This is a genomic window from Chloroflexota bacterium (assembly GCA_020850535.1).
GTDB lineage: Bacteria > Chloroflexota > UBA6077 > UBA6077 > JACCZL01 > JADZEM01.
In genome coordinates, this window is the sequence record JADZEM010000186.1 from 1 (window position 1) to 57,671 (window position 57,671).

Sequence of the window (57,671 nt, forward strand, 5' to 3'; positions counted from 1 at the left end):
GCGAGGGCTTCCGCCTCCGAACCGACGGCAAGGGCCGCCTGAGCCTGGTGCTCGACACCTGGGGCGGCCAGTTCATCCAGTTCACCCGCATCGGCGAGATGCTGGCCGGGCAGCTCAAGAAGATCGGCATCGAGCTCCAGGTCAAGGAGCTGGAGCGGAGCTTCGGTCAGAAGCGCAACGCTGCCAACGAGAACCAGATCTACGCCTGGCAGAACGACGGCTCGGAGCACCTCTACACCTTCCCCGGCCACGTCTTCCCGTTCGATCAGACGGGCGGCGGCGGTGCGCTCTACGCGACGTGGTTCCAGTCCAACGGCGCGCAGGGCAAGGAGCCGCCCGGCAAGATCAAGGAAGTGATGGACAAGTGGAAGAAGGCGTTCGGCGTGCCGGAGGCCGAGCAGGTCAAGCTGGGCAAGGAGATCTGGGCCACCGTCGTGGACGAGGTCTTCATGTCGGGCGTGGTCGGGCTGGCCGCCGCCGTGTCGGGCGTCCGGCTGATCAAGAACACCATGGGCAACATCCCTGCCCGCCAGTTCAACAGCCCGGACGGCAAGACCCCGGGCACGTCCCGACCGGCCCAGTTCTACTTCAAGAGCTGAGGCCTCTCGTCGCCGATGCGGGCCGCGCGTGACTCGTCACGCGCGGCCCTTTTCGTTACACTGCCCACGCATCGGGCGGGATGCGGGGCCTGCCATGCACGTCGCCTCGACGTGAGGCGCGTCTCCACGTCCTCGCCGGCCGCGGAGGCCCATTCCCCAATGCCGCTCCAGGTCACCGGCGCGCTCATGACCGACCTCGGCCGTCAGCGGGCGGTCAACGAGGACTGGTGCGGCTCTCTCACGCCGGACGAGTTCGACGATGACCCGCGTCAGCCATCGATCTGGGTCATCGCGGACGGGCTGAGCCAGTTCGGCACCGGCCGCGACGCCGCCCGCCTCACCGTCGAGGCGACGCTCGGCGCCGGCTGGGGGCCGGAGGTCACCGATCCCGGCCAGCAGCTCCTGACCGCCGCCGAGACGGCCAACCGGATCCTGTGGGCGCGCGCGCAGGACTCGTCCGATCCGGCACGCCTGCACGCCGCGACGCTCCTCGGCCTCGTCGTCAAGGAGGACGTCGCCTGGGTGGTCTCCGCCGGCGACTGTCGCGCGTACCTGCTGCGTGACGCGGCCGTTCGTCAGATCACCCGCGATCACACCGTCGCCGCCGAACAGGTCCGCGCCGGCCGTCTGCGCCCGGAGGATGTCGCGCGGCACCCGGGCCGCAACACCCTGACCCGCTGCCTCGGCTTTCGGGCGTCCGTCCACCCGGACCTGTTCCGCGAGCCGCTGGAGGCTGGCGACCGGCTGGTGATCTGCTCGGACGGCATCACCCGCCACATCTCGGACGACGAGCTCGCGCAGATCGTCCAGGAGTCCGCGCCGCAGCAGGCCTGCACCCGCCTCGTCGAGCTGGCGAATCAACGGGGCGGTGCTGACAACATCACGATCGGTGTGCTGGAGGTGGAAGAGGTTCACCAGCCGACGCGGGTGATCCCGCCCCGCCCGTCCCTACGCGACCTGAGCACCAGCAGGCTGGCCGCGCTCCAGGAGATCGGCCAGCGGATCAACGCCAGCCTCGACGTGGCCGAGACGCTCGAATCGGTGCTGAACAGCCTGGTCGAGATGACCGGGGCCGAGCGCGCCTGCATCATGCTCAGGAACCACGACACCGGGCAGCTCGCGTTCGAGGTCGGGCGCAACCTCGATGCCCAGGGCGTCGCGGAGGACGCGACGATCTCGCGGAATATCGTCGGGTCCGTCTTCCGAGACGGCAAGCCGCTCCTGCTCGGGGACGCGGTCGCCGACCCGCGCTTCAAGGCGTTCGAGAGCGTCGTAGTACAGGCGTTGCGCTCGGTCATCTGCACGCCGCTCGTCGTGCGCGGCGAGGTGATCGGCGTGGTGTACATCGACAACAGCCTCGGGGCCGAGCTGTTCACACCGTCTGACCTGGATCTCGTCACGGCGTTCGCGAACGTCGCGGCGGCGGCCATCGAGAATGCGCGGCTGCACCAGCGGCTTGAGGCGCAGGTCCGCGAGATCACGGCGATGAAGACGACGCAGGAGCGCATCCTCCGCAGCGTGAGCAGCGGCATCATCGCCGTTGACCGCGACGGCACGCTGACCAGCGCCAACCCGGCCGCCGCCGAGCTGTTCCTGACCACGTCCGATCAGATGGTCGGCAAGCGGCTCGACGCCTTCCTGCCGCCGCACTTCCTGAACCTGCTGGGGCCGCCGTTCATTGGAGACGGCAACGAGCCGGGCGCAACGGTTCAGGGCTTCGAGATGGCCGGCGTCATCGACGGGCGCGGATACGTCCATTTCAAGCACCACCTCTCGCCCCTGCGAGATGAGGCCGGCCAGACCGTCGGCTACGTTCTGGTGCTGGAGGATCATACCGAGCGCGAGCGGCTGGAGCGAGAACGCCGCAAGGCCGCCGCCGAGCGTTCGCAGATGGAGCAGATCTTCGGGCGGTTCATGCCGCGCGGCGTCTTCCAGGAGCTGATGCGGCAGGGTCCGGACCAGCTCAGGATCGGCGGGGATCGCCGCGAGCTGACCGTGATGTTCGCCGACATTCGCGGGTTCACCGGGATGTCGGAGCGGCTGGCGCCCGAACAAGTGGTAGAAGTCCTCAACAGCTACCTGACGGCGGCCACCGACATCGTCTTTGAGCACCAGGGGACGGTTGACAAGTTCATTGGCGACGCAATCATGGCGCTGTTTGGCGCACCGATGCAGCTCGAACAGCACGCACTCTTCGCAGTTCGGGCAGCGATGGCGATGCAGCGGCGTTTTGCCGAGACAGTGTCACGGAGCGGACAGCGCGCCAGCTTCGGGATCGGTATAAACACGGGCCAGGGGGTTGTTGGCACCATCGGCGCACCCCAGCTCTTGAGCTACACCGTCATCGGCGACGTCGTCAATGTCGCGGCCCGGCTCCAGAATGAGGCGCGCGCGGGCGAAGTGCTGGTCACCGAGGAGACGTTCCGGCTGGTGGAGCAGCACGTAGAATCGGAAGAGCTTGGCTCGATCTTCGTCAAGGGACGGCTCGCCCCAGTGACCATGTATAAAGTCACCGCTTTGCGACCCTGAAAGACGCAGGACGCGCACGGCGTGCGACAGCACCGACGCGGGAGATCGTTGCGTGAGACACCAGCCACAGCCGCCCCACACACCAGGGTTCTTTTCCCACCTCGGGGAGTTTGTCGCGCGGTTCCGATGGCTGGTGCTGGCCGTCTGGATCATCTTCGTCGGCGTCTCGGTGCTGGGCGCGCGGCAGGTCAAGGGCGAGCTGGTCTCCGGCGGCATCAACGTCCCCGGCAGCGAGTCGAACCGAGGCGAGGCGGTCCTGGCTGACGAGTTCGACCGCCGCCCGACGCGCACCGCCGCCGCGATCTTCACCAGCTCGAAGTTCAAGGTCACGGACCCGCAGTACCGCGAGGGAGTAGACCAGGCCGTCAAGCGGATTCAGGACGTCGAGGGCGTCGACCGCATCGTGACGTTCTACGTCTCCGGCCTGAAGCGGCTGGTCAGCGAGGACGAGCACACCACCTACGCCGTCATCAACCTCAAGGGCGATGAGGAGGAAGCGAAGGCCCTGGTCCCGAAGATCCGCGAGGAGCTGCACCGCGACCTCTCGAATGACATCGACGAGGCCTACATTATCGGCTTCCCGGCCGTGTCCTACGACATCTCGCAGGGCAGCGCCGAGGATCTCCACCATGCCGAGCTGTCGAGCCTGCCGCTGACGCTCTTCCTGCTGCTGCTCGTCTTCGGCACCGTGGTCGCATCGGGGCTGCCGGTGATGCTTGGCGCGGCGGCAGTGGTCACGGCGCTCGGGATTCTCTACCTCGTGGCACAGCGGATGGAGACCTCCATCTTCGCGATGAACACGGCGTCGATGATCGGTCTCGGTCTCGGCATCGACTTCTCGCTGCTGATGGTCAGCCGCTACCGCGAGGAGCTGGCGAAGGGCCGCACGCCGCACATGGCGACGGTCAAGACCGTCGAGACGGCCGGGACGTCCATCGTCTTCTCGGGTCTGACGGTCATGGCCGGCCTGTCGGTCATGCTGCTCTACGACCTGGTGCTGGTGCGGTCCATCGCGCTGGGCATGCTGCTGGTGGCTGGACTCGCGGTGCTTGGCGCGGTCACGCTGCTGCCGGCCCTGATGTGCCTTTTCGGACGGCAGGTCAACGCCTTCAACCTGATCCCCGGCCGCAAGCCGGGGCAGAAGCGGTCGTCCGGCACGGGCGTCTGGCACAGCTGGAGCCTGCTGGTCATGCGGTATCCCTGGCCGTTCCTGTTCCTGTCGGTCGGGCTGCTGGCAGCGATGTCCTGGCCGGCCCGCGACATGAACGCCATCGGCGCGGGTGGGCCGCAGGGCGTCGGCGAGGAGGCCGAGTCGCGGAAGGGCTTCGAGATTCTCTCCCGGTCGTTCCCCGTGGGCGAGGTCGCCCCGATCTCGATCATCGTCAAGCTGAACAAGCAGGATGCGGCGTTTGAGACGGCCAACCGCGAAGGCGTGTTCAAGCTGACGCAGGAGCTGACCGACGACAAGACCCGCGTGGCGCGCGTCGAGTCGATCGCGAATCTGCGCCCAGGCATGTCGCTTGACGAGTTCAAGGCCGTCACGCCCGAGCAGTTGATCGGCACGGACCCGCGTCAGCGGGCGCTGATCGCGCAGTACGTCAACATCGACCGCACCCGCGACATGTATCACGTCGTCGTGATCTCGAACTTCGCGGAGGTCGCGCCGGAGACGACGGATCTCGTGAAGGACATCCGCGCCACTGTCGTGCCGGGCATCCGCGAGCTGCGCGGGGCCGAGGTGCTGGTCACCGGGCAGTCGGCGCTGACCCTCGACTACCGCGACGAGCTGTTCGGGCAGTTCCCGAAGCTCGTGGGGCTGGTGCTGCTGGTCACGTACTTCGTGCTGCTGCTCTTCTTCCACTCGCTGATCCTGCCGCTCAAGGCCATCTTGATGAACCTGATCGGCATCACGGCGAGCTACGGCTTCCTGGTGATGGTCTTCGAGTGGGGCATCCTCGACAAGATCCTCGGCTTCGATCACCTCGGCCGCCTGACGATGTTCCCGCCGGTGATCTTGTTCTCGATCCTCTTCGGCCTCTCGACGGACTATGAGGTCTTCCTGCTCAGCCGGGTGAAGGAGATCTACGAGCACCAGAAGCACAAGCTCGACGAGCAGTTCGGCCCGAACGCCGTCCACGACGCGGAGTACAACCACAAGCTGGACGAGATCAACGAGCACAGCGTGGCCGAGGGGCTGGAGCGGACGGCCGGCATCATCACCGCCGCCGGCCTGATCATGATCGTGGTGTTCGGGGCGTTCTCGCTCGGGCACGTGTTGGTGGTGAAGGAGTTGGGTATCGGCCTGTCGATGGCCGTGCTGCTAGACTCGACCATCATCCGCGTCATCATGGTGCCGGTCTCGATGAAGCTGATGGGCCACCTGAACTGGTGGATGCCGAAGGCGCTCGACTGGATCCCGACCATCTCCGAGCCGCCCAGCGACGATCTCGAAGAGGACGGCGCGCACGGCGCCCGCCCGATGCCCGGACAGGCCCGGTTCTGCGGTCGCTGCGGCGCGGTGCTGCCAGCACGGGCGCGCTTCTGCGGACGCTGCGGCCGGGTGCTGAGCGCCCCGCGTGACTATCCACAGCAGATGCCGGCCGGCGTTGGCGCGGGCATGGCCGCCTACGGCTCGGGCGAGACCGTGATGGGCGACATGCTCGGTGCACCGCGCCAGGACTGGGGCCGACAGGCCTCGGGCGGGCAGGCGATGATGCCGCAGGCCGGCATGGGTCTGTACCGTATCCCCATCGTGCTGCGGATCGGACGGACCGAGCATCGCGCCTGGCTCAACCTGCGTGACTGTCAGGTGGAGAAGGACCCGAACCTGCCGAACGTGCCGGTGATCGCCGTGGACGGGCTGGACGTGCGCCCGATGCCCGGCCAGGATCCGCCTGAGATCCAGATTCGTAACGCCCGCATCCGGTACTGAGCATCGCCCTCACCCCGCGCCACTCAACGACCAGACCGCCGAACCGATGGTTCGGCACACGCCATCGAGAAGGAGCGACTTCCGTGGAGCCACAGCAACCCCCGCGCTCCACTCCTCCGCCGCCAGCGTCGGCATCAGGCACGCCGCCCCCGCCAACCGGTGGGGCGACCCCTCCGCCGCCGCCGTCGGGTGCTGCGCCACCGCCTCCACCCCCGGCCGCGGCCGCCAGCCCCGGCGCACCGACCGTGACCGTCTGCCCGGCCTGCGGCGTGCCACGGGCCGAGGATACGCGGTACTGCGAAGAGTGCGGCCACGATTACGGCGGTCAGGTGGCCCCAGAGGCCGAGGAGAAGCCCCTGCTCCGAGGCCCAGTCCTCTGGGCGTTCATGCTGTTCTGGGTCGCGCTCGCCGTCGGCGGACTCTGGTACCTGTTCACGGTGCTCTGGGCGGCCTGAGCGCTCGCCGTGAGACTGGTTGTTCTGGAGGGTCCGACTGCCCGGCCGACCTTTGAGATCCTTCAGCGGCGGACGCTGATCGGGCGCGCGCCCGATTGTGATGTGCTGGTCTACGACGCGCAGGTCTCGCGGCACCATGCTCAGATCCTGCGGCTCGGCGACGCCTACGTCATCGAGAGCTTGCAGGCTGCCAATCCGGCCATCGTCAACGACCGTATGACGGTCGAGCGGCGCAAGCTCTCAGACGGCGACCTGATCGTGCTGGGGACAGTTGTGTTTCAGGTCGATCTGCCGCCCCAGACCGCGCATCCCGACGACTCCTGGTCGCGAGACCGTCGGATGCCGGGCGCCCCGGCCCCGGTCTCTGACGACCTGGACCCTGAGGACTACCAAGAGACGCCGGGCGTCGTCATGCCCCAGGAAATCGAGCCGTCGCGCAGAACGCACGAGAATGTGGCGCCGCCTCAGCCCCGGCCACTGGCAGCGCACGCGAACGCGAACGCGCTGCCGTCGACGGTCCAGCAGCCGAAAGACCGGCCGTCAGCAGACCAGCCGCCAACATCCCAGCAGCCACCGGCGCAGCCGTTGACCGCCCAGCAGCCGCCCACAGCGCCGCGGCCACTCGCAGCATCCGCCGAGCCGGCCCCGCAGCGCTCCCCTCGCGAGCAGTTGGTGGCGGTCGCTGTGCGCCTTGGAGCGGCCGGGCAACGCCTCCAGTCACGAGTGCTCGCGTCAGGCCTTGCGCCTGCTGGCGCATCTGTCGAGAGCGACGCGGTCACCCAGCTGGTCGCCGAGCACGAGCGGCTCGGCGGCGACACCGAGCTGGCGCGGCTGGCGGTCCTGCTCAGCGAACGGCTGGGCAACCAGACGGACATCCGCGCCCTGTACCGTCTGGGAGCCGAGGCCGCCGAGTTGGGCGCCTGGACGCGGCTCGCGAGGCAGTCTGTCGAGGAGGCGATCCGCCTTGCCGAGGCGCTGGGCGTCCACCGCGCCCTGTGACCGGCCAGGCCGCACCCGTGGTGAAACCGCCATCGTTGTGCAGCGTCGTCGGGGCCGCGGTAAAGGCCCTCATCCCCCAACAGCTCGCGTCATGACGTCATGGGACCATCGACGAACAGGCAATCGCCCTGGGGGTGCGGTCGCTGCCGGCACGATTCAGTCCACGTCGTCGATCCGCTGGTTCAGTCCGGCGGCCCGGACAGCACCAGGCAGGCGTTCTGCCCCCCGAACCCGAAGCTGTTCGAGAGCACGGTCCGCACCGGCCGCTCTCGCGCCTCGTTCGGCGTGTAGTCAAGGTCGCACTCGGCGTCGGGCGTCTCGTAGTTGATGGTCGGCGGGATCAGGCTGCGCTGGATCGTGAGCAGCGAGACGATCGCCTCCAGCGCCCCGCTCGCGGCGAACATGTGGCCCGTCATCGACTTGTTCGCCGTCACCGGCACGCGCTCGGCCCGGCAGCCCAGCACCCGGCGCAGCGCCACCGTCTCCAGTCGATCCCCGAGCGGCGTCGAGGTCGCATGCGCGTTGACGTGGTCGATCTCCTCGGCGTGGATGCCGGCGTCCTCGATGGCCAGCCGCATCGCATTCGACGAGGCCTCGCCGGTCGGGTCGGGGCCGGTCAAGTGAAAGGCGTCCGTCGTCGCGCCGTACCCCGTGACCTCGCCGTAGACGCGCGCGCCGCGCCGCCGTGCGTGCTCGTACTCCTCCAGCACCAGCACCGCGCCGCCCTCAGCCGCCACAAAGCCGTCGCGGTCCGCGTCGAACGGACGGCTGGCCCGCGTCGGCTCCTCGTTACGGGTCGAGAGCGCGCCGATCATGCTCATGCCGATCAGCGTCATCTCGCAGATCGGGGCATCGGCGCCGCCGGCCAGCATCACGTCTGCCGCCCCGCGTCGAATCACCTCCGTCGCCTCGCCAATGGCCGTCGTGCCGCCAGCGCAGGCGGTGGCCACCGTCGAGTTGTAGCCGCGCGCCCCAACAGCAATGCTCACGTTGGAGCTGACCATGTTCGGCAGCACCATCGCCATGAACAGCGGATGGGTGCGCTGCCAGCCGCGCTCGCGCAGCACGGCGTAGTTCTTCTCGCTGACGGCAATCGAGCCGGCGCTGTTCGAGAGCAGCACGCCCACACGGTCGTGGTTCTCAGGCGTGATGGCCAGCTCGGCGTCTTTGACAGCCATCTGCGCCGCCGCCACGGCGAACTGGCTGAAGCGGGCCATTCGGCGCGCCTGCTTTTGCGGCATAAACGCCGTTGGGTCGAAGCTCTTGACCGGCGCAGCAATGTGCGTCGGATACTCCGCGGTCGAGAACGGAAAGTCCGTAAAGTCCATCTCGTCCGGAAATGCCTGCGCGCCGGACACCCCGGAGACGAGATTCGACCAGGTCTCCTCCACGGATGCACCGACTGGCGACAGCATCCCCAGGCCTGTCACCACGACGCGACGTCGTCCCACCTTGTTCCCTCCGTGTATACCAGCGCCCTACGTCGGAAACACCAGGAGCAGAGCCGAGACGGTGGTCGAACCGACGAGCTGGCCTACTGTCAGCTTAGTCGTGGCCGGGGCTCCGGTCTAGCCAGGGAAGCAACTTCTGTAACGAACTGAACATTTCGCGCGCGGCAACGTAGCCGGCCTCGGCGTAGGCATCGGCGTGCTCGAAGGCCTTCCACCCGGTGATCTCGAACTTCGGCCGAATCACCACGTCCGCCAGGAGGCAATCGCGCACCGCACGATCCGCCGTCATGATATCAATGCAGCGCATCAGATTCTGGAGCAGGTTCGACTGCTTTTGAACCTCAGCCGCACCGCCCGCGTCTCGATTTGAGAGATCCACGGCGATGACGATGTCGGCCCCGAGATCGCGCACAGCCTGCGTCGGCACGGGGTTCAGCACGGCGCCGTCCACCAGCCGCATCTTGCCGATCTCCTTCGGCGGCCAGACGCCAGGGATCGAGCTGCTGGCGCGCAAGGCGTCCGCGAGCGGTCCCTGCGTGAACACGATGGGGCGGGCGGTCTCCAGGTCGGCCGCCACCACCGCGAACGGCACCGGCAGCTCCTCGAAGGTCGCGTCTCCCACCAGCTCACGGTAGGTCGATTCGACGGCCTCGGGCTTGAACAACGCCTGCATCATGCCCATGCCCCAGCGCGGCTGGAGCAGGTTCGTGAACTTCTGGTGCAGCATGCGCATCGTCTCCTGGCCCTGCACCACGTCCATGCCCAGGGCGCGCGGCGCGCCGATCACCGAGCCCATGCTGCAGCCGGCCAGGTAGTCGTTCGGGATGTCGTGCTCCTCCAGGAAGCGCAGCGCGCCGACGTGCGCGAACCCGCGAGCGCCGCCCGACCCGAGCGCCAACCCGACCTTCAGCCCGGCGATATCGCGCGCCATCCAGTGCATCGCGCGGCTGAACGAGAGATGGCGGGCGTTGATCGCCAGCGGCGGCAGTTGCCGGGCCGCCTCACGGAGGATCTGGGCTGGCCCGGGCAGGATCACCCGGGCCGGCACACCGAGCCGCTCGACGGAGCGGGCGCGCACCGCCGCGAGCGACAACCCTTCGTCCGAGAGCAGGACCGGGAACGACTGCTCGCGCACGTCACGTCGCAGCGCCGAGAACGCCGAGACCAGCTCGTCCGCATAGGTGGTGCCAAGCTGAGCCGTCGTCGCCAGCAGGTAGATGCGATCCAGCTGCGCCATGATCGACAGCACGTCGCGCCGGTCCTCGCCCACGAGGTTGAGCACCGTGTAGGCCGCGTTCTGACGGAACCAGCCCAGCGCCTCCGACAGGGCCAGTGGCTGGATCGCCCGCAACAGCCCGGCGTCTGGCGGCAGGTTCAGCGCCATGAAGCGGGCGGTCCCGAACTGGAGCGCCGGCACCCGTAGCCGTTCAGCACCATGGGTCCAGATGTCTGACAACGCGGGGCTGCGCTCGCGGCCCGGCAGCGAGCTGGCCTGCTCCGGCGGCCGGTCGATCAGCAGCACGCGCTTGCGGGTCGTGTGGGAGAGCGCGGCGGCGACGTTCGTGGCGACGAGGCTGCCGATCAGCGGCGGCATCCGCCCGATGATCGCGATGACCTGCGCGCCTGGCCGCGCGGCCCGTGAGTGGGTGGTCCGCTGAAGGCGGTCCACCAGGATGCGGCTGAGGTTGAACAGCAACAGGGGCGTGGTCGCCGCCGCCTGCAGGAACGCCTCGCGGTTCGCCAGCCGCACGACGGTCGGGGCGATGGCCCGCACGTTGGCCGAGCGCGGCTCGCCGGTCAGGACGGACATCTCGCCAAACGTCTCGCCGGCCCCCAGCCGCGCCAGCACGGTCGTCTCGCCGGTCGCGCTCTGAAGGAAGACCTCTACCAGCCCGGTCTCGATGATGAACAGCGAGTCGCCGGCCTCGCCCTCCCGCACGATGACGGTGTCCGGCCGAACGCCGTGCCGCTGAAACGGCCCGACGATCTGATCCACGGTCTCACGCGGGATGCCACGAAACAGCCGGCTGCTCCCCAGCAGGTGACCGCTCCCGTCGGCGGCGTTCGACCCAGGCGCTTCAGTTGACATCTGCAGGCTGACGCTCGCGCGACTAGCTCGTGAGCCGCGCGAGCGTCGCCTGGAGGCGCGGCGCTGCCGCCACGAGGCGACCGTGAATCCGCAACGCCCCTTCGATGGCTCCGGCCTGCTGCGAGAGCCTGAGCAGCAGCTCGATGTCACGTGGCTGGGCCGCAAGCTGTTCCAGCACTACCAGGGCGTCGGACAGCTTCGGCCCCTCGGCCGCCCGGTCGATGTCGGCCAGGATGCCCTGCAGCTCGGTGAGGACGGCGGCGTCTGGTCCCTTGATCGCGTCCGCGACGGCCGCGAGGTCAGAGGTGGCCGTGTCGAGGCCAAGCTCCAGCCGCTCGACACGATCCGCCAGCGCCGTCAGCGTGCTGGAGAAGCCGGTCAGATCCTGCCCGACCTCGGACAGCTCGCGGCGCAACGAGGCCAGCGTCGCGGCGGTCGAGCCAGATGGGGAGGACGGCTGCGGCGTCGCCTCGGGCACGACTGCCGGTGCACTCGCCACCGGGGCAACCGGCTGCGGGGCCGACGCAGGAGTCGGGGCAGGGACCGGCGCCGGCATGGGCGACGGCGCGACGTATGGGGCAGGTGAGGCGTACGGAGCGGGTGCCGAGTGCGCTGCCTCCGTCAGCAGGCTCGGCGGGGAGAGATCCTCCTCGTCGAGCACCCCCTCGGACAGCGATGTCTGATTCGCGGCGGCCAGCACGGGCGGCGGCGTGTACGTCGAGGCCGGGGCCGGTGCCGGGGCAGGCTGCGGAGGCGTCGCCGGGGCAGGCGGCGTCGATGGGGTCGACAGCGGCGACGACATCAGCGCTGGCGGGTTGAAGTCGGGCGCACCACCCAGGCTCGTCATCGGCGAGTCGAGGTCGATGGCCATCGTCGAGCCTTCGGGCGGCAGATCGGTCTGGTACCCGCCCGTGGTCGGCTGCGCCTCGAGGATGAAGACGGCGTCCCCGATGCGGATGACGTCGCCGTCCTTGAGGTCGCGCGGCTGCTCGATCCGCTCGTCGTTGACGATGGTGCCGTTGGAGCTGCCGGCGTCCTCGATGGTCAGACGCGAGCCGTCACGGCGGATCTGCGCGTGCATCCGCGAGACGTTCGTGTCGTGGATCACGATGTCGCTGCCCTGCCGCCGCCCGATGATGGTGATCGGCCGGTCGAGGCTGATGAGCGCCTCGTCCACCGAGCCCTGCTCGACGCGTAGCTGGACCGTCGCGCCCCCCGAGGAGGGGCTGCCGCCCAGCGGCGTACTGCTCGCGGGGCTGTCGAACTCCGGCACCGACATCGCCATCGTGCCGGCCTCCATCGGAAGGCCGCCGCCAATCGGCTGCATGTCGGCGCGCGTCTCGCCGCCGATGTCCACGGTCTGCCCGGACTGCGCGAGCGGGTGGCCGCACTGCAGGCAGAAAGAAAAGTCTGCGTGATTGGCTGCGCCGCACGAGGGGCACGTCATGGAACTATCGCCTCCAGCCCGACAGTCTCAAGGGGGCGCGTCGCGCCACCCACGTTGGCTGCGGCGCACGACGGTCTCATTGTAGCCGCGTCACCCTGATTCGGGGCCTTTCCTGGGAAACTCTGTTCGCAGTGGTACACTCCGTGACGCCATGGGCATGTTCCTTCAACGTGGTTCGCAACTGTTCGGGCTGGGGCGCTATTTCTGGGACGCCCTCCGCGAGATCAATCCGGCGGAGCTTCGGGCCGACTACGAGCAGCCGGTCACCATCGGGTTCTTCGGCCGCGCCGGCAGTGGGCGGCACACTCTCTCGCGAGCGCTGCTGGGCGTCGACACTGCCGAACTGACCGGGCGGGACATCTCCTTCAACGACGTCGACAGCGCCGCCGTCACGGCCTCCGGACGCTTGAGCCTGGCATTCCTGGTGGTGGACGCCACGGAGCCGGACTGGTCGCCTGAGCGCCGGATCGCGGCCCAGCTGGGCACGCGCGGCAGCCCGTTCTTCATCGTGTTGACGCACGCCGACCAGCTGCCGACGCCGTCTCAGGGCGGGCCGGCCCTCCGGAATCAGTTCCCAACCCATCCGCCTGAGCTGACGGCTGTCGTCGACGCCCGGAATGCCGAAGCCACCCGTGGCCAGCTGCTCGGGCGGATGCTCCAGACGGCGCCGCACCTGCGGCTGGCGCTGGCCCACCGCTTCCCGGCTCTGCGCCACCCGATCTCTGAAGATCTGATCCGCGAGGCCAGCAAGGTCAACGCTCAGTTTGCGCTGATGTCGAGCCTGCCGGCCCTGGTGCCGGTGCTGGGCATGTTCCTCGGCGGCATGGCTGACATCCTGGTGCTCACCAAGAACCAGGCGATGCTGGTCTTCAAGCTCGCCGCCATCCACGGACGGGACGTGGACGACCGGATCGGCGTGCTCAAGGAGATCCTGCCGGTGATCGGCAGCGCGTTCGTCTGGCGGACGGCTGCGCGCACGGCCATCGGATTCGCGCCGGCGCCCATCGCCGCCCTGCCGAAGGCGGCCGTCGCCTACCTGGGGACGTACACCGTGGGGCAGGCCGCCCGCTACTACTACGAGCGTGGCGACGCCCCGCCACCTGAGATGATCCGTCTGTTCCAGGCCGAGGCGCGCCGTCGCTACGTCTCGGTCAACGAGGCGCTGAAGCAGCGGTTTGGCGGTGGTAAGCGGGCGCTGCCGTCTGGAGAGTCATCTACCGGCGCGTCCTGACCGTACATTCAGGGCAATCAGTGAGTGCGGAACGTTTGCCGGCCTTCGAGAAGGCGTGTATAACCGACTCGCTCAGCGACGAGGGAGGAACCGTGGCGCGCACCCCAATCGAATTTACCTGTCCGAGCTGCCGCGAGAGCTTCAAGAGCGCAGAATGGGGCGCTGTGTTTCCGTGCCCGAATTGCCACGAGAAGATTGGGCGGATCCAACAGCTCGATCAGCTTCTGGATCAGTGGTTCTATCCGCGCCGGTGGCGGGCGGACCTGCACGAGCCGAACCCGTACTACCTGCTCGAAAAGCTGTGGACGGCGAACGGCCAGGGCGAGACGCTCTACAACGGCATCGCGCCGGCCCACGCGAACTACGACGTCTTCCGACATCTGGTGACGCGGCTCGTGGCGCAGGGCGTGGACGAGGGCTGGGTCGAGCTGGAGTTCCCGGATGACCCGCTGGAGGAGAACCCGGTCTACCAGCTGAAGTTCGGCGATCCGGACCGCTTCGCGAAGGGCGTCGAGCGGCTGTTCCCGGAGGTTGACTGGGACGAGCAGATCGAGGTGCCGGCCCAGGAGACTGAGGACGAAGGCACGTTCCCGGACGTCACGTCCAGCATTGCCGAGAGCGACGAGCCGACCTCGCTGGCGACCGAGCGGTCGCGCCGAGGCAAGCGCTAGCCCGGGCGAGCAAGAAGGCCCTCACCCCCACCCCCTCTCCCTGTGCGCGGGAGAGGGGAGACCAGCAACGTGACGGCTGTTCCCTCGTATTCGGGCGTACCAGACGGCGGTAGGAGCAGTTCTCTCATTCCTCCCCTCTCCCGCGCACAGGGAGAGGGGTTGGGGGTGAGGGCTGCTTCTCGCCTACGCTCTCAGCTTCGCGATGATGGCGTCCGTGACGTCCCAGGTGGTGGCCGTGCCGCCGAGATCCGGCGTGAGCACCGTGCCCTCGGCGGTCACCGCCTCGATGGCCCGCATGATCAGGCCAGCCAGCTCGCGCTCGCCCAGAGATTCGAGCATCATCGACGCCGCCCAGACCGCCGCAATCGGGTTGGCGATGCCCTTGCCGTGAATGTCCGGCGCGGAGCCGTGGACCGGCTCGAAGAACCCGGGCACCTTCTTGCTCGGGTTGACGTTCGCGCTCGGAGCCAGCCCGAGGCTCCCCTGGAGCGCCGCCGCGAGGTCCGTCAGGATGTCCCCGAACAGGTTCGAGGCAACCAGCACATCCAGTGACTCCGGATTGCGGACCATCCGCGCGGCCATCGCGTCCACGTGGCACTGCTCGTGGGCGATCTCGGGATAGTCCGCCGACACCAGGTTGAAGACCTCGTCCCAGAACACGTTGCTGTGCTGCATCGAGTTCGACTTGGTGACGCTGGTGACCTTCTTGCGGCCGGTCGCGCGGGCGTACTCGAAACCTGCCCGCATGATCCGCTCGACGGCCGCCCGCGTGAACACGATGCTCTGAATCGCGACCTCGTGGTCGGAGCCGACGTGGACCCGGCCGCCGACCCCCGCGTATGCGCCCTCGGTGTTCTCCCGGAAGCAGACGAAGTTGATGTCGTCGCTGGTCTTGCCACGCAGGATGCCCTCGGTGCCGGGCAGCAGGCGGATCGGCCGCTGGTTGACGTAGAGGTCGAACCCCTTGCGAATCGGCAGCAGCAGGCCCCACAGCGAGATGTGGTCCGGCACCAGCTTCGGGAAACCGACCGCGCCCAGGTAGATCGCGTCGAACGGCTCCAGGATCTTGATGCCGTCGTCCGGCATCATCTTCCCGTGTTCAAGGTAGTAGCCGCAGCTCCAGGGGAACGTCTCGAACTCGAACCGCACATCCCCGACGACCTGCTCGGCCGCTTCGAGAACCTTCAGCCCGCAGCCGATGACGTCCTGCCCGATCCCATCGCCGGGAATGACCGCGATGTTGTGCGTCCGCATAGGAAGCCCCCCGATCTACGTCAGAATCCGAAAGCCAGAGGAACCGCGTCAGATCGATCAGCGGACCACGCGCTCAGGCGCCCGCTCGACGCTTCCACGCCCGAGCGAGGCGCAAGTACGCACGCCAGCGGATGACCGTCTTCCAGCCAAGCACGATGGTCGCGCTCAGCAGCAGGAGGAGGATCCCCCAGTTGAACTGCGCGCCGACCGACGGATACGCCAGCTTCAGGATGAGCTGCGCCGCGACGACGTTGACGAGTACCAGGCTGCCGATGGTCATCAGCAAGAGACTGGCCGGCGGCCTCGGTTTCACCTCGTACATCCCCTGTGCGCCACGAAACGTAATCTTCTGGCAGGTTCCGGGGCGGATGATACAATAGCGCCGCCGTAGGTGGACCCTGGCCCGTCCGAGCGCGCAAACGCGCGACGCCGGGCAGGCGAGAGGATGGGAGCGACATGGGTGGGCTCTGGGTCTCGTTATTGATCGTCTTTATGGCCAGCTGCTGCACCATGGTGCTGGAGCTGGTCGCTGGGCGCATCCTCGCTCCCTTTATCGGTGTCTCGTTGTACACCTGGACGAGCATCATCGGGGTGTGTCTGGCTGGCATCTCGGCAGGCAACTTCCTGGGCGGCGTTCTGGCAGACAAAGCCGGCTCGCGCAGGACGCTCGGCCTGATCCTGCTGGGCGGCGGGCTGTTCAGCCTGCTGATCCTGCCGCTGGCCGCCTACGACCTGACCAACATCATCCCGAAGCCGACCACCGGGCAGGCATCTGACGTCTGGCTCATCACCCGAATCGTGGTGATCACGTCGGTGCTCTTCCTGCCGCCGACGCTGATTCTGGGCATGGTCTCGCCGATCGTCATCAAGCTGGCGCTGACGGACCTGCGCCAGACCGGCTCCATCGCCGGCAAGATCTACGCCTTCTCGACGGTCGGCAGCATCGTCGGCACCTTCCTGACGGGCTTCTACCTGGTGTCGGCGTTTGGGACGCGGTCGGTCGTGCTCGGCGTGGCCGTCATCCTGATCGGCATGGCGTTCGTCTTCGGCAACCTGCTCCCCTTCGGCAAGGACAAGAAGGGGAACGCCGAGGTGACCGTCGCCACCGCCTTGATCGTCATCGGGCTGGTCTACTGGATCAATCCGCGCGGCGTGATCACCTACGAGCGGCCGGACGCGCTGAACGGCGGCTGCTACATGGAGACCAACTACTTCTGCATCAAGGTGACCGGGCCAGACTTGAACGACGAGCATCAGACGGTGTCACTGGTGCTCGATCACCTGATCCACAGCTACAACTCGCTGAACGATCCGACCTACCTCAAGTACGGCTACATCAAGGTGTACGCCGACATGATCGAGTACGTCGCGCAGAAGTACCCGAAGTACAGCGCCTTCTTCATCGGCGGCGGCGGCTACACCCTGCCTCGGCAGATGGAGACGCTCCGCCCCGACGCCAAGATCGTCGTGTCGGAGATCGACCCCGGCGTGACGGAGACGAACTTCGCGCGGCTGGGCGTGCGCCGCGACACGAACATCATCACCTACAACGCCGACGCCCGACAGATCGTCGATCTGTACCAGGGCGGCGAGAAGTTCGATCTCGTGTTCGGCGACGCGTTCAACGACCTGCAGATCCCGTACCACCTGACGACGAAGGAGTTCGCGCAGAAGGTGCGGAGCATGATGAAGGACGACGGGCTGTACCTCGCGCTGGTCATCGACAAGCTGCGGGGCGGCCTGTTCATCCCGGCCTACACCAAGACGGTCAAGGAAGTCTTCCCCTACGTCTATATCCTGAACGACGCGCCGAACTGGAACAGTTCCGCGCCGAACACCTACCTCGTGGCGGCCAGCGCGACGCCGATCGACATGGACCGCATCCGCGCTATCAAGCCCGGCCAGGGTTTCAACGGCCAGCCGCTGGTGCAGATCATGCCGCAGGACGTGATGGACACGTGGCTCGCCGAGACGCCGACCATCATCCTGACCGACGACTACGCTCCGGCCGACAACCTGGTGGCCCCGCTGTTCGTGGAGCGCAGCTTCTAGGCCCGGCCGCGCGCGGCACCTGGGCGGGACGCCCGCACGTCGATTCTGACGTGCGGGCGCTCTTGCTTCCTGGTACACGTCTGGCAGTCATCCGTTCGGATGTTCCCGACGTACCATGTGGAGAGACGCCGCGTTTCAGGGAAGACTGTCACACGACAGGAACACCGGCCGGTTCTAAGGACGGAAAGACGCCTGATATACTGGCCGCAGCGCCCACCAGAGCAGAGGCGCGGCTGGTTCAGGCCCGCTGACGGGGGCGGAGGCGCCGTGGCGAAGAAGGATCGAATCGCGGCGGAGCAGGAGGCTGGTGACGACGCCGGCCTCGTCTTCGAGCGCTTTTCTCTCAACGGCTCAGCCAAGCCGGCCGGCCTCGGGGCCTCGCACCCAGACTATGGCGTCTGGCTGGTGGCCCTCGGCATGGCCGCTGCCGCCGTCCTGGTGCTGGTCCTGGTGGCGATGCCCTCCAGCCGCACCACCAGCGCGCAGGCCACCCCCCTGCCCGACAACGAGTTCACCAACATCATCAGCAGCGTGCAGACGCTGCTGACGCCGAGCGACCACTCCCTGCCCGTCGTGCTGGCGAAGCTGGTGCTGGCCGCGCTGCTCGGCGCGATCGTCGGCTACCGGCAGCGCATCCACGTTGACGAGTACATCGTCCAGGCGCACGTCATCATCGCGTTCACCGGCGCGCTGATGATGATCATCATCGGCAATGAGATCGTGCGCGCCTTCGGGCTGCTGGGCGCGGGCAGCATCATTCGGTACCGGACGCCCGTCCGCGACCCGCGCGCGCTGGCCTCGCTGTTCGTCACGATGGGTATCGGCATCGCCGTCGGCGTGGGCCTGTTCGAGCTGGCGTTTATCGGTGCGGTGTTGATCGTGCTGATACAAGGGGTCTTCGGACGGATCGCCAGCAGTCTTCCGTCAACGCTCTACAACCCGCAGCGCGGTTACACGTTGTCCCTCACGACGGAGGATGGCAGCGGCTCGCTGGAACGGATCCGTCAGACATTCTATGAGCGAGATATTCGGTACCGGCTGCTCGAATTCGATGCGCGGGCGAAGAAGGATGGCCTGGTCAAGATGACAATGGTTGTCGAGGCAAACGCCAACCTCTCGACCGAAGAGCTGACGCTGCTGGTCTTCCGGGACGGCGTCCAGTCTGTCAGCTGGGAGGAGGAGTGATATGGCGTCCAATGGCCAGGTGAACGGTGTCGCGACGCTGACGGCGCCGATCCCCCTGCAACGGTTCGACTATCCGGGCAGCCTGATCGTCGTCGAGGGCGTGGACGGCTCGGGCAAGAGCACGCAGCTCCAGTTGCTCAAGGATTGGCTCATCGAGCAGGGAGCGGATGTCCTCTTCACAGAGTGGAACAGCTCCAGCCTGACGGCCAAAGCCGTGCGGCGCGGCAAGCGACGGCTCTGGCTTGGCCACCTGAGCTTTGTGCTGCTGCACGTGACGGACTTCACGCACCGGTACGAAAACATCATCCTGCCGGCCCTCCGCGAGGGCAAGCTGGTGCTGGCCGACCGCTACGTCTTCACGGCGTTCGCCCGAGACGTGGCGCGCAACGCCGACCGCGCCTCGATTCGCCGGCTCTACAGCTTCGCCCTGCAGCCTGACCTGGCGCTCTACTTCCACGTGCCGCTCGACGTGGCCATGAACCGCGTCCTGACCGGTCCAGGCCGCGAAGGTCTGAAGTACTACGAGGCGGGCCTCGATCTCGGGCTGAGCCTGGAGCCGCAGGAGAGCTATCGGCTCTTCCAGAGCCGGGTGGTCAACGAGTACCAGCACATGGTGGACGAGTACCAGCTTACGGTGATCGACGCGAACCGGACCATCGAGCCGCAGCGCGAGGAAGTGCGCGAGCTGGCCCGTCCGATCCTGGAGCGTCACCTCGCGATGCTCGGCGAGCGTGAGGACACCCGCCGTGAGCGCCGACGCCGGCGGGAGGTTATCGGTGGCTGACCAGCGTCCCTACCCCGGCTACCTGATCGCTTTCGAGGGTCCGGAGGGTGCGGGCCGCCGCGAGGCGCTCGCTCACGCGCGCGGCGCGCTCCAGGCACGCGGGCAGGATATCGTGGTCAGCCGCCCGATGGGCGCGACGCTGGCCGGCGGCATCTACCGCAGCGCCGCCCCCCTCAACGAGCTGTCGCCCCGCACCCTGGTGCTGGTCGCGGCCAGCGACATGGCCGAGCGGCTCGAATGGGAGATCCTGCCGGCCCTGCAGGCCGGCAAGGTCGTCCTGGCCGACCGCTACGTCTACCGAACGGTGCAGGGCATGGCTCGCGATCTCGACCCTGACTGGCTGGAAGTGCTGTGCGCGGTAGCTCCGCGCCCGGACCTGGTCTTCCTCTACCACGACGAGGAGACGGTGCAGCGCTCGCGCATCGATCTGTCCACCATCGACCTGTACGAGGCGGGGATGGATCTCGGGCTGACTCGCGACGTGCCGTTCAGCTATCAGCTCTACCAGCAGCGGGTGCTGGAGGGGTACGAGGACTGGGCCGAGGCGCATCAGCTTGAGTTGGTCCAGCCGAAGTCGATGGCCGAGATGGTCCAGCGCATCGAAGAGCTGATCGGCATCACCGTTGGCGACCTGAACGTGCGTCATCAGGCGGTCCTCTCGATGCTGATGCAGAACTACCACGATCCGCCGCACGCCATGCAGACGGCGACGCTGGCCCTGCAACTGTTCGACCAGTTGAAGCCGTTGCACAAGCTTGGCGCACAAGAAGCCGAGCTGTTCGAGTTCGGCGTCCTGCTGCACAACGTCGGCGAACAGGGCGAGGAGCGCGACCGCCGCATGCGGACGGCGGCACTGATCCGCGAGAGCAGCCTGCCAGGCTTCACGCGCGACGAATTGAACGTCATCAGCGTGATCGCCGCCGCCCACACGATCCATCACGTCAGCGAGCTTGAGGCGTGGTTGACCACCATCCCCTCGACGCTCCGGCCGATGGTCGAGAAGCTGGCGCCGCTGGCGCGGCTGGTGGACGGGATGGACGCCTCGCACGAGCAGACGGTCCGGTGGGTCGAGGCGATCCTTGCCGAGCACGGTAAGCTGCTGATCCGCATGCAGAGCCGCACCAAGGCCAAGGCCGAGGTGCATGCCACGCGAGACCGCGCGCACTTGATCGAGAAGGTGTATGGGCTGGAAGTGGAGGTCATCGCGGAGCGGCAGGGGCCGCCGCCGGCCACAGCCAACCTTGTGCCGCTCAGCGTCGGCTGAGCGGCCAGTCACGAGAGTTCCAGGCGGCCAACGTCGGGGGAGCGGATGCCGAGCCGAGACCAGGACTACAGCTTGATCGCAGTCCTACACGACCAGCTCGAAGATATCGAGAGCTACGAGCGCTACCTGAAGGCGGCCACTGATTGCGACGCATGTGAAGCCATCTGGCGGCAGCTCAAGGAGCAGGCCGAGGCTGCCGTGACGTCGATCCGGGCGGAGATCCAGCGCCACGCCGTCGATTGATGTCTGCTGCCGGCTCTGATGCCCCCGGCCTGAACGATGCAGCGACGTCCTCTCCGGACGCCGTGCCGGCCTGCCATCGGCAAGATTGGTGACCCATGCGACTGCAGGACAACCTCGAAGTCGAGCTGAAGCTGACGGTGACCGGCAACGATCCTGACAAGCTGCTCGACGAGATCGCAACCATCGTCTCGCTCGGAGGCGTGCGGCTGGCCGACGCCCGGGAGCACCAGTTGCGCGATATCTACTGGGACACCGCCGACTACGGTCTGCGCGCCCGCAAGCTCAGCCTGCGCCTCCGCGAGATCGACGGACGGCAGGTCTTCACGGTCAAGGGCGGCACCAGCTCCAGCGAGGGCCTGTTCCGTCGGTACGAGCTGGAGACGCCGGCCAGCGCGCAGAACTGGCAGGATGTCTGTGCCGTCTTCCACGACGAGGGCGTGGACCTGGCGCGGGTCAACGGGCTGGCCGGGGCCGGCACGTCGCCGGACGACTGGCTCCGCGCGGCTGGCCTCCATCCGACGCAGGACCGTTCGACTCGCCGCACGGCCATCCACGCCTACGACGACGCCCACGGCGACCAGCCCCTCGCCGAGCTGGCCCTGGACCGCACCCGCTTCGACTTCGGACGGGTCCTGGTCGACTACTGGGAGATCGAGATCGAGGAGCTGGGCAACCACGGCGACGAGGTTCCTCGGCTCCTGGGGCAGGCGCTGCGGGAGCGCTACCCGGATCGCCTGGAGCCGTCCACGATGGGCAAGTACAGCCGTGGACTGGCTATCGAGCGGGAGCTGCGGACCACGGGCCAGCTCTAGCCGCTGGCTACCCGCGCGGCCACCCGGCCAGCGGATAGCGGATGCGCGCCCCGGCCACGTCGGGCGGGTAGACGGCCACCAGCTCATTGCCCTGCTGCTGCAACACCGGCGGCACCGACGCCCGGTTGCGCCCCGCCGTGTCCCAGCCCAGGCGGCCCCAGAACGTCAGCACCTCCAGGCCCGAAAGCGCCTCGCGGACGGCGGCGGGGTCAGCCCCGCCCACCCGCTCGACCGCCAGCTGCAGCGCGAGGCCAGCCGCTGTCGCCGCCGCGCCGCGGGGGTCTGCCGCGTAGCCGTGCAGGCGCTTGAAGCGCTCGGCGTACTCGGCGGCTGACCCGAACACGGGCCCGTTGGCGGAGACCGTCGGCCACCAGTTCTCGACCGTCAGGATGCCGTCGAAGAGGACGGCGCGCCGGCCCGTCGGATCGACTGGCTCGGGCATCGGGACCAGCGCGCGCATCGAGGTGTACGGCAGGTAGGCCCGCAACGATGGCGCGAAGCGTGTCGTCTGGCCGTACTCCGTCGCCAGGATGATGAAGCGCGGCGTGGACTCGGCAGTCCGCAGGAGCGGCGGCATGATGTCCCGCGAGCCGAGCGCCGTCAGCTCCAGCCGGACCGGCCCGAGATCGAGGGCGTTCGCCCGCTCGCGGAAGCCGGCCGCCGCGGCGGCGTTCGACGGCTCGTCGGCGATGATGATGCCGACCGGCGTGGCGCGCGGCTGAACCGATGCGGCAATATCCGCCAGTCCGTGAAACAGACGGTCTTCCGTCGGCAGGATCGAGAACAAGCCCTTCAGGCCCCGCCGATACAGTCCGGCAGCCGGCGCGTCAGGAGCGACCAGCACTGCACCGGCGCGGTCGGTCACGGTGGCAACCGAGGTCGTGATGGCCGACGAGAACGGCCCCAGAAAGAGGCGCACGCCCTGGCCTTGCACCAGCCGCTCGGTCTGGCGACCGGCCGTCAGCGGCTCGCTCTCGTCGTCCAGCAGGTGCAGGCGCAGCGCCCGCCGGCCATCGCTGACCTTCAGGCCGCCGGCCTGCTCGACGGCGTCCTGCCAGACCTCGTAGCCGGCCCGCATCAGCGCGCCCTCGCGGGAGAACCGTCCGCTCAGACTCAGGATCACGCCGACCTGCAATTCGCCAGTCGCCACGGCCGGCGCGGCCGGCGCGACAGACGGCGTCGGCGTCTCCGGCATCGAGAGCGTGCAGCCAGCCAGCCCGAGACTGGCCGACGCCAGCAGCAGCCCGGACAGGACGCGGCGGCGGCTCAGGCGGTTCATTCGGGGGGTCGCAGACATGGCGAGCGGATGCTACCACGGCGTTCGCGACGACGGTCAGGCCGCCTGAGCTGCCGCCCGGTGCCTGCCCCCGTCCGCGGTTGTCGTAACCCTGACGCTGTGAGCCGGTCGTGACCGCGCGCCGCTTGCGACGCTCCGACCGATGCCGTAGTCTGGCCTTCGTGCCGCGAGGTCGCCCAGGCGACCACCGGCCGCCGCGCAGTGGACAGATTCGCTGCTGACACCCCGCCAAGGACCGCGCCACGCCATGAGTATCGCGTTTTCACGAGTTACGTCGAGCTTCCGACCGGTTGATGCGACGCCATTGCCGCCGGTCCACTGGCCTTCGGCCTTCGTCGGGCTGTTCCTGGCCGTGCTCGTCGTCGTCTCGATCGCCTGGCTGGCCGCTCCCAGGCGCGTCGATCGGCCGTTGCCGGCCGCCGTCGCGCCGCTGCCGGTGGTGCAGGTCGCCCCGACCCCGATCCCTGCGCCGGCGGTCGCCGCCCCCGAGCCAGCACCCGTGCCGGAAAAGGTCAAGGTCGCCAACACCGGCGGCAGCAACCTGAACCTCCGGGCGAACGCCGGCGAGCGGTCCCAGCGGCTCAAGTCGGTGCCCGAAGGCTCGCTGTTGGAGATCGTGGGGGCGGACCAGACGGCAGACGGGGTCGTCTGGCGCAACGTGCGCGACGCATCAGGGGCGAGCGGCTTCGTGGCGGCGAAGTTCGTGGTCAAGACGCAGTAGCGAGACGGTCGGCGTATGAGCGGACCAATCTTTGGCCCGTTCACACAGCGCGCCGGTACACTTCAGGAAAGCGGCGCCAGATTGCGGGACGCCTGACGATTCGGGATCGAGTTCAGCCGTCAATCCGCCCCTGGGCGCGAGCCTGGAGCCACCTTGGACATTGTCTGGCACGGACACGCCTGTTTCCGCCTGCGCGGCCGCGAGGCGTCCATCGTCACCGACCCGTACGACCGCTCGACCGGCTACCCCGCGCTGAAGCTGACGGCTGACGTCCTCACCATCTCGAACCACACATCGCAGCACGCAAACACTGCCGCCGTCTCGGCAGCTGGCGACAAGCTGCGGCAGGTCGATGGCCCCGGCGAGTACGAGGTCGCCGGCTCGCTGATCGAAGGCGTGGTCACCTACCGTGACAAGCAGAAGGGCAAGGAGCGCGGCAAGAACACCGCGTACATGATCCACCTCGACGACCTGTCAGTGTGCCACCTGGGCGCGCTGGCGCACACGTTGAGCAGCAGCCAGATCGAGTCGCTCAAGGACGCCGACGTGCTCCTGGTGCCAGTCGGCGGCGGGGACGTGCTGGACGCGGCGGCCGCGGCCGAGGTCGTGAGCCAGTTGGAGCCGCGCATCGTCATCCCGATGTATTACGGTACGCCCGCCCTTCAGCTCGACGCGGTCGACCGGTTCTGCGCCGAGATGGCCGTCACCGAGATCGTGCCGCAGGCCCGCCTGGTGGTCACCAGATCCTCGTTGCCGGAAGAGACGCGGCTCATCGTGCTGGCCGCGCCGGAGCCGAAGCGGTAACGGCATGCGGGAGATCGCCGTTCGGCTGGCCTGCTTCGTGGCGAATCTGGTCATCGGCGAGCCGCGCATGGTCGTGACGGCCGCCGAAGAGAAGGCCCTGGCGCTGGCCCGCGTCGACGACCCGTACTTTCACGCTTTTCGAGATCGCTGCATGCAGTGGGTGCTCGGGAACGATCCTCGCCGCCCCCAGGACGACAGCTAGAACGGCGCCACATCCATGACTTCACGCAGACGGCTCCTGCTGACGCTTCCGTGGGTGCTGCTGGCCGGGGCCGCCTGCCGAGGGGCGGTCACGCCAACGTCGGCGGCACGCCCGCTGACCTATGTAGCCATCGGCGCATCGGACTCGGTCGGGGTGGGCGCCGGCTCGCCGGATCAGGAGAGCTGGCCGGCCGTCCTGCAGCGCAGGCTGCCGGCCGGCAGTCGGCTCGTCAACCTGGGTGTCAGCGGCTCCCTGATCCGGCAGGCCGTCGACCAGCAACTGCCGGTGGCCCTCGACAGCGATCCCGACCTCGTCACCGTCTGGCTGGCCGTCAACGACTACGGCGCACGGGTGCCGTTGCCCCGCTACGCCTCGGACCTGGATCTGCTGCTCCAGACCCTCCGATCCCAGACCCGCGCCACCATCCTGGTCGGGAACGTGCCGGACTTGAGCGTCTTGCCGGTCGCCGCGCGCTTCGACCTGAAGGATGTGGACCGCTGGAACAACGCCATCGCCGAACTGAGCCGGCGGCATGGCGCGGTCCTGGTCGATCTGCGGCAGGCGTACGCTGAGGTCGCGCAGCACCCCGAGTACATCAGCTCGGACGGCTTCCACCCGAGCACGACGGGGTACCAGCGGCTGGCCGACCTGTTCTACGCCTCGGCCGTCGAGCCGCTCGGACTGGCGACGGGCCGAGCCGGATGACCCGAACGCCGGAACCATCCTCCGTCTCGCCGATTGTCGAGGCGCGCGGGCTTCGCAAGTGGTATCGAACGGGCGCGGTCCCCGTCGAGGCGTTGCGCGGCCTTGACGTGGCCGTGGAGGCCGGCGAGATCGTCGCGATCATGGGGCCGAGCGGCTGCGGCAAGACGACCCTCCTGCAGTGCATCTCCGGCCTTGACGACTTCGACGAGGGCGAGGTCTGGATCGACGGGACGCCGCTCAAGGGGATGAAGGACGCCCAGAAGGCCGACCTTCGGGCGCGGCGGACCGGGTTCGTGTTCCAGGCGTACAACCTCCTGCCGGTCCTCGACGCCGCCGAGAACGTCGAGCTGCCGCTCTTGCTGGCCGGCCAGCGCGGCAAGGCGGCGCGCGCCCGGGCGCTGCGCGCCCTGGAGGCTGTCGGGCTGGAGCATCGCGCCCGCCACCGCCCGAATGAGCTGTCGGGCGGCCAGCAACAGCGTGTCGCCATCGCGCGGGCGCTGGTCAACGATCCGGCCGTCGTCTGGGCCGACGAGCCGACCGGCAACCTGGACTCGGAGTCGGCCACCGAGATCCTCGACCTGATCGAGCGGCTCAACCACGAGAACCACCAGACCTTCGTCCTGGTCACCCACGATCCGCGCGTGGCCGAGCGGGCGCACCGGGTGCTGCGGATGCGAGACGGACAGATCGTCGAGGAGGAGCGGCGGCGGCCAACGCGAGACCACGGCCCGAACGGCGCTGCTCCCGACGCGCCGGCCACCATCCCGACCCATCCTGCGAGCCGTCCCACGCCGTCGCTCACCTCCGAGCGCTGAGCCAGACGTGCAGTCGATCCTCGGCGTCCCGATGTCCACCATCGTCGTGGCGGTCAGCGTGCTCTTCGTGGGCGGCCTCGCGGCCCTGCTGGCCGTTGGTCTGCGCGACCGGCTCCTGCTCCGGCTCGCGCTCCGCAACGTGCCGCGACGGCGGGCGCAGTCGGCGCTGATCGCGCTGGGGCTGGCGCTCTCCACGGTCATCATCACGACCGCGCTCAACACCGGCGACACCATCAGCCACACGCTGCGCTCGCTGGTGGCAGGCACGGTGGGCCGGGCAGACGAGATCGTCGTCAGGCCACGCCGGGACGCCCGCCGCATCGGCTTTGACAACGTCCAGTCCGTCGCCAACGGCACCTTCCTGACCGGGACGCTTCAGCCGTTCGAGCAGGCCGAGGCCGACCGGCTGGCCGCGGCCCTGGCCGACGACGACCGCATCGCCGGCGTGACGGCGTCGACCGTCGAGCAGGTGCTGGCGGTGAACGGCAGCACCGGCGAGGTCCAGGCCCAGGTGCGTCTGTACGCCCTGCCGCGAAGCTACCCGCCCGTCTTCGGCACGCTGACCGACACGCGTGGCGGGCCGCTCGACTTCGCCGGCCTCGACGCCGGGGCGGTGGTGTTGAACGCCGACGCCGCCCTCGCACTGGGGGCCGAGCCGGGCCACCGACTGCAGGCGCAGCTTGGCGAGCACTCGCTGGAGTTGACCGTCGCGGCCATCGCCCGGAGCGGCGACCTGACGGGCGTCCAGGCGACCATCGTCATGCCCCTGGACGACCTCCAGCGGCTCACCGAGGCCCCGGGCCAGATCAACCAGGTGCTGATCGCGAATCGCGGCAACTCCACCACCTCGGTGCTGCTGAGCCAGGAGGTCGCGGCCAGGGTCCGCCCGCTGCTGGTCGATCCGGAGGCCGCGCGGCGCATCCACGGGCTGTTGCGCTCGGAGATCGCGCGGGCCGAGCTGACCGCCGCCCTGCCGGCCCTCGACGAGAAGACGCAGGCCCAGGTGCAGGCACTGCTGACCGAGCTTGAGGCCAGCGAGCCGTCGCCCCGCTTCGCGGCGATCATCTCCGATCCGGAGCTTGAACGGCGGCTGTTCGCGCTGAGCGGGCGGCTGGCGGCGCAGCAGGGGCGGGCTGGTACCAGCACGCTGGCGACGCTCTCGACGCTACGCGTCCTCGAAGTGAAGCGGCTCAGCCAGGAGTTGGCCGACCGCTGGGGCGCGGCGCTGACGACGGTCTTCGTGGTGCTCGGTCTGTTCTCCATCGCCACCGGCACGATGCTGGTCGTGCTGATCTTCGTGATGCTGGCCGCCGAGCGCCGCACCGAGCTTGGCGTGATGCGAGCACTGGGGGCGCGGCAGGGCCGGGTGGCCGCCACCCTCCTCTACGAGGGGCTGCTCTACGACCTGGTGGCTGCCGCCGTGGGCGTGGTGGTCGGGATCGCCGTCGCCATCGGCCTGATCTCGATGAGCGCCAGCGTCCTGGCCGGCTTCGGCATCACCCTGACCCCGCGCGTCGAGCCGGTCAGCCTCTGGCTCGCCTACTGCCTGGGCGCGGTTGTCACGATGGTCAGCGTGGCGATCAGCGCCTGGCGGGCCGGCCGTCTGAGCATCGTGTCGGCCATCCGCAACCTGCCCGAGCCGCCGCGTCCACCGAACAGCGTTCGGCCGCTGGTGGTGGGGGTCGGCATCCTGGTGCTCGGCGTCCTCCTGAGCGTCCTGAGCGCCGGCACTCGCTTCGCGCTGCCGAGCGGCGCGGGGGTGGTGCTGATCACCCTCGGCGTGGCAGCCCTGGCCCGCCCCCTCCTGTTGCGTCTCAGCCTGGAGCCGCACACCGCCGACCGGCTGCGCTACTCCGTGGCGGGCGCGTTCCTGCTGGCGTACTGGCTGCTGCCGACCGATCTGCTGGGGCTGGTGGGCAACGTCCGGCCGCTGCCGCGCTCGGTCGATCTCTTCTTCGTGGCGGGGCTGACGCTGGTGCTCGGCGCAGTGCTGATCCTGGCTCACAACCTGGAGATAGCCTCGGGGCTGGCGCGGCAGATCGGCGACGGGATGCGCGGCGGCGCACTGGTCGTACGGCTGGCCCTGGCCTTCCCGGTTCAGAACCGCTTCCGCACGGGCATGACGGTAGCGATGTTCGGGCTGGTGATCTTCAGCATGGTGGTGGCTGCCGTGCTGCTGACCGGCACCCACCGCGCCTACAGCGATCCGGAGATCATGGCCGGCGGCTACGACATCCGCGTGGACGAGACGGCCGGCGGCGCGCCAGCCCTCCAATCGCTGTTCGGGTCCACGCCGACGCTGCGCGCCGAGGACTACGCGGCGGTGGGCGTGCTGACGGGCCGGCCGGCCGAAGCGATCCAACCGGGCAGCGAGACGACGGTCTGGCGGAGCGTCGGGCTGAACGCGCTGGACGACCAGTTCACGCAGACGATCCGGGCCGGCTTCAGCGGCCGGGCGGCCGGCTACGCGTCGGACGCGGCCGTCTGGGAGGCGTTGCGGACTCAGCCGGGCACGGCCATTGTGGCGGGTGCGGCGGCCAGGTCACGCGAGGTCGAGCCGGCCCCGATCCCGACGTTCCGCCTCGCGGGCGCGTACCGCGAGGACGCCCAGTTCCCGCCGACGACGGTCTGGGTCCGCGACACGCGCGGCGGCAAGGCCATCAGGCTGACGGTCATCGGCATCCTCGATCCGCGCACGACGTTCGGCAGTGGTCTGTTCACGTCACCCGCGACGCTGGCCGCCGCCGAGCTGCCGGCCGCGAATCGGACGGCTACCTATTTGCGGACGGCCCCCGGAGCCGTGCCTGCCGAGCGCACGCTGGCGCTGAACGTGGCGCTGGCCCAGCACAACCTGCGCGCCTCGGAGATCGGCGAGGACGTGCGGCGCATCCTGGGCCTTCGCATGCTGTTGAACGACATGCTGCAGGCGTTCATCGGCGTGGGCCTGCTGGCGGGGATCGCCGGGCTGGGCGTCATCAGCATGCGGGCGGTGGTGGAGCGTCGGCGCGAGATCGGGATGCTGCGGGCGCTCGGCTTCACGGCGCGAGCCGTCCAGGCGACGTTCGTGCTGGAAGCGACGGTCGTGGCGCTGTTGGGGATCGCGGTTGGCATCGGGCTGGGGCTGGGGCTGGCCGAGCGGCTGATCGCGTTCATCGCCCGCGAGTTCCCGGAGATCGTTTTCACGGTGCCGTGGGGGCAGATCGGCGGGATCGCGCTGTTCGCGTATGTCGCGGCGCTCGCCACGACGGCGTGGCCGGCCTGGCGGGCCGGCCGCGTCCAGCCCGCCCAGGCCCTCCGCTACGACTGACCGTGTGCTAAACTCTCGCGCGTGAGTAGCACCGTCGAGACGAGCGTGCATTTCGACATGACGGACCTTCCTGGCTCGGACGGCTACTGCCCCGTGCCTCCCGATGACCGGCCGCAACGAACTGCACCGGCACTGAAGAAAGCAGAACACTACCACGGCGCTTCTCCCGGACTGGAAGCAACATCGGCAACAAGTACCTGGGGGCACACTATCGCGAGCGGTTGGTGCCCTTCCTCGAATCGCTGGTGCAGGGGCGACACGGCCACCCCGTCGAGATCGCCAAGCATTTCACGCGCGTCCTGGACACAGTTCCCTTCGGACCCTCCTTCGGACCCTGCCCGGCGCGTGGGACTTCGCCTTGCGGACGCTCTTCCAGGAGCAGCCGGAGTGGGAGCAGCGGCTCCGAGCCTGGGCTGCTGACGTGCGTGGTTCGGACGAGATCGCCGCAGAGCCAGCCTGGAAGCGCATCCGTAGCGCAAAGCGGTCCGCACGGACAGACATCGGTGATTGAGGCGAAGTAGGCCTGAGCGCCCCTCACCCCCCGGCCCCCTCTCCCTGTGCGCGGGAGAGGGGGAGACGAATTGCGAATCGGACCTGTTCTCCATTGGCCCTGCGTCGTCTCTAGACGGCTCCGACATCTGCGCGGGCTGCCCTTCTCCTCCGCACAGGGAGAGGGGGTCCGAGGGTGTGGGGATAAGGGGGCCCCATGGTAGGGTGTGGAGGGCCTCCGTCGCGGCGCACTATGCGCTAGACTCGCGTTGCCGGCGGGCGAGCCGCCACGCCGACTGTCCGAGCCAGACCAGCCCGCCGAACGCCAGCACGGCGATCAGCGGATCGACCGGGTAGCGGAAGCGGGCCTCCGGGCCGGCCAGCGCCGCGTTCGCCACCAGCATCGGCGGGATCGCCAGCGTCAGCAGCAGCCCGATTCGATAGCGCGTACTGATGACCGTCAGGACACCGCCGACCACGAACCCAATGGCGATCAGCCAGATGATCCGGCCCGGCTGGTACAGCTCGATCAGCCGCTCGGCGTTGTCGAACTCGTTCTCGACGGCCGGCGACGGCGGCTCGCCGAGATGCAGGATGCGGTCCTCGAACCACGTCCGCTGGCGCGCCTGCGGGTTGATGTACTGCGCCTCGCCCGCCCGCTTCGAGACCTCGCCCAGCCGCTGATCCTCGCCGAGGAACAGCTCGACGGAGAAGCGCAGCGTACTGGTCACGTACTTCACGGGCTGACGAAGGATCGCCTCCAGCGCGATGGCCCGCATGATCGCGTCGGCCTCGCCAGCGCTCAGGCCGAGGTCGCGGCGCAACCCGGTGAAGATCTCCTGTGGCAGTTGACGGTCTACCGCGCGCCGCAAGACGTAGCGCCGGGCGGCAGCCTGCGGCGAGTCTGGCTCGCCCCGCGGGATGTCGGCGCGGCTGATGTAGCCCGAGTCCGAGCGGATGATGCGCCAGAGCAGATGCTCCCCGAGCGCCCCCGAGCTGACGCCGCCCCGCAGCAGCAGGTCGGCCAGCATCGCCGGCCCCATCGCCAGGACGAAGCCGACCACCACCAGGGCTGACAGCGCCAGCGCCCGCCGCCACGGACGGAGCAGCGCCAGGAGGTAGAGCGGCGCGAGCGGCACGAGCACCTCGGCTATCGGGCGGAACAGGCTGGCGAGCCCGATTGCCAATCCACCGACCAGCGCCCACTGCCAGGCCCGCCGCTCAGCACGAGCGGCCAGGATGATCGCCAGGACGGCCAGCGCCGTCCACATTGCGAAGACGCTCTCGGCCAGGATGTAGTGCTCGTAGACCAGCAGTTGCCCGCCGATGGCAACGCTCAGCGCCGCCAGACTGCCCGCCAGCCGCCCGAACACCAGCCGCCCAATCCAGTAGGTCGCAGTCAGCGTCACCAGCCCGAGCATCGCCTGGACAAAGACCAGCCCACGCAAGTCCTCGCCCAGAGAGGAGATCGCCGCCGCCACCAGCAGCGGATAGCCGAGCGGTCGCTTGAGGATCGGGTCGAAGGGGAGGCCGCGCGCGAGATCATAGCCGGGCATCAGGAAGCTCTGGCTGTCGCCCGGCATGAACAGCGGCGGGATGCGATAGAGCAGGGCCAGCCGGAAGACCAGCCCGACAGCCAGGATCAGGAGCAGCGGCGCGAGATCGGGATGCGCGCGCCACCACGCCGCCAGCCGCCGGCCGGGGCCAGTCGCCCTGGCCAGCCGCGCGGCAGATGCGGGCGACGTCGGATGGTCGCGGACACGATCCACCGCTGGCCGTTCGAGTGTCTGGCTCACGGAGGAGGATTATCCAGCATCGCGGGGCGTGGCTGCCCCGCGATCGGCCCCAACCGACCAGCGCACCGATGCGACGGAGCGCCACGCATCGGCGGGCGAGAAGGCGACAAAATCTGGTAGCATGCGCCCGCGAGCCGGCCTGCGCGCGCCGCGCCAGACCACCTATTCTCGCACGAGCAGACCCTACCCGCATGGATCATGCTGGCTACCGGTAAGGCGGCAACCGCCGCGCCCGCACCCTCGACGACCGCGCACGGTCGTGCCCAGACCTGGACGCGATCCGGGCTGCTGCTCGACATGCTCGCCACGGTCGCACTGATGGTGGCCGCGTTGGCCGCGCGCCTGCCCTACTTGCAGACGGCCCCGCGCTTCCGCGACGACACCCTCAACGCCGCGTGGTCGCTGCGGATCTATCGCGGCCAACACTTCCCGTTCACGGACGTCGAAGCCTACATCGGCGCATTCTTCAACTACGCCGTCGCGGCCGGGATGTTCGTCGTCGGCCCGACAATCTACGCGGCGCGGACCATCGTCACCTACTTTGGTGTCGCGACGGTCGGCGCAACCTACTGGCTGGGGCGTGAGCTGGGCGGCCCGACAGCTGGCCCGGCCGTCGGGCTGATCGCCGCCGCCTTCATGACCACCAACGGCATCCACATCGCGCCGGTCGGGCACGTCGCCTTCTCGGGCAGCATCACGCCGCTGTTCACGACGCTGGCGTTCTGGCTGCTCCACCGCTGGAACGTCCGCCGCACCAACGGCACGCTGGTCTGGGCCGGCCTGATGCTCGGGATGAGCATGCACACCCACCCCACTATCGTGGCGTTCCTGCCCGGCGCGGCCGGCTTCATCTTCTGGCGCAACTGGAGCATGCTCCGCACCCGCTGGCCCTGGCTGGCGCTGGCCGCGTTCCTGGTCGCCTTCAGCCCGATGATCGCCTTCAACATCATCACCGGCGGCCAGTCGATCCGACACGCCATGTACACGGCCAGCGAGCGGCCGGATTATGTCGATCCGAAGAAGGCCGACCAAGCCAAGCTGACGGTCACCAACTACCTCCAGCGCGAGGAAGACTACTGGCTGCTGCTGCACGGCACGCTCGGCGGGGCTGTGGACGAGCGCGACAGCACCGTGGCCTACCTGACCGACCCGTACCTCGCGTCGATGTCGCTGCTCTCGGTGGCGGCCGTGGCCTGGGCGGCCGTGCGTCACCGTTACCGACTGCCGCTCTGGCTGGGGGCGTCGTTCGCCCTGCTGCTGCCGGTCTTCAACGTCGCCCACTACGACGTGGAGTACGACGGCCGGTACGTGTTGCCGCTGTTGCCGATGATCTACGCCGCCGTCGGGGTGCTGGTCGTCGATCTCTGGCGGATGGCTGCCGCGAAGCTGGCCGCTCCGGCCGCGCGCATGGGCGTCGCGGCCGGGCTGGGGCTGGCCGTCGTCGTGATGGCGGGCGTCCCGCTCCTGTTCCTCGCCCGCTACTACGAGCGCGCCTCCCGTTCCGAGCCGACCAATGCCAGCCTCGTCCGCGCGATGGATCAGGTCCGCTCGGTGCTGGGGGCCGGGCAGACGGTCCTGCTCGACGAGAACATGAACAACCGCCGCACCGAGCGCGCCGACCCGCTCAAGGACGAAGCGTCCACCATCCGCGTGATGAAGTACATCCTCGAATTCGAGGACGCGCCGTTCGAGACGGCCTACGTCGACGCCGGCGTGCTGGGCGAGTACCAGCGGCTGGGCCGCCCGACGGTGGTCGTGCTGGCGTCCGGTGTGGACAGCAAGGAGACGGCGAAGCTGGGCGACCTCATCGAGCAGTTCGGGATGACCGGGCTGGACGGTCGGGCAGCCCGTCCGCCCCGCCCGGCCGACCGCTACGGGCTGTACCTGCTGCCAGCCGGCCCTGCCACCACGACCGGGCGTCCCTGAGATGACCGCGCGCCCGGCGGCCACGAGCGCCGTCGTCAGCAAGTCGCCGACTGGGCTGCCGGCTGGCCGCGAGGCCGTACCCTTGCACAGTCGCCGGGCCTGGGTCGTAGACCTCGTCGTCGGGGCCACCATCCTCGCGACAGCCATCGTCGTGTTGCTGCGTGCGGTGGACACGGTCCCGTTCCACGGCGACGAGAGCGAGTGGATCAACAACGGGCGGTACTTCCGCTACGTCTTCCTGGACGCCGACCTCACCAGCAGCGTCTGGCGGCCAAGCTGGGTCAACCGCGACCAGCCGCCGTTCGGACGCTACATCATCGGCGGGATCGTCTGGGCATCGGGAACCGACCCGGCGAGGGTGAACCGCACCTACAACTGGGAGCGGGATTACGAGGCGAATCTCCGCGACGGGCGGATCCCGGGTCCGAACATCCTGCTGCCGGTCCGCCGCACGATGGCGGTCCTCGGCGCGTTGAGCATCCTGTTGCTGTTCGTGGCGGGCCGGATGGTCGGCGGGACGGTCTGCGGGGCGGTGGCGGCCCTGTTCGCCACCTTCAGCCCGCTGCTGCAGGCGTACTTCGTGCAGGCGCGGACGGAGGCGCTGCTCGCGCTGTTCTCCGTCGTCGGACTGATCGCGCTGTTGCGGTTCGCCAGCCACTACCAGCGGATGGGCACGCTCGGGCTGTCGGGCTGGTGCGTCGGTCCGATGATGGGGATAGCCCTCGCGACGAAGCTGACGGCCGCCGTCGCGATCCTCGGCGTGTGCGCCTACGGCGGCATTGCTGGCCTTGCGCGGCTGCGGGCGGACCGCGCCGAGGCGTTCAGAATGATCGGCTGGTCGCTGGCGACGGGGCTGTTGGCGACGGCGGTCTGGGTCGTCGTCAACCCGTTCCTCTGGCCCGACCCGGCCGGCCGCACCTGGTCGATGCTCGAACAGCAGCAGTCGATCATGGTCGAGCAGGGGGTGCAGTTCGGAAATCCGGTCGATCTGAGCCTGCCCGCGCGGCTGTTGCTGATGGTGCAGCGCACCTTCGTCGAAAACTCGACGCCCGCGTTCGACATGGGCCTGCCGCCGGGCAGCCCGTCCGTGTTGCGGCGGACGTTCACGGAGCTGCCAGCGCCGTTCGGCGTCAGCCTGGAGCTGATCCTCGCAGCGGCTGGGCTGGCGGCGCTGCTGGCGCGCGCTCTGAGCGTCTGGCGGGCGGGCGCGCGCCCCGGGCCGGAGACGGCGCTGCTCTGGTGGCTGGCGGCCTATCTGCTCGGCATCGGCGCGAACCTGAGCCTCGACTGGCCGCGCTACTATGTCCCGACGGCGTACTTCGGGGCGTTACTGATCGGACTGGGGACCGGGGCCATCCTGAGCGCGGCACTGCAGGCGACGGGAAGGCCGGTCCCTGAGTCGCTGCTGATCGACCCACAAGCTATCTTGCAGGGTCGCTAGCCACGTGAACAGGCGTCGCCCGGCACGCTCATGATCGATGTGTCATCTCGACCGAAGCGAGGGACGAGCGGAGCGGAGGGAACTTCCTCAGACCCGGTGTCAAGCCATTCAGGGAAGATCCCTCGACTGCGTTCGCAGGCTCACGTCGCTCGGGATGACGAGAGGCACACGCAGGCTCACGTCGCTCGGCACGACGGAGTGGCTGCCTTCAGGCAAGGCAGAGGAATCGCGGCAGATGCATGCTGAAATGAGCGCAGCTCGTCGGGTGCGTCCTGTGTTGCACGTGCTGTGCGTCGTCCTGCTGGCGGGTCTGTTCATGTGGCAGAGCTTCTACGAGCACGCTGCCGACTTCAAGTCGTTCTTCTCGGCAGGCTACGCCGTGCGGCATCCCGAGATCCCTCTCTACGACCTGATCGCCCTGGACGAGAACCCGTTCGGCGAGGTCTTCAAGCTCGCGCCGCCGGCCGCCGTCTACCTCGTGCCAGTCAGCTTCGGCACGATCCAGCAGGCGCGGCTGATGTGGCGGCTGGTACTGGTCGCTTCCATCCTGCTCGCCTACGGACTGCTGCTGCGGGCGTTCGACGTGGGCACGCTCGGCTGGTCGTGGCTGGCGGGCCTGGCGCTCTGGCTCCAGTTCGGGCCGCTCCAGATCGCCGTGGGCGAGGGGCAGTGGGATCCCGCGTTCCTGCTGGTGATTGTCCTGGCGACCATCGGGGTGATGCGGAGCCGATACCTGCTGGCTTCGGTGGCGCTGGCCCTGGCCGGCTCCATCAAGCCGTACCCGCTGCTGCTGGCCGGCTGGTTCCTCGCGCGGCGGCAGTGGACGGCGCTCGTCGTGACGGGCCTCGCGTTCGTCGGGCTGCTGGCGCTCGGCTCGGCCATCGTCGGGCTGGACGAGGTCCAGGCGTTCTTTCTGCGAGTGCTGCCCGCCAGCGGCGCGACCACCGCCTACGCCGACAACCAGTCGCTCGGCGGCGTCCTGGCACGCCTCGCGACGAGTGATCTGAAGCCTTTCCCGCTCAAGGACACCCCCGTCGTCGATCTGGCGATTCGTGGGCTGGCCGTGGTGCTCGGCGGGCTGACCGTCTGGCTGGTCGCTCGCAGTCCGGCCGAGGAGCCGCTGAGCCGCGCGCTGCAGCTTTCACTCTTCGTGCCGCTCTCGATCCTAGTCATTCCGGCGGCCTGGACCCACTATCAGGCGATCTTGCTGGTCCCGCTCACGGTGCTGGCCGTCGAGCAGGCGCGGCATCGACCCCACGACTGGCCCGGGTGGGCCGTGCTGGCGACGCTGTACGCCGTTCTGCTGCTTCCCAACCCGACGATGCTGTACGGTGCCGAGATCGACCGGAACCTCTGGCTGCGGAGCCGCGCCGACGCCGCCAACCTCGCGCTGCAGCGGCTCTACCCAACGGAGGTAAGCCGGCTGATCCTCTCCTACAAGGCGCTGGCGGTGCTCGGGCTGTTCGGGCTGCTGGCGTGGCGCGTGGCACGGCAGCCAGCGACGCTCCCCGCGGCGTCGCCCGAAGCGTCAACGACACGCCAGACGGCGCGGGCGCTGTCGTGATCGCCGACCGCGCCGAGGTTGGGGACGTCGGCTCGCCTTCCCACGTGACGCGACAGGCCGTCGTCGCCATGCTGGCCGTGCTGGCGCTCGTTGGTGTCTGGAACCTCTACACCGCCCTCAGCACCAGCCCCTGGGTCTGGCACGACTTTGCGCAGGACTACATCGCGGCCGAGGATGCCCTGGCCGGCCAGAACCCGTTCCGCCCCCAGAACGACCGCCTGGGCGAGCTGTTCGGGGTGCGTCCGCCGGACAAGGAGCCGGCCTACAGCTTCCACCCCCCGACGACCATCCCCTTCTTCCTGCCGCTGGCGCCGCTGCCCTATCCGGTGGCGTTCTGGGCCTGGGCCGCGTTCCAGCTTGTCTGCCTCTGGGGCATTGTCGAGCTGACGGCGCGGGCGCTGGGCCACAGACTCAGCCTGCCGCTGGGGATCGTGGTGACGCTGGCGCTGGTCGCGCTCTGGCCGGTCCGCGAGAGCTTTGTCGAAGGCCAACTGAACGTCCCGGTCGCGGCGGGCATCGTCGGCTGCTGGTACGCCTTGCGCGTCGGGCGGCCAGGGCTGGCCGGGGTGGCGCTGGCGCTGGCGGTGGCGCTCAAGCCGCTGGCCGGCCTCTTCGTGCTGTGGGTGCTCTGGCGGCGCGAATGGCGGCTCTTCTTCAGCGCGCTGGCGACGGGGGCGGTCTTCGCTGTCGTCGGGGCGGCACTCTCCGGTGTCCAGGGCACGCTCGACTACGTCACCACCGCCTATCCGCTCCACGCGGCCCTCTGGCCGGGCTACCAGGACAACGCCTCGCCGCAGGGTCTGTTCACCCGCCTCTTCGGCCCGAGCGACTGGCGTCCCCGTCCGCCCTACCCAATCCCCGGCCTGAGCCGCGCCCTGACCCTGGGAAGCTGGGCGGTCGCCGTCGGGCTGTTGTTCTGGCGGATCGGCTGGCGGCGGCCGGACGCCGAACGCCTGAACCGCGAGTTCGCGGCCCTCGGCGCGACCATGCTGCTGGTGACGCCGATCATCTGGCCGCACTACTACGCTGTCCTGCTCGCCCCGGTCGCCGTCTTCGTGGCCGACCTCTGGCGGCGGCGGGCCTGGGTCTGGCTCGGGCTGCTGGCGGCGGCGCTCGTGCTGCTGTGGGTACCGCGTGACCTCCACGCGTGGCTCGAACGCCTGTCGCTTGCGCCGCGCGCCTACGGTACGCTGCAACTGCCGGGGCTGCTGGTGGTCTACGCCGTCGGGCTGGCCTGCCTGTGGCGGCAACGGCCTGCCCCGGCGGAAGACGCTCGCCCAGCGACGCCGGCGCACCCATGAGCGAGCGCGCGACGGCCGCGCCGCCACCGCGCGCCCAGGCCAGCCGGAGCCGGGCGGCGTTCACCGAGGGCGGGGCCGTCCTGCTGGTGCTCGCGGGTTGCATACCGCTGCTCTGGCCGCTGGCCGCCCCGGGCATGGTGCTGACCCACGACGGCTTCCTGCACGTGCAGCGGCTGATCGCGCTGGACGCCGCCGCGCGCGAGGGCGCGCCGTTCACGCGCTGGCTCCCCGATCTCGCCTACGGCTACGGACAACCGCTCCTGCTCTACTACGCGCCGCTCAGCTACCTGCCGGCCCTGCTCTTTCGGCTGCTCGGGGCTGGCTTCGTCGCCAGCTTCGAGCTGACGAGCGGCCTGGCGCTGGTGCTGTCAGCCCTGGCCATGTACGCCCTGGCGCGGTCGCTGGCCGGCGTGGCCGCCGCTGGTACGGCGGCCCTGGTCTACGCCGCGCTGCCCTACCAGCTGGTCGATCTCTACGTGCGGGGCGTGCTGGCCGAAAGCTGGGCGTTCGTCTGGCTGCCCCTGGCAGCCCTGGGAGTGGTGCGCGCCATGCGCTCGGGCGACTGGCGCTGGACGGTCGCCGGCGCGCTCGCGCTGGCCGGGCTGGTCGTCACCCACAACGTGACGGCCCTGCTCTACCTGCCAGCCCTGGCGGCGCTGCTGGCCCTGACGCTGGTCTGGCCGGGATCAGCACGTCGTATGGCGCTCGTGCACGGAACCACGAGTCTCGGGCTGGGACTCGCGCTGGCGGCGTGGTTCTGGCTGCCGGCCCTGGCCGAGCGACAGCTTGTCCAGATCGACCAGACGCTGGAGCCGAAGCTGTTCGCCAGCTTCTTCCTGACCGGCTGGCTGCCGTTTCGCCTGGACCCGGCCTACGACTACACGCAGCCCGTGAGCATGGCGCTCGACTACCCGATCTTCTGGCCGCAGATGGGGCTGGTGCAGACGGCGATCAGCCTCGCGGGCCTGCTGGCCGTCGGCGTCGGGGCACGAACGCGCGCGTCTGCGACGATCACCACGCAGGCCGGCGTCTGGGCCGGCCTGCTGGTCGGCGGCGGCCTGCTGCTGCAAACGTCGCTCTTCTTCTGGCTCTACCAGAGCATCCCGCTGCTGAAGTTCGTGCAGTTCCCCTGGCGACTCCTGGCCGTGGTCGGGCTGGGGTCCGCGCTGCTGGCCGGCCTGCTGGTCGAGAGCCTGCGCCAGCGGCCCGTGGTGAGCACGGCGGTAGGGATCGTCGTGGTGCTGCTCTCGATCCTGACCGCCACCATCCGCCTCGATCCCGAGCGCCTGCTGGTGGACGAGCGGCATCTCACGACCGAGAGCATCGTGCGGGGCGACCTGGCCGAGTACGGCCTGGGCAGCACCCACAGCGGCGAGTACCTGCCCGTCTCCAGCGGCCAGCGGAACGCCAACCGCCTGCGGAAGACAATGCTGGAGGCTGGCGGCGGACGAACGGTCCCGGAGCCGCTCGCGCTGACCGTCGAGCGCGTCGAGTGGCGGGCCAACGGGATCGTCGCGGAGGTCACCTCCACGAGCCAGGCGACCGAACGGCTGGTCTTCAGCCAGTTCGCGTTCGACGGTTGGACCGCAGCCGTCGATGGTTCCAGCAGCCGCGCGCTGGCCGTGGGGCAGCTCGGGCTGCTGGGGGTGACCGTCACGCCGGGATCGCACCGGGTCGAGCTGACGTGGAGTGGCACGGCTACGGCCGCCCGTCAGCAGGGACTGGCGGTCAGCGCCGTGGCGGCGCTGGTGCTGCTCGGGCTGCTGGGCATGGGCCGGCGGCTGCAACGTCCCCGGCGGTGGATGAGCCGCGCGGCCATCACGACTGCAGCCCTGCTGGTGGGCGGCATGCTCGTCGCCGGCGTCGGCGGTCATAAGGTCACCCCGGCCTCTGCTGCGCCGTCAGCCTCATGGCAGATCGTGGACGACACCCTGGCGCTGGTCGAGACCCACCAGGACACCGCGCGCATGGCAAACGACGGGGTCATCCTGACGCGGCAGGTCTGGCTGGTCCGCCGGTCGCCGCCGACCGGCTACCGGGCGGTTGTCGAGATCGTCGCGGGGGACGGCACGAGCCACCTCGCCCCCTGGGTCTACGAGCCGATCAGCCGCCTCTGGGAGCGGGGACAGCTGACCAGGACGGACGTGGCCGTGCGCCTGCCAGCCAGCTTCCCGGCCGGCCGCGCCGCCGTGCGGCTCGTCTTCGAGCGGCCAGCCGGTCTCGCGCCCATCGACCTCGGGACGCTGGAGATTCCAGTGCGCCCGCTGTCGCCCGAGGCTCGATCCCCGCTCCCGACGGTCGAAGTGACGCCCGACGGCACGCTCGTCGCGGCCCCGGCCGACTGGCGCACCGTCGTGCGGACGGGCGATGTCCTGGATGTCCTGCTGCGCTGGTCCGCGACGGCCGCACCGCACACGGACCGCGAGTTCGCCGTCTCGACGCTTCTCAAGCCGGTCGAGGGCGGGCGCTTCCCACGCTCCCGCTCCGACCTGCGCCGGCCGGGCGACTGGTTCGCGCCGCTGCCCTTCTGGCAGGCTGGCGATGCGATCGAGCAGCCGCTGCGCCTGCGGGTCCATGATCTGACGCCGCCCGGCCAGTACACGCTGACGCTCGACGTTTACGGACGGGATCTGGCTCGCGGTGGGGCTTCGGAGCCGGGCGCGAGCGGCTGGTCGCCGCGCGAGCAGGAGCGCACCCACGAGTACGCGCTCGCCACGGTGACGGTTGAGCGATGAGCGCGTCGCCGCCAACCGCGAGCCAGGACGCCTCTTCGAGTCACTCTGCGCTCGAGACACCGTTCCTGGACCCAGGCGGTCGCGCGCACTGGATCATCCTGGCCGCCGTCCTGGCGCTGTCGGCGCTCTTTCGTCTCCCGTGGCTCGGCAGCGTCCCGAACGGTCTGTTCCTGGACGAGGCCTCGCGCGGGTACGACGCCTACGCCCTGCTGAGGACCGGGGCCGATCAGTATGGCGTCCGCTGGCCCCTCTTCGCCGAGGGCCTGGACGACTACACCCCGACCCTCTACACGCTGCTGGCGATCCCGAGCATCGCCGCGCTCGGCCTGACCGAGACGGCCGTTCGGCTGCCGGCCGCGCTGGTGGGCATCCTGACCGTCCTCACAGTCTGGTTGTGCGGCCGCCAGTTGCTCGGCCCGACCCCGGCGCTGGTCGGCGCGGCGCTGGTTGCCGTCTCGCCCTGGCACATCCTGCCGAGCCGGACCGGCGCGGAGTGGGCGCTGCTGCCGTGCTTCATGACAGCCGGGCTGTGGCTGCTGCTGCGCGGTCGACAGGATGGCCGTGCCCTGGCACTGGCTGGAGCGGTTTTCGGGGTCGGGCTGTACAGCTACGCCTTCGCCCGCCTGCTGGTCCCCCTGCTGGTGCTCGGGTTCGCCGTGCTCTGGTGGCGCGACCTGCGCCGCCACTGGCCGTGGGCGCTGGCCGGCGCGCTGATCCTGGCCGCCTGCGCCGTTCCACTGATCCAGTTCGGGCTGACGCCGGCCGGGCAGGCCCGCCTCCAGACGGTCGTGCCGCTCGACCGCTACCGTGGACTGGCGCTGATCCCCTATGCCCTGGGCAACTTCGCCGCGTACTTCGGGCCGGGCTTCCTGGTCTGGGGGTCCGAGCCGACCCACCATCACCGGCTGGCCGGCTTCGGCCCGGTCCTCTGGGTGATGGTCCCGCTGGCGTTGGTGGGGCTGTACCCCTGCGTGCGCCACCCGTCACGCGGCCGGCTCCTCCTGCTCTGGTGGATACTGGCCGCCCCGGCCAGCGCGGCCCTGCACCGCGAAAGCCCTTCGTCCGCGCTGATGCTCGGCGGGGTCGGCTCGTGGCAGTTGCTGGCGGGGCTGGGAGCATGGCAGCTGCTCGCCTTCACGCCAAGGGTGGCGCGCCAACGAACGGCTATCGTCGCTGCCCTGGCGCTCGGCTACGCGGTCACGGCCCTGCTGGTCGCCCGGGCGCTCTTCCTGGAGTACCCGCGCTACGCCGCCGAGGACTGGCTGGCCGGCAGTCGAGAGGTCGTGACGTTCCTGGAACGGCGAGCGCCCGGCTACGACGGTATCCTGGTCAGCGACCGGCTGCCGACACCGCATGTACTGGTGCTGTTCTTCGCCCAGGTCGATCCGTTCACCTACCAGCCGACGGCGCTCCACGTCCGGCAGCCGAACGTTCGGTCGCGGGGCGATCTCGGCGCCTATCACTTCGGGCGTACTGGAGAGCTGCTGGAGCGTCCGGGGCGGTTCCTCGTCTGGCTGCCGGCCGACGAGGCGCGCAGCCTGTTCCGCGACCGCCAGCCACTCTTCTCGTCGCCGATGCCGGACGGCCATCCGTGGCAGCAGGTGTACGAGATCGAGCGCCGTTGAGTACCATCCTGCGAACACCTTCTGACAACTGGATCTTGCCGCCGGGCGCAGCGCGACTGCGCCACACTTCCCCGTGGATCTTGGACACATGAGCGTCGCTGCCACCTCGCCCGCCGACCGCCGAACGGCCAGCCCGACATCTGGCCTGCTGCTCGCCCTGGGGCTGGTCCTCCTGTCGCTGACGGGCGTCTTCCAGCTGGTCGGGGCCTGGAACGAGGGGCTGAGCGGCGGCCGGGATTTCGTGCAGGACTACGCTGCCGTCGTCAAGATCGTGGACGGCCGTAACCCGTACGAGCCGTACAACGACGTGACGCAGGCCCTGTTCGGCGGGCCGCCACACAAGGGCGCGCTGTACAGCTTCCACGCTCCGACCTCGTTGCCGCTGCTGCTCTGGCTCGCGCCGTTCGCGAAGACGGGCGGGTACACCGGCGCATTCATGGCCTGGGGACTGTTCAGCCTGGTCTGCCTCTGGCTCGTCTGCTGGCTGACCTTGCGCGTCCTGAACGTTGCGTGGCCGCTGCTGTTCGGCCTGTTGCTGGCGTTCGCGCTGATCATCCTGCCGGCCGTCCGCGAATGCTTCGAGGAAGGCCAACTGAACGTCGCCGTGGCGGCCGGCATGGTCGGATGCTGGGCGGCGCGCCGCGAGGGCCGCTCGCGGCTGGCCGGCGTCCTGCTGGCCCTGGCATTCGCCTTGAAGCCGATACCGGGCCTCTTCTTCATCTACTACGCGTGGCGGCGGGACATGCAGCTGCTGCTGGCCGCCGCCGTGACCCTGGCAGTCCTGAGCGTCTTCGGCGTGGGGCTGGCCGGCATCACCGGCACAGTCCAGTGGGCCACAGTCAACTATCCGTCGCACGCGGACGTCTGGCCGGGCTACCCGGACAACGCCTCGGTGCGTGGCTTCTTCACCCGCGTCTTCGGGCCAAGCGAGTGGCGTCCACGCCCGCCGTTCCCGCTGCCGTACGCCGCGACGCTGCTCTGGGCCGCGGTTGGCGGCCTGCTGATGCTGGCCGCCGTGGCCGTGGCCCGGGGCGGCTTCCGCGTCCGCGAGGCGCGTCCGTGGGAAGGCGAGCGCTCGCCCGTCCGCGAGCAGTTGTCGCGGCTGGATCCGCTGCCCTTGGCCCGCGAGGACGCGCGCGGCGACCTGGAGATCGCCGCGCTGACGGTGCTGACGCTGCTGGTCACGCCGATTGTCTGGCCACACTACTACGTCGTGCTGATCATGCCGGTGGCGGTCGTGGCCGTCTACCTGGCGCGACTGGCGCTCGACGGCTCGGCCTGGACCCGCCCGGCCTGGCTGGACCTGCCGCACGCGCCCGGCGCCTCCGCGTCGCCAAACGCCCCGACGACCCCGCCCGGAGCCTACGACGCGCGCCGCCGGGTGCTCCCCACCGTCGCCATCATCGCGTTGGGGCTGGCGACGCTGCTGCTCGGCAGCGCCCAGTACGTCGAGCCGTTCCGAGGCGTCGGCGGGCAGCTGCTGACGGCGCTGCTGATCGTGTTCGGCGCGTCGCTGGTGGCGCTCGGCTGGTGCGTGCGCGATCAGGGACGGGGCGTCAAGCCGGCCGACGCGAGGTAGTCTGCAAGCTGGCTGGCTGCAAATGCGTGGCCGGCGCTCGTCCAGTGCCCGTCGGCCGGGAAGTACAACTGCGCGCCCTCCTCGTAGGCGGCGCGGGTCGCCGGCAGGATGTCGAGCAGCCGCAATCCCTGGCGCTGCGCGATCTCGGCCAGCCGGCGATTCGGCGCATCCTGGTCGTAGCGGTTGCGCTCGCGGGTATCGCCGCCCACCAGCCAGCGCCAGGCATCGCCGTCAAGCTGATAGAAGGCCGGCGCGGTCATCACCACCAGATCGGCCCCCATCCCCTGAGCTGACTGCTGCACGCGTCCCAGCAGTTGCTCGGTGACCCACCACGCCTCATCCCATTCATCTGGCGGATCGGCCAGGTAGGTCGGTCGGTTCTTGCCGATCTGGGCCTGCTCCTGGTCGTGCTTCTCCTGCCAGCGGGTCAGGTTCTCGACCATGTTGTAGGTGACCGACCGGCGCAGCAACGGGCGCACCAGTTCGAGCCGATCCGTCTCGGGTGGCTGGCCCGGCCGCAGCACGATCCCGCCCTTGCCGTCCGGCACGAAGAACGGTCGCCGCGTCGTGTCGAGCTTGCGCTCGCGGGCCACGCGGAAGCCGTTGTCGGGCAGGTCGTTGTCCACGAAGTAGACCAGCACCACCAGATCGGGCTGATACGCCTTGCCGTCGTTTTCGAGGAAGAGCAGCTCCTGGGCCGTGCCGAAGCCGGCGTTGCCGGCATTGATGACCTGGACCGGCCGGCCGTTGGCGGCACTCATCAGCAGCGTTTCCAGCTTGCGGGTAACCGTGTCCTCGACGGGCACCTGCGCCCCCTCGACGAACGAATCGCCCAGCACCAGAACCCGAAACGTTCCCGCTGGTCTGGCCGGTGCGATCTCACGTTCACGGAGGCCCCAGGCGTTGATGGCGACGTGCGAAACGAACTCGGGCGTCTCGATCCAGCCGCTCGCACCTGGACGGTGGAAGAAGCCGTAGATCGGGTGATAGGTCTGGAAGGTGGCGATACTCGTCAGGCTGTTGACGACAGGCAGGCGCGGCCCGAGCACCCGCAGGACCACCTCGACGGCCGCCAGCCCGATCAGCAGACCGAACCCCAGCAGGAGCAGCTTGCCGCGCCAACCAACGGCGGGACGGGCGCCAGTGGCGGCAGGTGAGGCGGTGGTGCGCGCGCCAGTCAGCACAGACATCGTGATCGGGGGCGTGAGGCTCGAATGGGGATCGCTCCAGCCGGACGGGGACGCCCGAGCACGCTCAGCCGGACGGATCTGACTGAGCGGTATGCTACCATGCGCGCCAGCCACCTCCGCCCGCGTTCCGCGCGGCGCTCAGCCAGGAGCCCAGAGCCGTGCCACAGAACCCCGATCCATCGTTCTGGGCGCTGCTGACCGGGCTGCCGCTGCTGGCGCTCTTCGTGCTGGCGCTCTTCGCGCGCCGGCGCATGCAGGAGAAGGCCGGGCTGGCCGGAACACCCCCACCGACCGCCCCACAGGCCGCGCCCGAGCAACCGACCCCACGTCGCCGCCCGGTCGTGACGGCGCCGCCGGCCAGCAAGCAGGAGCTGACGAGCGCCCTTCGCTCGGCCATTCTGCGGACAGCGGCCGAGCGCGCGCCGCAGGACTGGACGATCCTGGTGCTCTGTCCGCCGTCCAGCAGCCCACGGCCGGTCTGGCACGTCCATCTCGCCGCCCAGGTGGCGCTCGACGTGCCAGATGGGCGCAGCGTGCCGGTCAACCCGCCGACGCCCACGCATGCGTGGCAGTTCGCGGGGGGCCGCCGCGTCGGCGTCTCGGACGGCGATCCCGAGCCGGCCCCGTCCGGCGAGACGCAGGCCATCCGAGTAACCGGGCCGTACCTGCAGGTCGTGCTGGTCTCCGTGGCCGGGCAGCCCGCGGAATTGGTGGCGCGGGTCGAGGGCAGCCCGGACGGCTCGCCGGAGTTCCGGGCTGCCGCTGCCGACCTGCGCGCCTGCCAGGCGGCGCTGCGGGATGGCGTGGAGCTGGCCGTCGGGACGCGGCTGCACGGCTCGCCGCCGACCCTCGGCTACAGTCTGAAGGCGTGGGGCGGCCACGACCGGGTCTGGCTGACCATCGGGCAGTAGCCAGAGACCACCCGGACGTGAGCGCCGGCCACGCCTCCGCTCGCTTCGCGACGACGGGCTACTTCGGCTGAACGGTCTCCAGGCCGGCCGCCTTCCAGCCGTTGGTGCCGCCCTCAAGGATGCTCACGTTGCTGAAGCCCATGTCCTTGAGCACCTTGGCCGCCAGCGAGGCCTGCCCACCGCCGCCGCAGGTGGTGATGATCGGGCGGTCGCGGTCCTGCAGGTCAGGATTGCGGAAGCTCTCGGGCAGCTCCTGGTCGGCCCGCAGCGGCAGCGTCCCGAGCGACACGTTGACTGCGCCGGGGATGATGCCCGTCCCCGCCAGATCCTGGGCATCCCGCACATCCACCACCAGCGTGTTCGGCTCGTCCTTCATGCGCCGCTGGGTCTCCCGCGGGCTCACCATCGGCGTGCCGTCACGGCCCTCGGCCACCATGTCCTTGAAGCTCTTTGGCACAGTGTCACTCCCGGAGGGCGGTCCTCGCCCTCTCCCACGTCCGGGATGGTAGCCCATCCTCGGCGGGCGGCTCTGCAATTCGCGCGCCGGTGTGCGGTGAACGGTCGCACTCCGGGCCGGGATCGGCTACCGTTGCAGGGCAACATGGCGACAAGGGGGTCAGGCATGGAGCTGGGCGTCTTCCATGAGTTCTCGCGGCTGCCCGGCGAGAGCGAGGCCGACGTGTTCACCTCCGGCTTCGAGATCGTCGATGCCGCTGAGCGCTGGGGCCTCGACGTGATGTGGCTGGCCGAACACCACTTCGTGAGTAACTCGGTGCTGGCGTCGCCGCTGGCCATCGCGGCGGCCATCGCCGGGCGTACCGAACGCATGAAGATCGGCACGGCAGTCCAGGTGCTGCCGCTCGGCAACCCGCTGCGGCTGGCCGAGGAGTGGGCGAGCGTCGATCAGCTGAGCCGGGGCCGCCTGATCTTCGGGGTCGGGCGGAGCGGCTTCGCGCGGACCTATCACGGCTACGGCATCTCCTACGCCGAGAGCCGCGAGCGGTTCGCCGAGGCGCTGGCCGTCATCAAGCAGGCCTGGACCGAGCCGTCCCTGACCTTCCACGGCGCATACTACGACTACGACAACGTCGCCGTGATGCCGAAACCGTACCAGCAGCCCCACCCACCGATCCGCGTGGCCGCTACGACCCCTGAGACGTTTCCCGTGCTGGGGCGGCAGGGCTACCCGTGCTTCGGAGCCGTGCGGCAAGGCAACCTCACAGACCTGATCCCCGACATCCAGGCGTATCGAGCAGCGTGGCGCGAGGCCGGCCACCCTGGTGAGGGCGGCGTGTTCCTGCGTATCCCGATCTACATCGCGGAGACGGCGGCCCAGGCCCAGGACGAGCCGCACCGCAGCATCATGGACTTCTACCGCGCGATGGGCGATCAGTTGATCGAGTCGTCGCGCGAGCCGGGCGTGGGCGACGCCGAGATCCGCCGGACGCGCGGCGAAGCCCTGCTGGAGATCACCTACGAGGAGGTCCAGCGGGAGAAGGTCGTCATCGGCACGCCTGAACAGGTGGTCGCGCGGCTCGGGCAGCTGCGCGATGAGCTGGGCATCGCCGGGGTGCTGGCCGAGTTGAACTGTGGCCGGAATATCCCGCACCCGAACGTGATGCGCTCGCTGCAGCTCCTGTGTACCGAAGTGATGCCAGCCCTGAGCCGGGTGCCCGCCTGACTCAGGCTGGCACGTCTGCCCGCTACCATTCCCGCCAACCGATGCCGAGGCCGCATCCCGCCGCCGAGGCCGCATTCGGCCAGACCGGAGGGCTGTGTCTCGTGCCACGTCGTCCCATCGAGTTCGGGCTTGCCATCGACTTCGCGCGGCCGGCCGAGGCGGTCGCACAGCGTACAGCCCAGATCGACGGGCTGCTGGCGTTGGCCGAGGCGAGCGGGTTCACTTCGGTCTGGGCTGGCGAGCAGTACTCCGCCGACGCCGGCCGCATCCATCTGCCGGCGCCGTTCCTGGTGCTGGCGAGCCTGATCGGGCGGACGCGGCTGAAGCTCGGGACCGGCGTGCTGGTGATCCCGGCCTACCATCCACTGCGGCTGGCGTACGAAGCGGCGCTGCTCGACGTGCTGAGCGACGGACGGCTGATCGTCGGGGCGGGGGTGGGCAGCCCGGCCCTGGCCGAGCGGTTCGGCGTGCCGCCGGCGAGGGTTGGCGTGTTCGTGGACGACACGCTGTCGGCGCTGCGGGCGCTCTGGAGGGGCGCTGAGGGGTTCACCGGCGCGAGCTTCCGCCTGACGGGCACCGTCCAGCCGCAGCCGGTTCAACCGGGCGGGCCGCCGCTCTGGGTCGGCGGCATGATCGGCCGGTCGGCCGAGCGCGCGGCACGGCACGGCGACGCCTGGTACGGCGGGATGCACTCGTCCTACGCGCTGGTGGTGCGCCAGATCGGGCACTATCGGCGGGCGTTAGCGGCCCTTGGGACATCGCCTGATGACGGCAGGGTGGCGCTGAATCGGCTGCTGGTACTGGCCGACTCGGACGCCGATGCCGTGTCAGCCGGCGGAGCGGCCATCGATCCGCACGGTCTGGACGGGCCGGTCCCGATGCAGCTGGTCGGCTCGCCTGAGACGGTGGCAGCGGCGATCCGGGCGTACGCCGAGGCCGGTGTCACCAACATGCAGCTCCGGGTGTTCCCGGCCGGCGTGACGTTCGAACAGGCGCAACGCACGCTGACGCTGTTCCGCGACGCGGTGCTGCCAGCGCTCCGGTAGCGGCCGTCACCCTCGGACCGGTGGAGGCCCTCGCTGCCTCTCCCCGCGCGGCAGATGGGTCGATCCGAACGAAGCGCACCCATCGTGCAAAACTTGCGAGTCACTATTTCATCCTGAGCGACGCGAAGGATCTCACACCCAGGTCGGCGGTCAGCGGGTGAGGTCCTTCACTCCCTCGCAAGCTCGGTCCGTTCAGGACGACATGGCTGCTTGCACGTGGTGATCGCAACGCGGCGCCGAACTCATCGTCAGACGCATTCGTCGGCAAACAGTCCACCCAGAATCTAAGATGCCAGTGGCGCGCAGTCGAACTATGACGACTTCGCTTCCGCCGTGCGGCTGCGACGTGTCGCCATCGTCTCGCGGAGTGCCGGCAGGGCCAGCAGCACGACGGCCAGCAGATAGGCCGTGGCGGTCTGGATGAACACCGACCAGAGCCCGATCTGGCTGGCGATCACGCCCGAGATCAGCGGTGCGGTCGCCGTCCCGAGCATACCGCAGCTCGCCAGGAGCGCCATCGTGGTCGCCGAGCGGTCGGGCGGTGCGAGCCGCGCGCCCATGGTGTAGGCAAGGCTGACGGTGCCGCCGGCCAGCAGCCCGAGCACGATCCGCAAACCGAGCACCTCGGGCCACCCGCGCGCCAGCACGAACGCCGCCGCGACGACGCACGCGCCGCTCAGCACGATCAACAACAGACGCCGGGTCGTCTCAGGACGCGCCCACCGGCCGTAGAGGATCGACGAGCAGGTGGCCGCGATGGCGCCGCCGGCGACGGTCACGCCGGCGATGGTCGCGAGCTGGGCCGCCGGGGTGTCGAGCTGAATCAGATAGAGCGGAATCGTCGGCTGGACGGCGCGCTCCGAGAACCGGGTCAGGAAGAGGATCGCCACGGCCACCGGGAAGCCCGGCAGGAGCAGCAGCCGGAACAGTGAGCCGTCCTTCGGGTCGCCCTTCGACGCGGAGCGAGCCGCCGACGGCGCAGCAACGGGTTGCTCGTTGAGCGTCAGGGCGATCAGCGAGATCGGGAGCAGCAGCATGATGCCGGTCACGATGAACGCCGCGCGCAGGCCCAGCCAGTCGGAGATCGGGCCGCCGATCAGCGGGCCGATGGCGGTCGGCGCGATCTGCGCGGCCTGCACCAGCGAGATGGTCTGCGGCATCCGCTCGCGTGGGCTGATCGCGATGGCCAGCGCCATCGACATCGACGTGAAACCCGCGAACATCCCCATGACGACCCGTGCCGCCAACAGCCAGTAGACGTTCGGGACGAAGGCCGTCGCGGTCTGCATCAGCCCGATGCAGATCAGCGCGCGCAGCACCATCGACTTGCGGCCGTACTTGTCGGCCACGGACCCCCAGATCGGCCCCATCAGCGCGGCCAGCAGCGGCGTGATCCCCGAGACCATGCCGGCCCAGAAGGCCGCCTCGTTGACGTCCTCCACGCCAAGCTGGCGGATGTAGAGCGGGATGAACGGGTTGCTCAGCTCGAAGGCGCAGAACGCGACGGCGACTGCCGAGACGATTGCGAGTTGATTGCGCTGCCACGGCTCGAGTGAACCCAGGCGTGGCCGACGCGGTAACCCGACGCCCAAGGGCCAGCTCCCCGCGCTGAAGTGCAGCCGACGCGCCCGGCACGCTGCCGCCGTGGGTAGGATGGTCCGGCGACGGCGTCCGCGTCAACGTCAGGATGCACCGGCCCGGAGCGGTTTGGCCTGGCAGTTGGCGCTGGCTCACTCTGGGCTGGTTCTCGGCCATGCTGGACATGATGGGTACACAGCAACCTTGTCATCCCGACCGTGGCGAGGAACGAGCACACCCCTCCGTCATCCCGACCGCGGCGAGGAACGAGCGGGGTGGAGGGATCTTCTTCGCATAGCCACGAAGGGGAAGATCCCTCGACTTCGTTCGCAAGGCTTGCCCTGAGCTTGCCGAATGGGTCGCTTTGCTCGGGATGACGGGGGAAGCGTCGAGTGACCCGACCCGGTCGTTCACGACTGACAATCCACTAGCCCAGGAACCCAAGCCGTTCGTAGGAGCCGCCCAGGATCTGCTGGGACGGCGTCCTAAACCAGTTCTCCAGCACCGTGGCGTACACCGACCGGAAGTCGACCGTGTGGCGCAGGTCGCCGTCGTCCAGGTCGGTCAGGCTCGGGACCTCGCCGTAGAGCCCGGGCTTGACGGCGTTGCCGATGGCGAACATCGGACCGGCCGCGCCGTGATCGGTGCCACCGCTGCCGTTCTCCTTGACCCGCCGCCCGAACTCGGAGAACCCGAGGACCAGGACGTTGTCGGCCTTGCCCATCTGCTCCAGATCCTTCTGGAAGGCGGCCAGCCCGTTCGAGACCTGGGTCAGCAGGGTTGCGTGGGCCGGCTTCTGGTTGGAGTGCGTGTCGAAGCCGCCGAGCGACACGTAGAAGACGCGAGTCCCGAGATTCGCGGCGATCATCTGGGCAACGTTCTGCAACGCTTTGGCGAACGGATGCTGCGGATACGGCGTGGCCGGCTGATACTTCTCGGTGGACACCCCCAGTTGCTCGACGCCCTTGACCGTCGCGCCGTACCCCTCCGACACCAGCTCCATCGTCGGGAGCTTGCGGCCGGGCTTCGCGTACATCTGCCCGAACGTCTTCAACAGCGGATCCTTGCCCGTCGGCAGCTTGCGGTCGGCCAGGAACTGAAACGTCGTCGCGTCCTGCACGGCGGCGGCGGGTGCGTGAGGCGAGAGCATCGCCTTCGGGATGGCGTTCCCGATGTTGACACACTGGAACGGGCTGTCCCCGACCTTGTAGACCTCCGCCATGAACGCGCCGAGCCAGCCCTGGTCGGCGTTGGCATCGGTGCGGGCGGTGTGCCAGATGTCCATCGAGCGGAAGTGCGACCGCGAGGGGTTGGGGTAGCCAACCCCCTGGATCATCGCGAACTTGCCCTCGTCGTAGAGGCGCTTGAACGCCTTGACGCTGGGATGCAGTCCAAACTCGTTATTCAGCGGCAGCACGTCGCTCTGGGCGATGGCGACCTTTGGGCGCAGGTCGTAGTACAGGCCGTTGCCGTACGGCGCGAGCAGGTTGAGGCCATCGTCGCCGCCGCCAAGCTGCACCATGACCAGGACGCGGCTCTCCGGCGGCACGACCGGCCGGGCGGCCTGGGTCGGCGCCGGTGGCGGTGCGGCCTGGACCGGCGCGGTGGTCGGCTGAGCGGTCGGCCGCGGAGCCTGGGCGGCCCGTTCAGCCGGCTTCGACTTTGGCTTTGCGGCCGGCGCAGGGGCGGCCGCGGCCGTCGCGGTCGGCGGCGTCGCCGGAGCGGCGCAGCCGGCCGCGAGGCCGACGGTCAGCGCGCCTGCGCCACTCACCTTGAGGAAGTTGCGTCGAGATCGCCGCTCCATGCTGCTCGCTCCTGGGTGTGAGTCGTGGGTCGTAGGTCGTGGGCCGTAGGTCGTGGATCGTGGGCGGACGGGCGTGAATCGGCGGGTGAGGGGGGACTCACTCAGCCGATCTGGTTCTCGGTGCTCGCGACGGCGAGGTGGATCGCGCCGCGCAGCCGGGCGTCCGTCGCCATCTGTATCTGCTGCGGGTTTGGCGCGCCCGTGACGTAGGGCGGGAAGGTCAACGGCGACTGCACGTAGGCCGCCAGCGCCGCGTGCGACTCAGGTGACAGCTCGATGTCGAGCAGGCCCGCCAGCCGCTCGGCGACCTTTGCGCCGTCGTCGAGCCTGACATCGTCGCCGAGCAGCTTGACGGGATCGATCGAGCCGCCGTCGTTTGGCTCGCCGCGCGCCGTCGCCAGTCGCGCCGCGAAGTTGAAGCGCTCCAGCAGTGTTGTCGGGTTGATCCAGGCCCGCCCGCCGGCCCAGCCAGCCACGTTCGGCGGGTTGAGGATGTCCTGCCCCATCGAGCGCATCAGGGCGATCAGGCTGCGCTCGCGGGCCTGCGCCCCGAGCATCCGGACGGCCCCGACCACGTACTCGGTGGGCGACTTCACGTGCCCGTAACGCGACTCGTCGGAGTAGAAGGCGTCCGACCTGAGGATCGCGCCGACGATGGCCCGGATGTCGTATCTCGAGTCCAGGTACGCGCCGACCAGCGATCCGAGCAGCGCTGGCTCGGGGTTGGGGTAGGCGAAAAACGCGAACAGCTTGCGGCAGATCCGCTCGGCAGTTGCCTTGTGTCCGACGACCATATTCACAATGTCGCCACCGTCGAAGTCGGCCGTCTCGCCCATGAACGTCTTCGGGCCGAACTCGTGCTGGTTGCGGTTGAAGAAGAACTCGGCGCCGTTCAGGTTCCAGCCGGTGAAGGCGCGGGCGGCGGCCCGAACGTCGGCTTCGGTGTAGTTGCCGATGCCGAGCGTGTACAGCTCCAGCAACTCGCGTCCGTAGTTCTCGTTCGGCGCGCCCTTGCGGTTCGTGTTGCCGTCCAACCAGACGAGCATCGCTGGATCGCGCGAGATCGCCATCAGCATGTCGCGGAGGTTGCCCAGGCTATGCTGGCGCAGCGTGGCCAGGTGCGCGTGCATCGCCAGCGGATTGGTCACCTTCTGGTTCGAGACGGCGAAGTGCCCGTGCCAGAAGAGCGTCATCTTCTCGACCAGCGGGCGGCGGCTGCGGACCATCCGGTACAGCCACCACGTCTGCACGTCTTCGATGTTCTGCAGGTCGATCAGGTGGCCGCTCAGGCTGTTGAGGAGGCCGTCGAAGTCCTCCTCGACCTTCTCGGGCTGCAGCAGCTCGTCCAGCGTCCCCGGCACACCCAGCTTGACGTACCGCTCCAGCTCGCTCGGGCTGGCCCCGAAGCCGGCTCGGCGCAGCAGCAGCGCCACACGGCTGCGCGTGTCTCCGTCCGCCACAGCCCGCACCTCCAAGACCGTCTCGCGTGCCGACGCCTGGACGGCCGCCGAACGCGTGTCTTCAACGTCTCCACCAGTCTACGGCGATGCGGGTTAGCAGCCGGAGAGGACGAACGTTGAGGGGAGGTTAGGAGAGAGGGCGGCAACTGCCCGGGAGGTTAGGAACCTGTAAACCTCAGGTTGGTACTTGTACCAGGAGTAGCGAGCGGCGTGGGTACGGCTGAATGTACGGCTGCGGGCGCTGCCGGGCGCGTCTCGGCGGGCGCTGCCGGGCCGATCCATGGCAGCACGTCGGCCATGTTGCGTGTGCGGCTGACGACGTGCTGGGGGATCGCATGCACGTGGGCCTTCATGAGTACGGCCGGTGCGTGGCCGAGGATCTCCGCGAGGGTCGGCATAGGGTAGCTGTTGGCGAGCATCAGGCCGCCGGCCAGGTAGTGTAGATCGTGGGCGCCCTGCAGGCCGTCGACGCCCGCTGCCTCCTCTGCCCCCACTCGAAAGCCCAAGCCGCTGAGCTTTCCGCCTCTGGTGCTTGTCCCCCGCCCCTTGGCACAACGGTAGGCGAGTGACAGGCCCCCGCGCTACATTCGCGGCTTCTTGGAGTAGTCTCTTGGGCGGCTGACGCGGGCCGCTACGGCTGGCGGTTCCTCTGCTTCTCGCGGCGAGCAGGGGTCGCCGCCACCTGCGCCTTTGGCGGGGCGAGCGTCAGCCGCTTGAGCCGCCGGCCGCTCTCGGCCACCGCGACCTCGCCGGCCAGGACCGGCAGCATCGCGTCGAGGTCCGGGGCCTCGCTGACCTCTCCCGCATCGTCGAACAACAGGAACCGGTCGAACGAGCGCATCAGCCAGCGGTCGTGGGTCACGCCGACCACCGTGCCCGTGAACTCGTCGAGGGCGTGCTCCAACGCCTCCGACGAGTCGAGATCCAGGTTGTCGGTCGGCTCGTCCAGCAGCAAGAGATTCGCGCCAGCCCGTTCCAGCAACAGGACTTGCAGGCGCGCCTGCTGCCCGCCCGACAGCGTCTCGAACCGCTGCTGGGCGCACGGCTGCAGCTCGTAGCGGGCCAGGATCGCCATCGAGGACGACAGCGAGATGTCCGCGCGCTGGAGGATCTCCAGCACCGTCAGCCCGCGCCACTCCGGATGCTCGTGCAACTGGCTGAAATAGCCGACCTTGATGCGCGCACCGTACTGCAGCATGCCGGAGTGCCTGACCGGCTCGCCTGCCGCCAGCCGCAGGAAGTGCGACTTGCCCGTGCCGTTCGGCCCGAGGACAGCGACACGCTCGCCCTGGCGGATCAGCAGGTCGAACGGGTGGATCAGCCCGTCGATCTCCAGGCCGGTGCACTCCAGCACCTTGCGGCCCGAGTCCGAGCCGCGCAGCCGCATCCGAATCCGCTGGTTGCGAACGGGCGGCGTCGGCGGGCCGGCCTCCACGAACTTCCGCCAGCGGGTCTCAGCAGCGTCCGCCCGCGATGCGTTCGCGTCGCTCGATGCCGCCCGAATCTTCATGGTGCGGAAGTACTGGAACAGCCGGCGCTCCTCGTCGTTCCAGCGCTGCAACGCCTCTTCGAGCCGCTCCTGGCGCGCCTCACGGGCCTCGTAGTACGTGCCGAACGACTCGCCATGCACCCACGCGCCGTGTCCTTCAAGCGTCACGACCTTGCGTGTGGCGCGCACCAGCAGCTCACGGTCATGGCTGACCAGCAGAACCGTCTTGTTGAGCGCGTTGAGCTGCCGCTCCAGCCAGCGCTTCCCGACGATGTCCAGGAAGTTGTCTGGCTCGTCCAGCAGGAGGTTTTCGCAGTCGGAGGTCAGCAGCATTTCGAGCGCCAGCCGCTTCTGCTCGCCGCCCGACAACTGACGCACGGGGCGATCGGCGGCCTGATCCAGCGTCTGCCCGAGGACCGACGCCGTGCAGCGATCCCACAGCCCTTCCAGGGTGTAGCCGCCAGCCTCACCCCAGTGGGCGATGGCGTCGGCGTACCGCACGCCGGCGTCGTCCGAGGCATCCGACATCAGGGCGCGCTCGGCGTCGATCAGCTCGAGGGCGTGCGTTCGGAGCGGCTCGGGTGAGACGTAGGCCAGCAACTCGCGGACCGTGGCGTCAGCATCACCGCGATGTACCTGCTGCGGCATGTACTGCAGCCGACCGTCGATCTGAATCGCGCCGTTGCTCGGCTGCAGCTCACGGGCCAGCAGCCTCAGCAGCGTGCTCTTGCCGACGCCGTTGACGCCGACCAGCGAGGCGTGCTCGCGGTCGCCTATCCGAAACGAGACGCCGCTGAAGAGCAGGCCGCCGCCAGGGTGCTCGTAGTCAAGGTCTTGCACCACAATCGCCATGGTCCACGTCAGCCTTCTGCGCCGACTGGCGCGAACTGGTCCGCGAGGTCTACCGTCCGCGAGCGAGGACCGCCGACAGCCCGGCCGACGCCAGCTCAGCCGACACCGACACGATGCGGTACAGGATACTGGTGACGGCGGCGGCGGGGGCTGGCATGCCGATGGCGGTGAGCAAGACCGTCATCAATCCCTCACGCGCGCCCAGCCCGGCCGGCGCGATCGGCACCGCCAGCCCGAACAGGTAGCTCAGGGCCGCGATGCCGCTGACGGCCGGCAGGTCGGCCCAGGACAGCGTCTCCCAGCCGACCACCGTGTGCGCCGTGGCGAACAGGCCAATCGACATCGTGACCCAGAGCACCACGTACCCGGCGAGCAGCAGGATGATCACGCGGTAGGGCGGCAGGTCGGTGCACAGCTCGGTGTTCTTGCCGGGCAGCTTCTTCGAGGCGAAGCGCAGGATCGGGCCCATCACGCGGGGGTGCAGCCCGATCAGGCCGGCCGGCAACGCCAGCCAGGAGACCCAGCCGATCAGCTCCAGGTGCTCGGCGATGCCCTGGCCGCGCAAGAGGATCGGGATGCTGATGACGCTCACCAGCGCCGCCCCCAGCAGCGAGAGCGCCAGCTCCACCAGGACGCTGGTGACGCCAATCGAGGCCGGCTGGCCGCGCTCGCTGAGGAGCGCCACGCGCCCGGCCGCGTGCATCACCTTGCCTGGGAGATACTTGCCGATATTCGTCACCAGGAAGATGCGACAGCCGTCGAGCGTGCTGACGTTGCCGCCCAGCCCCCGATAGATGATCAGCCAGAGTGGCGCCGTCGAGATCGACGTACACACCATCAGCAGGAAGGCGATGCCGACCGGCAGCGGGTGAAACTGCCACTGGTAGTCTGCGAGGGTCGGGTCATTCCAGCTTCGCCAGAGCGTGTACCCAACGCCGAGCACCAGGACGACGGCGAGGGCCGCCCTCAGCGCGGGATGACGCAGCATGCCTGGGGGCGGTCGGCGACGGTGGCGTGGTCACGTACGACCTTCGAGGGCGACATAGCGCTAAGGCTACCGGATCGGCGCGCCGCGACGAAAGGTACGAAACGTCACACTCCCGACCGTCAGCCTCCGCCGACGAGGCGTCGGTAGAAGGTCGTCAGACGCTCGGCGGCAACCGCCCAGCTCTCGGAGGTGGCGGCTGCTTGCTGGCCGGCCAGGCCGAGGCGCGCGGCGAGATCCGGATCGGCCAGCAGGCGTGAGATGGCGGCAGCAAGCTCGACGGGCTGGCCGGGCGGAGCCAGCAGGCCACTCTCGCCGTCCGCGATGACCTCGGGGAGATCGCCGGTGGCGGTGGCGACGACGGGGCAGGC

The 57,671-nt window shown here is 69.3% G+C and carries 44 protein-coding genes (1 of these 44 running past the window's edge); 29 read left to right on the forward strand and 15 right to left on the reverse strand.

Translation table 11 applies throughout. The features are described from left to right. The 5 genes from IT306_26060 to IT306_26080 all read left to right on the forward strand — a co-directional run. Positions 1-599 (forward strand): ABC transporter substrate-binding protein (locus IT306_26060; GenBank protein ID MCC7371907.1); only part of this gene is annotated, 599 nt, incomplete at its 5' end. A gap of 159 nt (positions 600-758) precedes the next feature. Next, positions 759-3,128: a GAF domain-containing protein gene (locus IT306_26065; protein ID MCC7371908.1), complete on the forward strand. Its 2,370-nt coding sequence runs from the start codon at positions 759-761 to the stop codon at positions 3,126-3,128. A 52-nt stretch (positions 3,129-3,180) separates the two neighbouring features. Continuing rightward, positions 3,181-6,060 (forward strand): MMPL family transporter, encoded by a 2,880-nt coding sequence (locus tag IT306_26070; protein MCC7371909.1) that lies wholly within the window; start codon positions 3,181-3,183, stop codon positions 6,058-6,060. Positions 6,061-6,305: 245 nt separating this feature from the next. Next, positions 6,306-6,515 (forward strand): hypothetical protein, encoded by a 210-nt coding sequence (locus IT306_26075; protein ID MCC7371910.1) that lies wholly within the window; start codon positions 6,306-6,308, stop codon positions 6,513-6,515. Positions 6,516-6,524: 9 nt separating this feature from the next. Next, the gene (locus tag IT306_26080) at positions 6,525-7,514 is read left to right on the forward strand and encodes an FHA domain-containing protein (GenBank protein ID MCC7371911.1); all 990 of its coding nucleotides are present in this window, start codon (positions 6,525-6,527) and stop codon (positions 7,512-7,514) included. A 182-nt stretch (positions 7,515-7,696) separates the two neighbouring features. Here IT306_26080 and fabF read toward each other — a convergent pair whose 3' ends face one another. From fabF to IT306_26095, 3 genes are all read right to left on the reverse strand, one after another. After that, complete coding sequence (gene fabF / locus IT306_26085; GenBank protein ID MCC7371912.1) at positions 7,697-8,965, reverse strand: beta-ketoacyl-ACP synthase II; 1,269 nt, start codon at positions 8,963-8,965, stop codon at positions 7,697-7,699. A gap of 94 nt (positions 8,966-9,059) precedes the next feature. Further along, positions 9,060-11,054, reverse strand: a complete 1,995-nt coding sequence (locus IT306_26090) for a patatin-like phospholipase family protein (protein ID MCC7371913.1) — start codon at positions 11,052-11,054, stop codon at positions 9,060-9,062. Positions 11,055-11,076: 22 nt separating this feature from the next. Beyond that, positions 11,077-12,501 carry an FHA domain-containing protein gene (locus tag IT306_26095; protein MCC7371914.1) on the reverse strand — a complete coding sequence of 475 codons (1,425 nt, stop codon included), beginning with the start codon at positions 12,499-12,501 and terminating at the stop codon, positions 11,077-11,079. Between the two features lie 157 nt (positions 12,502-12,658). Here IT306_26095 and IT306_26100 point away from each other — a divergent pair, with 157 nt between their 5' ends. Together IT306_26100 and IT306_26105 are read left to right on the forward strand one after the other, a co-directional pair. Beyond that, complete coding sequence (locus IT306_26100; protein MCC7371915.1) at positions 12,659-13,732, forward strand: hypothetical protein; 1,074 nt, start codon at positions 12,659-12,661, stop codon at positions 13,730-13,732. Between the two features lie 92 nt (positions 13,733-13,824). Then, a complete protein-coding gene (locus IT306_26105; protein ID MCC7371916.1) occupies positions 13,825-14,403 on the forward strand; it encodes a hypothetical protein in 579 nt (192 codons plus the stop codon). Positions 14,404-14,586: 183 nt separating this feature from the next. Here IT306_26105 and IT306_26110 read toward each other — a convergent pair whose 3' ends face one another. Beyond that, positions 14,587-15,657, reverse strand: coding sequence for a tartrate dehydrogenase (locus IT306_26110; GenBank protein MCC7371917.1), 1,071 nt, complete (start codon positions 15,655-15,657; stop codon positions 14,587-14,589). Positions 15,658-15,730: 73 nt separating this feature from the next. Beyond that, a complete protein-coding gene (locus IT306_26115) occupies positions 15,731-15,970 on the reverse strand; it encodes a hypothetical protein (GenBank protein MCC7371918.1) in 240 nt (79 codons plus the stop codon). A gap of 143 nt (positions 15,971-16,113) precedes the next feature. Here IT306_26115 and IT306_26120 point away from each other — a divergent pair, with 143 nt between their 5' ends. From IT306_26120 to IT306_26145, 6 genes are all read left to right on the forward strand, one after another. Then, positions 16,114-17,709, forward strand: coding sequence for a fused MFS/spermidine synthase (locus IT306_26120; protein MCC7371919.1), 1,596 nt, complete (start codon positions 16,114-16,116; stop codon positions 17,707-17,709). A 267-nt stretch (positions 17,710-17,976) separates the two neighbouring features. Beyond that, the gene (locus IT306_26125; protein ID MCC7371920.1) at positions 17,977-18,894 is read left to right on the forward strand and encodes an MgtC/SapB family protein; all 918 of its coding nucleotides are present in this window, start codon (positions 17,977-17,979) and stop codon (positions 18,892-18,894) included. A 1-nt stretch (position 18,895) separates the two neighbouring features. Beyond that, positions 18,896-19,678, forward strand: coding sequence for a dTMP kinase (tmk, locus tag IT306_26130; protein ID MCC7371921.1), 783 nt, complete (start codon positions 18,896-18,898; stop codon positions 19,676-19,678). Then, positions 19,671-20,942, forward strand: a complete 1,272-nt coding sequence (locus IT306_26135) for a hypothetical protein (protein ID MCC7371922.1) — start codon at positions 19,671-19,673, stop codon at positions 20,940-20,942. Before tmk ends, IT306_26135 begins: the two co-directional genes overlap by 8 nt. 72 nt (positions 20,943-21,014) lie before the next feature. Beyond that, positions 21,015-21,185, forward strand: a complete 171-nt coding sequence (locus tag IT306_26140) for a hypothetical protein (GenBank protein ID MCC7371923.1) — start codon at positions 21,015-21,017, stop codon at positions 21,183-21,185. 95 nt (positions 21,186-21,280) lie between these two features. Then, complete coding sequence (locus IT306_26145; GenBank protein MCC7371924.1) at positions 21,281-21,997, forward strand: CYTH domain-containing protein; 717 nt, start codon at positions 21,281-21,283, stop codon at positions 21,995-21,997. Positions 21,998-22,004: 7 nt separating this feature from the next. On the opposite strand, the gene IT306_26150 is transcribed toward IT306_26145, so the two are convergent. Beyond that, entirely contained in the window at positions 22,005-23,294 is a 1,290-nt protein-coding gene (locus IT306_26150; protein MCC7371925.1) for an ABC transporter substrate-binding protein, read from the reverse strand. Positions 23,295-23,541: 247 nt separating this feature from the next. Between IT306_26150 and IT306_26155 the strand changes: the two genes are divergently transcribed. The 6 genes from IT306_26155 to IT306_26180 all read left to right on the forward strand — a co-directional run bounded on the left by IT306_26155 (position 23,542) and on the right by IT306_26180 (position 29,848). Further along, positions 23,542-24,015 (forward strand): SH3 domain-containing protein, encoded by a 474-nt coding sequence (locus IT306_26155; GenBank protein ID MCC7371926.1) that lies wholly within the window; start codon positions 23,542-23,544, stop codon positions 24,013-24,015. A gap of 153 nt (positions 24,016-24,168) precedes the next feature. Continuing rightward, on the forward strand, positions 24,169-24,819 hold the full coding sequence (locus IT306_26160; GenBank protein MCC7371927.1) for an MBL fold metallo-hydrolase: 651 nt from the start codon (positions 24,169-24,171) through the stop codon (positions 24,817-24,819). Positions 24,820-24,823: 4 nt separating this feature from the next. Further along, positions 24,824-25,021 carry a hypothetical protein gene (locus tag IT306_26165; protein MCC7371928.1) on the forward strand — a complete coding sequence of 66 codons (198 nt, stop codon included), beginning with the start codon at positions 24,824-24,826 and terminating at the stop codon, positions 25,019-25,021. A 15-nt stretch (positions 25,022-25,036) separates the two neighbouring features. Continuing rightward, positions 25,037-25,726 (forward strand): SGNH/GDSL hydrolase family protein, encoded by a 690-nt coding sequence (locus IT306_26170; GenBank protein MCC7371929.1) that lies wholly within the window; start codon positions 25,037-25,039, stop codon positions 25,724-25,726. After that, positions 25,723-26,541, forward strand: coding sequence for an ABC transporter ATP-binding protein (locus tag IT306_26175; GenBank protein MCC7371930.1), 819 nt, complete (start codon positions 25,723-25,725; stop codon positions 26,539-26,541). Before IT306_26170 ends, IT306_26175 begins: the two co-directional genes overlap by 4 nt. 7 nt (positions 26,542-26,548) lie before the next feature. Next, entirely contained in the window at positions 26,549-29,848 is a 3,300-nt protein-coding gene (locus IT306_26180) for an FtsX-like permease family protein (protein MCC7371931.1), read from the forward strand. A gap of 740 nt (positions 29,849-30,588) precedes the next feature. On the opposite strand, the gene IT306_26185 is transcribed toward IT306_26180, so the two are convergent. Further along, positions 30,589-32,133 carry a glycosyltransferase family 39 protein gene (locus IT306_26185; GenBank protein ID MCC7371932.1) on the reverse strand — a complete coding sequence of 515 codons (1,545 nt, stop codon included), beginning with the start codon at positions 32,131-32,133 and terminating at the stop codon, positions 30,589-30,591. Between the two features lie 198 nt (positions 32,134-32,331). On the opposite strand from IT306_26185, the gene IT306_26190 reads away from it, so the two are divergent. From IT306_26190 to IT306_26220, 7 genes are all read left to right on the forward strand, one after another. Then, entirely contained in the window at positions 32,332-34,059 is a 1,728-nt protein-coding gene (locus IT306_26190) for a glycosyltransferase family 39 protein (protein MCC7371933.1), read from the forward strand. A gap of 1 nt (position 34,060) precedes the next feature. Then, on the forward strand, positions 34,061-35,500 hold the full coding sequence (locus IT306_26195; GenBank protein ID MCC7371934.1) for a glycosyltransferase family 39 protein: 1,440 nt from the start codon (positions 34,061-34,063) through the stop codon (positions 35,498-35,500). Between the two features lie 274 nt (positions 35,501-35,774). Beyond that, complete coding sequence (locus IT306_26200; GenBank protein ID MCC7371935.1) at positions 35,775-37,064, forward strand: DUF2029 domain-containing protein; 1,290 nt, start codon at positions 35,775-35,777, stop codon at positions 37,062-37,064. Next, positions 36,977-38,365, forward strand: coding sequence for a DUF2029 domain-containing protein (locus tag IT306_26205; protein MCC7371936.1), 1,389 nt, complete (start codon positions 36,977-36,979; stop codon positions 38,363-38,365). Before IT306_26200 ends, IT306_26205 begins: the two co-directional genes overlap by 88 nt. After that, positions 38,362-41,100: a hypothetical protein gene (locus tag IT306_26210; protein MCC7371937.1), complete on the forward strand. Its 2,739-nt coding sequence runs from the start codon at positions 38,362-38,364 to the stop codon at positions 41,098-41,100. The genes IT306_26205 and IT306_26210 overlap by 4 nt, the downstream gene beginning before the upstream one ends. Beyond that, entirely contained in the window at positions 41,097-42,725 is a 1,629-nt protein-coding gene (locus IT306_26215) for a glycosyltransferase family 39 protein (protein ID MCC7371938.1), read from the forward strand. Before IT306_26210 ends, IT306_26215 begins: the two co-directional genes overlap by 4 nt. Positions 42,726-42,813: 88 nt before the next feature. Beyond that, positions 42,814-44,304 (forward strand): DUF2029 domain-containing protein, encoded by a 1,491-nt coding sequence (locus IT306_26220; GenBank protein MCC7371939.1) that lies wholly within the window; start codon positions 42,814-42,816, stop codon positions 44,302-44,304. Here the strand turns inward: IT306_26220 and IT306_26225 are convergent. Further along, the gene (locus IT306_26225; protein ID MCC7371940.1) at positions 44,268-45,494 is read right to left on the reverse strand and encodes an SGNH/GDSL hydrolase family protein; all 1,227 of its coding nucleotides are present in this window, start codon (positions 45,492-45,494) and stop codon (positions 44,268-44,270) included. The genes IT306_26220 and IT306_26225 overlap by 37 nt on opposite strands. A gap of 158 nt (positions 45,495-45,652) precedes the next feature. Here IT306_26225 and IT306_26230 point away from each other — a divergent pair, with 158 nt between their 5' ends. Beyond that, a complete protein-coding gene (locus IT306_26230) occupies positions 45,653-46,405 on the forward strand; it encodes a hypothetical protein (GenBank protein ID MCC7371941.1) in 753 nt (250 codons plus the stop codon). Between the two features lie 58 nt (positions 46,406-46,463). Here IT306_26230 and IT306_26235 read toward each other — a convergent pair whose 3' ends face one another. Then, positions 46,464-46,862, reverse strand: a complete 399-nt coding sequence (locus IT306_26235) for a sulfurtransferase (protein ID MCC7371942.1) — start codon at positions 46,860-46,862, stop codon at positions 46,464-46,466. Positions 46,863-47,027: 165 nt separating this feature from the next. Here IT306_26235 and IT306_26240 point away from each other — a divergent pair, with 165 nt between their 5' ends. Then, complete coding sequence (locus IT306_26240; GenBank protein MCC7371943.1) at positions 47,028-48,086, forward strand: LLM class flavin-dependent oxidoreductase; 1,059 nt, start codon at positions 47,028-47,030, stop codon at positions 48,084-48,086. Positions 48,087-48,187: 101 nt separating this feature from the next. Beyond that, positions 48,188-49,132 (forward strand): LLM class flavin-dependent oxidoreductase, encoded by a 945-nt coding sequence (locus IT306_26245; protein MCC7371944.1) that lies wholly within the window; start codon positions 48,188-48,190, stop codon positions 49,130-49,132. Positions 49,133-49,443: 311 nt separating this feature from the next. On the opposite strand, the gene IT306_26250 is transcribed toward IT306_26245, so the two are convergent. From IT306_26250 to IT306_26275, 6 genes are all read right to left on the reverse strand, one after another. Next, entirely contained in the window at positions 49,444-50,724 is a 1,281-nt protein-coding gene (locus IT306_26250; protein ID MCC7371945.1) for an MFS transporter, read from the reverse strand. Between the two features lie 413 nt (positions 50,725-51,137). Continuing rightward, entirely contained in the window at positions 51,138-52,514 is a 1,377-nt protein-coding gene (locus IT306_26255; protein MCC7371946.1) for a DUF1501 domain-containing protein, read from the reverse strand. A gap of 101 nt (positions 52,515-52,615) precedes the next feature. Next, positions 52,616-53,974, reverse strand: a complete 1,359-nt coding sequence (locus IT306_26260; protein MCC7371947.1) for a DUF1800 domain-containing protein — start codon at positions 53,972-53,974, stop codon at positions 52,616-52,618. 631 nt (positions 53,975-54,605) lie between these two features. Continuing rightward, positions 54,606-56,315 carry an ABC-F family ATP-binding cassette domain-containing protein gene (locus tag IT306_26265; GenBank protein MCC7371948.1) on the reverse strand — a complete coding sequence of 570 codons (1,710 nt, stop codon included), beginning with the start codon at positions 56,313-56,315 and terminating at the stop codon, positions 54,606-54,608. A gap of 49 nt (positions 56,316-56,364) precedes the next feature. Beyond that, complete coding sequence (locus IT306_26270; GenBank protein ID MCC7371949.1) at positions 56,365-57,303, reverse strand: flippase-like domain-containing protein; 939 nt, start codon at positions 57,301-57,303, stop codon at positions 56,365-56,367. Between the two features lie 119 nt (positions 57,304-57,422). After that, positions 57,423-57,671: the 3' portion of a glycosyltransferase family 4 protein gene (locus IT306_26275; GenBank protein MCC7371950.1), read on the reverse strand. Its footprint extends 999 nt past the window's final position; only the last 249 of its 1,248 coding nucleotides appear in the window; the start codon falls outside the window, past its right edge; it ends in the stop codon at positions 57,423-57,425.

What these genes read in the sequence shown, in the direction of transcription:
- IT306_26065 (MCC7371908.1), top strand. Translation starts at nt 759, where the DNA reads ATGCCGCTCCAGGTCACCGGCGCGCTCATGACCGACCTCGGCCGTCAG.
- IT306_26090 (MCC7371913.1), bottom strand. Translation starts at nt 11,054, where the DNA reads ATGTCAACTGAAGCGCCTGGGTCGAACGCCGCCGACGGGAGCGGTCAC.
- IT306_26095 (MCC7371914.1), bottom strand. Translation starts at nt 12,501, where the DNA reads ATGACGTGCCCCTCGTGCGGCGCAGCCAATCACGCAGACTTTTCTTTC.
- IT306_26100 (MCC7371915.1), top strand. Translation starts at nt 12,659, where the DNA reads ATGTTCCTTCAACGTGGTTCGCAACTGTTCGGGCTGGGGCGCTATTTC.
- IT306_26110 (MCC7371917.1), bottom strand. Translation starts at nt 15,657, where the DNA reads ATGCGGACGCACAACATCGCGGTCATTCCCGGCGATGGGATCGGGCAG.
- IT306_26120 (MCC7371919.1), top strand. Translation starts at nt 16,114, where the DNA reads ATGGGTGGGCTCTGGGTCTCGTTATTGATCGTCTTTATGGCCAGCTGC.
- tmk (MCC7371921.1), top strand. Translation starts at nt 18,896, where the DNA reads ATGGCGTCCAATGGCCAGGTGAACGGTGTCGCGACGCTGACGGCGCCG.
- IT306_26145 (MCC7371924.1), top strand. Translation starts at nt 21,281, where the DNA reads ATGCGACTGCAGGACAACCTCGAAGTCGAGCTGAAGCTGACGGTGACC.
- IT306_26150 (MCC7371925.1), bottom strand. Translation starts at nt 23,294, where the DNA reads ATGTCTGCGACCCCCCGAATGAACCGCCTGAGCCGCCGCCGCGTCCTG.
- IT306_26155 (MCC7371926.1), top strand. Translation starts at nt 23,542, where the DNA reads ATGAGTATCGCGTTTTCACGAGTTACGTCGAGCTTCCGACCGGTTGAT.
- IT306_26165 (MCC7371928.1), top strand. Translation starts at nt 24,824, where the DNA reads ATGCGGGAGATCGCCGTTCGGCTGGCCTGCTTCGTGGCGAATCTGGTC.
- IT306_26170 (MCC7371929.1), top strand. Translation starts at nt 25,037, where the DNA reads ATGACTTCACGCAGACGGCTCCTGCTGACGCTTCCGTGGGTGCTGCTG.
- IT306_26175 (MCC7371930.1), top strand. Translation starts at nt 25,723, where the DNA reads ATGACCCGAACGCCGGAACCATCCTCCGTCTCGCCGATTGTCGAGGCG.
- IT306_26190 (MCC7371933.1), top strand. Translation starts at nt 32,332, where the DNA reads ATGCTGGCTACCGGTAAGGCGGCAACCGCCGCGCCCGCACCCTCGACG.
- IT306_26195 (MCC7371934.1), top strand. Translation starts at nt 34,061, where the DNA reads ATGACCGCGCGCCCGGCGGCCACGAGCGCCGTCGTCAGCAAGTCGCCG.
- IT306_26210 (MCC7371937.1), top strand. Translation starts at nt 38,362, where the DNA reads ATGAGCGAGCGCGCGACGGCCGCGCCGCCACCGCGCGCCCAGGCCAGC.
- IT306_26215 (MCC7371938.1), top strand. Translation starts at nt 41,097, where the DNA reads ATGAGCGCGTCGCCGCCAACCGCGAGCCAGGACGCCTCTTCGAGTCAC.
- IT306_26220 (MCC7371939.1), top strand. Translation starts at nt 42,814, where the DNA reads ATGAGCGTCGCTGCCACCTCGCCCGCCGACCGCCGAACGGCCAGCCCG.
- IT306_26225 (MCC7371940.1), bottom strand. Translation starts at nt 45,494, where the DNA reads ATGTCTGTGCTGACTGGCGCGCGCACCACCGCCTCACCTGCCGCCACT.
- IT306_26240 (MCC7371943.1), top strand. Translation starts at nt 47,028, where the DNA reads ATGGAGCTGGGCGTCTTCCATGAGTTCTCGCGGCTGCCCGGCGAGAGC.
- IT306_26255 (MCC7371946.1), bottom strand. Translation starts at nt 52,514, where the DNA reads ATGGAGCGGCGATCTCGACGCAACTTCCTCAAGGTGAGTGGCGCAGGC.
- IT306_26265 (MCC7371948.1), bottom strand. Translation starts at nt 56,315, where the DNA reads ATGGCGATTGTGGTGCAAGACCTTGACTACGAGCACCCTGGCGGCGGC.
- IT306_26270 (MCC7371949.1), bottom strand. Translation starts at nt 57,303, where the DNA reads ATGCTGCGTCATCCCGCGCTGAGGGCGGCCCTCGCCGTCGTCCTGGTG.